The following is a 40,914-nucleotide window of genomic DNA, read 5'->3' on the forward strand; positions in this document are numbered from 1 at the left end:
CCGATGCTCTTGTACGAGCTTGTCACGTTCGTTTTCCAGATCGTTCCGGTGAAGCTGGTGCCGCTCCAGACGCAGAAGTATCCGCTCGGACACTGCCCAATTGATTGAACCGCCGGACCGCTGGCCTGAGCCGGCCCAGGTAGAGCCGCAGCCAAGAATGCAGCCAAAATGGTGAATGCGATGCGGCGTGGACGCCGACTTTTCTGTGGGTTTGTCATGCCCGTTCATCGCGGCAACCCGTCGAAATTCACGGGTCAGCTGTCACGATTCGCGCGACCAAAGTTTCCCACGCCAGAGGCAAAGAAACTTGTTGAATTTCAGTGAAAATAGGGCGACTTGTGGGATGAAATCCTGAACGCTTGAAGGGGTTTCGCCGCGATGTGCCAGCATTGGCAGATGCATCCCAAAGCCGTGACTGTATTGGCCGCGCTCGGCGCGGTGTTGGCACTCGTGAGCGGATGCGGGTCGGATTCACCTGGCAAACCTGACCCTTCGCCGACTGGTGCATCCAGTTCTGCCTCGACAATCCCGGCACAGCACCACTTGGTCCGGTTCGCAGACGCGAATGGCGAGGGCGGCGTCGTGCTCGAGAGTCCGGCTGACACGTCAAAGCTCGACGGTGTGCCCGAGGAATTCAAGGCATTCATCGCTGCCGAGCTGCTGAAGCAGCAGACTGCCTCCGGCACGGCGATGACCGATTGCCATCCAAAGGATCAACTCATCGTCGACGTCATAGACCCTGCTGGACACGCCGCGGGCAGGGTCGAATTCGCAGCATGCACGGGCGCCCGTCTCTATTGGGCCAAGGTCGATGGCAAGTGGAGGAAGGTGCTTGGAGGGCAGGTCTACCCCCAATGCGATGCCTTCAAGCAGTACGGTTTCCCGGTCTCCGTTGCCGGGGACAAGTGTTCGAAAGGCACCGAGATCGTGGCCTACTCCGCCTGAGCGGATCTGCCTAGCCTCAGCGCCCAACGACAGGTCCGGCGTTCCGGGTCAGGGTGGATCTCATGTTCTCAAAACATTTTCGCAGTCAGCTGTGAATTCTGGTGCCGAAGCGCGATGAGTCAGTGAAGTACACCCTTGGCGGCTGAAGCGTGCGTGTTTCGCGTTCAACTCGGCACTACGGGCATTGGTCCCGGGGGGCCGACGCGTCGAGTCTGGCGCAAGCTGACGGAGTCTCATGAATTTCACGAGTTCTTTGCACAACAACCAACCTTCTTCGAAGGCAGGCGCGCTAGGCCGGACGCTTCTACGGAGTATTGCGATCCTGGTGGCGCTGTCACTAGTCGGCAGCGGTCTAAGTGCGAGCGCTTTGGAAACCACGCCGGAGAAGTCGGACGGAGACGCGAAGTCTTCGAAAGTGGCGTCGCGCCCCGACCGTGTATCGGCGATGTCGACAGCGCAAGCACAGAAGTCCCGCGTAGAAGACCTCTCAGCTCGAACGGAGAGCTCGTCAAGCTTCGCTAACCCTGACGGATCGTGGACGACCGAGACATTCGCTGGCCCGACTCAGACGAAAGACAGCAAGGGAGAGCTTGCTCCACTGGACACAGAGCTCGTTCGCGAGGAGGGGAAGATCAAGCCGGGAGCGAGCGGGGAAGATGTGACCTTCTCTGATGGTGGTGACAAGACTGTGGGCACACTGCGGTCCGGCAAGGACAGGTCGGTCGGCGTCAAGATCGACAAGAATCTGCCCGCTCCAACGATCAAGGACTCCACGCTTACGTACAAGTCGGCCGCAGGGGGCAATGACCTGGTCATCCGGTCGTTCCCTGGGGGATTCAACTTCTCTGTGGTCGTGGACGAGCGCCCGTCAGCAGATGCTGACCCCTTTGAATTCGCGTTCCCACTTGAGCTCGAGGGCCTCGAAGCCACGATGGCCGAGAACGGTTCGATGCTCTTCAAGTCGGGCAAGAAGGTCGTCGCTTCGTCGAGTGCCCCGGTGATGTGGGATTCGTCTGAAGCAGAAGACAAGACTGCAGTACCCGTTGAGGCGAAGTTGGTGGAGGGCGCGCTCGTGCTGCGGCCGAGCATGGAGTTCCTCACGGACCCCAAGACTGAGTTTCCTGTGACGGTGGACCCATCAATTGTGCTCAACGTTGCGTCCGACACTTGGGTCGATTCGCTTCTGAATTCCTCGAGTCAGATCGCCTCCACCCAGCTTCAGGTCGGCAGCAGCTCCCTGGGTGTCGTGAAGGCGAGGTCGTACTTGAACTTCGACGTTTCCTCTCTGTCTTCGGATGTTGTGGTTTCGGATGCAACGGTTGACCTGACGAACTACGCGACGGGTGCATGCACTGGTACCGATCTGACGATGCGCCAGATCACTGGCAGCTGGACTCCCGGCGCGATCACCTGGAGCACGCAGCCAGCCACTGCGTCTTCGGGCACGTCGTCGTCACAGTCGTTTGGTGCGTCTGCGTGTCCTGCCGAGGGTGTTGTGTCGTTCGACGCAACCGCCATTGTCAACGATTGGATTGGCGGAGCAGCAAATCTCGGTGTTCAGATCAAGGCTGACAACGAGTCAGCCGCATCCGGATTCCGACGCTTCCACTCCATGGAGAATGGGGACGCCGCCAAGGCGCCGAAGCTTTCAATCACCTACAACACCAAGCCAGGCGTCCCGTCCAATCTTGAAGTCACTCCGACTGTGCAGGATGGCTCTGACCTCCTCACCTCGGCAACCAAGCCAACTTTCGCCGCCGGTGTCGCCGATGCAGACGGCAGCCAGGTGGAGGCCGAGTTCAAGCTCACGAAGGCTGGCGTAACAGTCGACTCCGCGACGCTTAGTCCTGTCCCTTCTGGCACCCGCGTCACGCGCAAACCTTCGACGGCGTTAACCGCAGGTACATACCTTTCGCAGTGGCGAGTGAGCGACGGGGCGTTGACCTCGGCCTGGTCACCCGCCACCACTGTCGTTGTGGACACGACGGCTCCCGCGGCCCCGACAATCGCGTGTACTTCAACGACCGCTGATGCCTGGTACGACACGCGCCCAGCGACCGCCAGCACCTGCACCATCACTGCCGGATCAGGCACCGAAAAGGTCGGCGCGATCTTGAACGGTGAACAGGTCGAATTCCCAGCATTGTCGAGCGGAACAACGTCAAAGTCGTTCGACTTGCCGACCAACGGAATGTTTGACCTCGACGTGACTGCCTGGGACAAAGCCGGAAACGGCAGTGCTAAGAGCCACACCTTCGGGATCGGCGATGGTGCGCTCACAAGCCCCCTCAGCGGCACACGATCGGTCAATCGGTTCTCCGTGAACGCAACATCGAAGTCTGGTGCTACGAACGCCAAGTTGCAGTGGCGCCTCGCCGGTGACACGACCTGGATCGATGCCACGGAGGTTAGTCAAGGCGGTAGCGCGTGGGCTGGCGCAACCACCACTCAAGGCAACATGTCGCGAACCGGCGTGGTTAGTTGGGCTGCGGCAGAAGAGTCCGGCGCTCAAAATCCGTCGCTCGTGGAGGCGCGTGTCTGCTTCAGCTTCAGCTCGGGCCCCGACCGCTGCACGGTTGTTACCAGTCTTGCTCTCGTGCCCCACGCATTTGGTGGCACGTTTCCCACCACTTCAGTGGGACCGGCGGAGGTCGCGCTCCACACGGGCGAGTTCCAGCTCGGTATGACCGATGTAGAAGTACCCGGATTGACTCTGTCGCGTAGTTACAAGTCTTACGAAGGCCCTACATCTGCGTCCGAATCGGTATTCGGCCCGGGTTGGTCAGCGAACCTCGACGGTCCCCCCACGGGGTTGGGAACCGCGACTGTTGTTGATGAGACGGCGTCAAACGGCACGATCACATTGATCGTCGATGGCGCGTCAACGATCTACAGTCATGAGTCTGGCAGCAAGGGAGCGCAGGCTGTCGGCATATACGAGCCTCAGGGTGAGGCTGAAACGTTGAACGAGAAGCTCGAAATCGTCGCCGGCACGCCCAAGACTCTGGTGCTCACCGACACCGAAGGCGCGGCGACCGTTTGGGAGCATATTTCCGGTGACACCTGGACGATCAAGAAGGTCGACGATCCGACAGCTGACCCGCCAATCACCTACACGCATGACAGCAATGGCCTTGTGACCGGCATGTACGACGGGCCAACTGGGGTGACCTGCAATGCCACCACTCAGAACCGCGGCTGTAGCGCACTGTTGCTCGACTACGTGACGGTCGCTGGGGAGAAGCGTCTCGACAAGGTCGACTTCAAGACTTGGGACCCTCAACCCGGAAGCAACGGTGCGCCTGGCACGGGCGCAATGAGCACGACGACTGTTGTCCGATATGACTACGACTCCGGTGGCAAACTGACTGCTTCCTGGGACCCGCGGTTGACCAGTGGATCCGGGCCCTTGGAGAGCGAGTACAGCTATCAGGTCGTGGGTGGTCAGACATACTTGGATACCCTCCAAACACCAGGGCTGAAGCCCTGGGAGTTCAATCTCAAATCAACGGGTGAACTCGAGACGATCACACGGCAGCAGGACTCCGCTGTGGGCGGCACGGCGACATGGCGACTGAAGTACGACGTCGCAACCAGCGGGAGCGGCTTGCCTGACCTCAGTAGCCAAGGCGTATCGGCGTGGCAGCAACCGGTTGCGCCCCTGCGCGGAACCGCAGTGTTCGGTCCGGATGCACCCGACACTTCGGACTACCGGTATGCCGACATCTTCTACTTCACGCGCGATGGAGTCGTCACGAACACGACGCATTTCGGTGCGGGAGAATGGCTGATCGATTCGCAAGCGCACGACACTCGCGGGAATCTCACCTGGAGCCTCGATGCCCACGCACTGGATGCCAGTCGTGCGGCGAACCTCGACCCCTGGGCCATCCGAAACCTCATGGGCACGCTCCACGGGTACAGCGCGGACGGCACGAGAGAGGAGTTTTCCATCGCGCCTCTGCGCTACGTGATTTTGGAAAACGGCACCGGTCTCACTGGGCGGCCGGTAACTGAGTATGTGTATGACGATGAGGCGACATCTGAGAGTGTGCCTGTCCCAGGCCGACCTACTCCGTCGACCGACCCTAATGACCCGAAACCGAACCTCGTGGTTGAGGAGCGCAACTCCATGTTGGCCGGGACGACCCAATACGACACCAGGAAGACTCGCTATCGATACGACAAGGTCGAGTCTAGCGACGCGGATGGGTGGGAGCAGGGCTTGGCCAGTCGAATCTCGACTCAGCTTGGCGGCGGATGGTCCACCGAACTCAATCGATACGACGTTCGTGGAATGCTCATCGAAACCCGCACACCGCAAGGCGTGGCAAGCCACGACGGTGCAGGTAGCGATGCCCGATCAACGACTATGCACTACTTCACAGCAGATGGTTCCAGTCCGATCGCAGGCTGCCGCAACCGCCCCGAGTGGGTGGACCTGGTCTGTCAGACTGGTCCCGCAGGCGGCAACTCACCCGTCACTACTTCCACAGGGTTCGACTACCTGCAAAACGAGACACGGAATATCGAGGCCGCGGGCTCCATGACCCGAACATCAGTTGAGATCTACGATTCCGTCGGCCGAGTCACTCAGAGCAAAGTGAACGTGGGTGGCGCTCCGTCTGGAGATCAAGCGGTTCCCGACACCACATACTCCTATTCGCCCTCAACCGGTGCGCAGGTTAGCTTTGCGGCCGGTGGATCGACGATCGCCACCACCTATGACGATTGGGGGAGAATGCTCACTCGTACTGACGGCCAAGGCAACACCGCGACCATTTCCTACAATGCTGCAGGAAGAGTTCATACTCTCGATGACGGCAAGGGAAGTTATACGTACACCTATGACGGCTCAGATGCCCGTGGGGAGGTAGAGCGTCGCGGTCTAGTCACCAAGTTGGACGTCGGCCTGCCCAGTGGACCTGACGAATTCAAGTCGGCATATGACACAGGCGGCAATGAGATCGAACGGCAAATGCCAGGGGGCATCATCGCCAAGTCGACCTACGACCACGTAGACAGGCAAACTGCGCTTGTGTACAGCCGCGATGGGGTGGTCCTCACTGGACAGCTCGCCCAATACGACGCTCAGGGTCGGATTCGGTTAGCCCAGTCGGTACTGACTCACAAGGAGTTCAAGTTCGACGGCCGGGACCGACTAGTCGAGGTCAAGGACCACTTTTTCCTTGGTGGGTGCACGACACGCAAGTACGAGTTCAGCCTTGACTCCAATCGGACGAAGCTTGAGACATCGGCCCCTACCGGCGACGGGTCCTGCACTGACGCTTCTCCGGTGACCGATACGAGCACATTTGACGCGGACTCCAAGATCACCGACAGCGGCTACGCCTACGACGATCTCGGGCGAACTCGCACGCTGCCGGCCGTCGATACAGATCAGCCGGCTGGCTCGGCAGCCTCAATCGACTATCACTCGAACGAGATGGTCGCGAAGATCGAGCAGGGGACGCAATCCAACACACACACGCTCGATGCCGCCTCGCGCATCTCGACGACGACAAGCGCCACAAGTGGCGTCGATTTGAAGGAGGCGACGAATCACTACGCTGATAACAGTGACTCCCCGAGTTGGGTGGACACCGCAACTCGCCCCGATGGATCTACGTCCTGGACGAATACCTGGACACGCTGGGTCAGCGGCCCCGACGGTCAACTCGCAATAGAACAGGGGTCGGACGGAACAAGCCGCCTGCAAATTACGGACATGGTCGGGGACATCGTTAGCACACTGCCAATTTCTGGGGGCGGACTTGGGCTGCAGAACTATCAAGAGTTCACTGAATACGGACTCCCCCATGCAGACATGCCGCAGTTTGGTGGTACGTACGGCCCACTTGGCGCACACCAGCGATCCGCAGATGGTGTTGGTGGCTTGACCCTGATGGGGGCTCGGCTCTATAACCCCATCACGGGACGGTTCCTATCGCGAGACCCCATCGCTGGTGGCAATGACAACACATACATCTATCCGGCTGATCCGATCAATCAGTCTGATCTGCTCGGAACTGCGCTCGAGTATGGCAAGTGGTCGAAATGGAGATACATTGGCACGTCGTACTCAAAGCGCAAGAGTGTTTTCTCGTTTAAGGGCAAAGTCCCTGGGTGGGTGAACAAGTACCTTGTGGGCGCTGTCACAAAAGTTCGGATTGAGATCAAGTTTAAGTACAAGTCGTACTACAGGATCCGAATGGTCTACAACGCCGCCTCAGGTCGGATAGTTGCAGCTCAGACGCAGGAGAAGGATGTCATCGGTATGAAGAGGTGGATGTGCTATGCCATCCTCTCGTGGTGCTACTCCACAACCGGCGGAGTCTACGAACGGATGGAAACCACGTACTCTCGAGTTCGTTTTTGGTACTGGTGAAATGGAGCTTGAGGTGCGAATGGACAACCGATCTGGCGGACCGAAAAGGTACGCTTGGGCGCTCGGACTGGTTCTGGTTGTAGTCTGCTCAGCGTTTGGGGCTATTGCCGCGCTCGATTCCGTTGGTCTGTTGGCCGGGTGGTCAGAACTTGGCGTTCAGCCTCGCTTCACGGAGATTGTGATGCGTGTATTCATGGTGTTACTCGCTGCGGCAGGGTGCCTAGCCTCCCTATTGTGTATGTCGCGAGGCTCGGCTACATGGATCCTCTGGTCGGTGCTCTTGACCGCCGCTCTGGGGGTGTCGTTCGTTGAGACTTTCGTCCAGGTCGACGGAATCTAGCCCATTGTGGGAAGTCCTCGTAGGCAGGCGATCGGGAAGATGACCGCTTCCAATGATGCCCACTCACTCAGCACATACCTGGGTCGAGCCTGCCACGCCACAACGCCAAACCCATGGTCAGCGGGCTGTTGGGACCGACGAGTTTCTCGGCTTGATCCGTGACAGGGTCAAGGCGATGCCAGGGAAACCTGACATGACGAACCCACTCGGACCGGCGGAGTGTTGACACTTGGTGTCGACTCGCTCGACACAGGTGTACGTACGGCGGTGTCTGCGTCCGACTGAGGTCGAGAATCTGGGGGGAATATTGGGGTGAGCCCGGCCAGTTGCCGGTATCGCTGCTGGTCAGGGGAGCGGTGGGCACGGGCTGTAAATCAGACGGCAACGCCTACGCAGGTTCGAACCCTGCACCTGCCACACAAAAGCCCGGCTCCGTCACGGAGCCGGGCTTCAGTGTTTCCAGAGTTTCGTAAACCTACTTGGGAGGCATCCGGATTGCGCCGTCGACGCGAACCGTCTCGCCGTTCATGTACGAGTTGGTGACGCACTCGATGACCATGCTGGCAAGTTCGTCGGGAAATCCGAGTCGCTTCGGAAAGTTGACCGATTCGCCGAGCTTGGCCTTGAACGCCTCTGAGGCTTCACCCTCGCCGTAGATCGGGGTGTCGATCAGGCCGGGAGCGACGGTGTTGACACGGATACCGGACGCGGCAAGGTCGCGGGCGATCGGCAGGGTCATCCCGACGACGCCACCCTTGGACGAGGAGTAGGCGGCTTGGCCGATCTGGCCGTCGAAAGCAGCCACCGAGGCGAGGTTGCAGATGGCGCCTCGTTCTCCGGACTCCAGTGGATCGGTGCGGCTGATTGCCGTCGCGGCCAGGCGTGTTGCGTCGAAGGTGCCGATCAGGTTGATCTGGATGACCTTCTTGTAAGCATCCAGGTCGTGTGCGGAGTCGAAGGTGCCGTCGCGGCCGATCGTGCGCTGGGCCCAGCCGATTCCGGCTGAGTTGACGAGCACTCGCAGGGGAGCGAGTTCCTCGGCGGCGGCGATCGCAGTCTTGATCTGTTCGGTGTCGGTCACGTCGACCCGGATGAATACGCCCCCGATCTCGCGCGCGAGGGATTGGCCGTCGTCCTCCTTGAGGTCGGCGACGACAACGAGCGCGCCCTTGGCGGCGAGTTGACGGCTTACAGCGGCGCCGATGCCCGACGCGCCTCCGGTGACGATGGCAGATGCTCCAGAAATTTCCATGGGAGGACGCTAGCGCGTGGCATCGATCGGGTGGGCTTGGGGCCCGAGGAACGTGACCAGAAGTGAGGCTGAAAGACGCAGCGACGGGAGCGACCCTGCACCGGCCACACGACAAGCCCGGCTCCGTCACGGAGCTGGGCTTCAGTGTTTCCCGGGTTCTTGTCGTGACGAGTCCGTGACGAGTCCGTGACGGTCTGAGTTCGATCGGCCCGAACGGACGCGCGGATGACATGCTCGGGACATGAGCGAGTTCGAACGTCCTGACATCGCCGTGATTGGCGGCTCCGGCTTCTACACCTTCCTTGACGATCCACGAGAGATCGAGATCGAGACTCCGTATGGAAAGCCATCGGCTCCGATCGCGATCGGCAAGGTCAGCGATCGTGCTGTCGCATTCCTGCCGAGGCACGGCGCCAACCACCAGTTCCCAGCCCACCAGGTCAACTACCGCGCCAACATGTGGGCGCTGCGAAGTCTCGGCGTACGGCAGGTGCTTGCTCCCTGCGCGGTCGGCGGACTGCAGGTCGAACACGGGCCGGGCACGTTCCTTGTGCCGGATCAGTTGGTCGACCGGACCACCGCGCGGATCCAGACGTACTACGACGAAGGCGCCTGCCACGTGTCGTTCTCCGATCCCTACTGCTCACGGCTGCGCGGTCACCTGCTCAACGGTCTCGCCGCGAACGACCCCGTCGACGGCGGCACGCTGGTGGTGATCGAGGGCCCACGCTTCTCGACACGCGCGGAGTCTCGCTGGTATGCCGCGCAGGGGTGGGCCGTGATCGGTATGACGAGCCACCCCGAAGCGATCCTCGCCCGCGAGATGACCCTTTGCTACGCCACGGTCTGCCTGGTCACCGATCACGATGCGGGCGTCGATGAAGCAACGGCAGTGAGCGTCGACGCTGTCTTCGAAGTGTTCGCCGCCCACACAGACACGCTGAAATCGGTTCTGACCGACGTGATCGGCGGCCTCGGTACCGAGCGCGACTGCCTGTGCTCGCACGCCGTTGATGGCATGAACCTGCCGATGGAGCTTCCGTGAAGGTTCTGGTCACGGGGGCAGCGGGGTTCATCGGTGCCCACATCGTCGACCTGGCCAAAATCGCCGGACACGAGGTCGTCGCGGTCGACGGATTCTTGTCCATGGCTCACGGCGAGAGGCCAATCGTCGGACCAGGTATCGAACGTCGCGACATACGACACGATCCGCTGGACCAGCTGCTCGAAGGCGTCGACGTCGTATGCCACCAGGCGGCGATGGTCGGCAATGGCATCGATGCGCAGGACCTCCCCGGCTACGCCGAGCACAACGACGCCGGAACTGCTCACCTCCTGGCGGCAATGGCTCGCACTGGTGTCAAACATCTCGTACTTGCCTCGTCGATGGTGGTGTACGGCGACGGCCGCTACACGTGCCCACAGGACGGGGACGTGCCGCCGGCCGCGCGCCGGGAGGACGATCTCGAGGCTGGGCGCTTCGATCCGCTCTGCCCGATCTGCGGCGGTGACATCAAGTGGCGTCAGATCGCCGAGGACACACCGTTCCTGCCGCGCACGAGCTATGCCGCCTCGAAGGTTGCGCAGGAGCACTACGTCGGGGCTTGGTGCACGCTTGAGGACGCCCGGGCGATCGCGCTGCGCTATCACAACGTCTACGGCCCGGGTATGCCCGCGGACACACCCTATGCCGGCGTCGCAGCGATCTTCCGCTCCGCGATCGCGCGCGGCGAAGCGCCCAAGGTCTTCGAAGACGGCGCTCAGATGCGCGACTTCGTCCACGTCAGCGACGTGGCCCGCGCCAACGTTCTCGCGATCGAGCAGGTGGCCCGGCACGGGACGGGAGTGACGGCATACAACGTCGCGTCGGGGCATCCCTTCACGATCGGGCAGATGGCCGCGACACTTTCGAACGCTGCCGGCGGAGACGCTCCTGTTGTCATAGGCGACTATCGGCGCTTCGACGTACGCCATGTGGTCGCCTCTCCGAAGGCCGCCGCCGATGGACTGGGCTTCCTCGCCGAAGTCCACCCAGAGGAGGGGCTGGCTCGTCTGGCGACCGATCCGCTGCGACGTCGTTGAGCCACGTCCTCAAGCAGCAGGCAGGCGGATCTCGAACTGGCACCCGGACTCGTGGTTGCGGACGTCGATCCGGCCAGATTGCGCGTCAAGGAGCCCGCGGGCTATCGCCAGACCCATGCCCGCGCCTTCCCCCTGGGACCCGCGCGCCGCAGTGCCGCGAAATCCCATGTCGAAGACCTTGGCGAGGTCGTGGTCCGGGATCCCCCCGCACGCGTCTTCGACCCGGAGCCACACCTCTGACCGGTCGGATCCGATCGACACTCTGACGGTGCCCCCGTCGGGCGTGTGCCGGATGGCGTTCCCAAGAAGATTGTGCAGCACTCTCATCAGCTCGGGAGCTGCGCCGACAGCGAGCGTTCCGTGTGGCCGGCCGTTGACGGTGACCTGCACGCCGCGGCGTTCAGCCGTGAGTGCCGCGGCTTCGACGGCAGAGCGTACGACGTCGTCGACCGTGATGGGACCCACGTCAAGAGACAGCGTTCCGGCGTTGATCTGAGACATCTCGAACAGGTCGTCGATCATGGAGGCAAGTCGCAGAGTCTCGGAACGAATCAGCTGGGCGTACTGCTTGACGTCCTCGGGCGACGACACGACGCCGTCCTCAAGCGCCTCCGTCATGGCTTGCACACCGGCGATCGGTGTACGAAGGTCGTGACTCAGCCAGGCGAGCAACTCCCGGCGCGACCGCTCGGCGCTGCGTTCCCGCTCGAGCGCTTCGCGCTCCCAGACGATCTTGCGGGCCAATGAACTGCCGAGAACGATGGCGCTGGGCACGCTGACCGCCGTCACGACGAGCCAGACGGTGGCGGTACGGCGCAGTTCCGTCGTGAACATGAACTGGCTCGTGCCGACCACCCCGACGATGATCGCGACGAGGGGCACCAGGGTCAGCAGGACGATCGAGGTTGTCAATGCGCGAGCCTGCAGCCGGCGGAGCACGAAAGCGCCGATGGCGACGATGCCCAGTGAGCTGAGGAGCCCGATGAAGAGCGCATTCAAGGTGTCGGAGTTCATGTCACCGGGTCCCAGCGGTAGCCGAGACCGTAGACGGTGACGATCCGCTTGGGATCGGCCGGGCGGGCCTCGATCTTGTGGCGCAGTCGTTTGACGTGCACGGTGACCGTCGAGTGGTCGCCGAACTCCCAACCCCACACGTGCTTGAGGAGATCCTCGCGACTGAACACCTCTTGCGGATGGCTCAGGAAAAAGTGCAACAGGTCGAACTCGCGTGATGTCAGGGGGAGCGCGACCCCTGACTGGAGCGCTTCGCGGGCGATGGGGTTGAGCGTCAGGTCGCCGTCGGTTCTCAGCCCGTCGACCGTTCTGTTCTCAGCTGGGGCGAGGCTGCGACGTAGGACCGAGCCGATGCGCAAAGTGAGCTCCTTGACGCTGAACGGCTTGGTCACATAGTCGTCAGCGCCGCTTGTCAGCCCGGCAATTCGGTCGTCAGTCTCGCCCAACGCCGTCAGCATGATGATCGGCACGGCCGAGCCGTCGGTCTCACGGAGCTGCCGGCAGATGTCGAGTCCGTTCACCTCAGGCAACATCACGTCGAGCACGATCAGGTCGGGGGACAGGTCGCGGGCGGCGGCAAGTCCGTCGCGGCCGTCCGTGGCGACCGTGACCTCGTACGACTCTTGTTCCAGGTAGCGGCGCAGGACGTCACGCATCGCCAGGTCGTCCTCGATCACGAGTACGTGAGGTCGTGCGCCGATCACCATGCTCACCACCTTGTCAGCAGCAGCTGTTGGACGCACAGGGCGAGGACGACCTGGGACAGAAGGGCGGGACGATGCCACCGTGCTGGGAGGAGTGTCGGGAGGGCGACAATCCAGATCGTGAACGGCAGCCAGATGCGCTCGACCTCGGCCTTGCTCATGCCAGACAGGCTCGCGACGAGCACAGTCAGCAGGGCTGCGCCGGCGAGGCGAGCCAAGACATCTCCCTCCCGGAATGCGCGGGCAGCCCGGGGGAACGCCGCCCAGACGACCAGACCCACGGTAAATGTCCAAGCGGCGAAGTCCGCCCACACCCAGTAGGAGTACGCCCGTTCAGAGGCAATGCCGTCGTAGTAGCGCTCTCGCAGTACTGGGTACGCCTCCCACCACGCGAAACCGACTGCGGTGAAGATCGCGGCGACCACCGCTGAGCCGCCGAGCGCCCACGGCAGCGGCTTCCACGTCCGGGCGATGATCAGTACTGCAACGGCGAGGATGCCGAGCAGCACCAGCCCGTACGAAAGGTAGACGCACAGACCCAACAGCAGCCCGGCAGCGATGGCGGGTAGGGCTCGTCGGGAGACGGCCGCGATAGCGAGCAGCGCGATGCCCCACGCGGCGACCGCTGTGAACAGCGCATCGCCGTCGACGCCCATCCACACCGCAGTCGGTGCCAGCACGATCCACGGCATGGCGCGACGCGCGAGGTTTGCGGATCCGAGCGTCTTGAGAGTCACCAGCACGGCGACGGCGGCGGTGCTGCCAATCGTGACGACGGCGACGCCGATCCAGAACGGGTCGGTGATGCCGAGGCGATCCAGCAGCACGAAGAAAAGCAGCGCTCCCGGCGGATGGCCGGCGACGTGGGTGTGCCAGTTGTCCGGCGAATCCATTGGTATGTGGTCGACGAATGTCTGCAGCATCGTCGCGATCGAGTCGACCCGCTGCGCATCGTAGACATACTCGCCCGGTCTTTCGAAGACGCGCGCCAATCCGTCCGAGCCTTCTGTCATCGCCAGTGCCATGGTCCAGATCCAGGTTCCGGCAAACGCGGTCACCAGCAACACTCGCCAGGTCGCTCGCTCGGCGATCCGAGGGAGCGCTGTCCAGAGAATCAGGCCGATGGCGATCGCGGGCAGGGTGAGCAATCCGAAGCGAGGATCCCAGTCAGCATGAAGTGGCGGCCAGTGCACCCGTACGTCCTCACCGGTCCACGCCGGGACGGCGATCGCGACCCCGACGAGCGCCAGCCCCGCGGCTGCCGAGACCAAGGCGGCGCGGGTGGAGGACAGGGAAGCAGGCACGCTCGCCAGCCTAAGTTGGGTGGGGCAGTCCTGCGGGCTGCCGAGTCCTGATGTCACGGGTCCGTCACCCCATAGATGTGGTGGTCGTGCGTTGGCTTGCATAGCGTCGAACCATGGATCCGAGCAGCTGCGATGTGGTGATTCCGTGTCGCGACGAAGCCGCCGCTCTACCGTTCGTGCTCGCCGAGGTGCCACCGGGCTGGCGGGCCATCGTCGTGGACAACGGTTCGAGAGATGGCACGGCGGACGTCGCTCGCTCGTTGGGTGCGTCGGTCGTCGACGAAGCGCAGCCGGGCTATGGGGCGGCCGTTCATGCCGGAGTGTTGGCCGCCGAGGCGGAGTTCGTGGCGGTGATCGACGGTGACGCGTCGATGCGGTTGACCGATCTGGTGCCCATGCTTGAACTCGTGCAATCGGGGGAGGTGACGATGGCTGTGGGCCGACGTCGTCCGATCGGACGCGGTGTTTGGCCGTGGCACGCCAGGTTGGGGACGCAGCTCCTTGCCACCTGGATTCGGCGTCGTTCGGAATTCCCCATCCACGACCTGGCACCCATGCGGGTGTGTCGTCGCGAAGATCTGCTGGCGCTGGCCGTCGAGGATCGCCGATTCGGCTATCCACTCGAGCTCATGCTGAGGGCGTCCCGTGCCGGGTGGACAGTCCGTGAGTTCGACGTGGCCTACGACCGTCGAGCCGCTGGTACGAAGTCCAAAGTCTCCGGATCGGTGCGGGGTACGGCTCGTGTGGTGCAGGATTTCGCCAAGGTGCTGCGATGAGCGAGCCGACTCTGCTGATCGTCGCCAAAGCGCCCGTCCCGGGCCTCGCCAAGACGCGCATCGCCGCCACCATCGGCAACGCCGCGGCTGCCGATCTCGCGGCGGCAGCTCTGCTGGACACCCTGACGACGGCAATTGAGGTCGGATGGCCGGTAGTCGTGGCAATGACAGGTGACCTGGGTCAGGCCGCGAGGGCGGATCAGATCGCCTCGGCGCTCGCCGGGTGCCGGGTCATCAGCCAACGCGGAGGCAGCCTCGGCGAACGGCTCGCACACGCGCACGTTGATGCTGACGTCGGCCGTGGGGTCGTGCAGGTGGGGATGGACACCCCGCAGCTCGGGGTCAGCGACTACCTCGCCGCTGGCGACGCCCTACGCTCCGGATTCCCCGTCATCGGGCCTGCCGCTGATGGGGGTTGGTGGCTGCTCGGGCTGGCAGACTCCGCTGAGGCACACGGTTTGAAGCGGGTCGCGATGTCGCAGGGTGACACCGGAACCCAGACCGAGGACGCTCTCGGCGGCGAGGTCGTACGCCTGCGGGTGGTGCGCGACATGGACACCTGGGACGACGCGCTGGCGATCGCGAAGGAGAGCCGCACCTCGCGGCTGGCTCACGCCGTACGGAACGTCGAGGTCGCCGCATGACCCTGGTGTTCGAGGCGGTGAGCGCGTACGACGAGGCATTCGCAGGCAAGGTGGCGCACGTCGTCGACCACGGGGGTGAGTCCCAGCCGTTCGCTGTCGATCAGTGGTCGGCAGCCCCCGATCAGGCGGATTGTGCGCTGTTCATCAACCCGTGCAACCAAGCCACGATCGACATCGGCTGCGGGCCGGGTCGCCTCGTCGCGGAGCTGGCTGCACGGAAGGTCCTGGCGATGGGAATCGACGTCTCGACCGAAGCGGTCAGGCAGACCCGGAGCCGCGGTGCTCTGGCGTTGCGCCGCGATGTGTTCGGTGCGTTGCCAGGTGAGGGCCGCTGGTCGTACGCGCTGCTGGCCGATGGCAATCTGGGGATCGGAGGGGATCCCGTACGGCTGCTGTGGCGTCTGTCGCAGCTGTTGGCGCCGGGAGGAGTGGTGATCGCCGAGGTTGCGGACCACGGCACTGGATTCGTACGTGATCGTCGACGCCTCAGGGTGGACGGAAGACTCTCGTCGTTCTTTGACTGGGCCGTCGTGGGTCTTGACGCGATCGGGGCCGTGGCCGCCAACGCGGGGATGACGGTCGTCAGCTCGCAGAGCATCGGCGGGCGGCACGCCGCGACGCTGACGAAGGTCGCAGCATGAGGCTCCCCACCGTCGAAGACATCGAGAAGAGGCTTCCCACGCCGGAGGATTTCACCAGCCGAGCCCGCGGCACCGAGCTGACCGCCCGCGTCGGCGTGGCGCTCGGCATCACGTTCGGCATTTGCTTCCTGACAGGTGTTTGGAGCCACTATCAGTACGCGTCGCCAGGGTGGCTGCCGATCGGTCCTGACCCGGCACAGCTCTATCGCGTCACGCAGGGATTGCATGTCATCTCCGGGATAGCTGCGATCCCACTGCTGCTGGTCAAGCTCTGGTCGGTCTACCCGCGTCTTTTCATCCTGCCGAAGAACCTGATCGACGCCGTCGAGAAGATGTCGATCGGTGTGCTGGTGGCTGCGAGCATCTTCCAGCTCCTCAGCGGCGCGCTCAACATCGTGCAGTGGTACCCGTGGGAGTTCAGCTTTCGTCGCACCCACGAGGCCGTGGCCTGGATCGCGATCGGCGCGCTGCTCGTACACATTGCCGTGAAGCTGCCGGTCATACGTGACGCTCTCGGCGCGCCGCTTGAGCAGGGAATGTCCACCGACGAGCACGGGCCGACCAGACGCTCGGTGTTGCTGGGCGTGAGCGCTGCCTCAGGTCTCGCGGTGCTGCTGACCGCCGGACAGACTGTGCCATTCCTGCGCAAGATCTCTGTGTTCGGCGTACGTGATGGCGAAGGTCCACAGGGATTGCCGATCAACCGTACGGCCAAGGCAGCCGGAGTTGGCAATGCTGCTCTTGATCCGGCGTTCACTCTGGAGGTCACCGTTGCCGGCCTGACTACGACGTTCACCCGCGATCAGCTCTCGGCCTTGCCGCAGCGCACCCATCGGCTGCCGATTGCCTGCGTCGAGGGCTGGAGCCGCAGCGCCCTGTGGACCGGCGTATCGGTTCGCGACCTCATCGAGCTTGCCGGCGGAGATCCAGACTCGGTTGTCGAGATCTCGTCGATGCAGACGATCGGGGCTTTCCGCACCTCGAGCCTGCCAGCCGACTTTGTCGGGGATCATCGGACTCTGCTGGCGCTGGAGCTCAACGGAGAGACGCTCTCACTCGACCATGGCTTTCCCTGCCGCATCATCGCGCCGAACCGTCCGGGCGTACTGCAGACGAAATGGGTCCGACGGCTGGAGGTCAGGTCATGAGGGTGATGCGCGCCGTGCTGTTGACCCTCGGTGTCTGCTCGGGACTGTGGGGACTGTTGCTCATGCGCGGCTTCACCTCGACGCAGCTCATCTCAACCGGCACGTTTCTCGCCGGCGGGGTGATCGTCCACGACGCGATCCTTGCGCCGGTCACGATCGCGCTCGGAGTACTTGCAGCACGGTTCCTGCCGGGCCACTTCAGGGCTGCCGTCGGCATCGCGTTCCTGATCTGGGGCACGCTGACTCTGGCCTTCTTCAACGTGCTTTCTGGCCAGGGCGGCAAGCCCGACAACTTCACGGTGCTCGACCGTCCCTACCTGCTGAGCTGGGTCGCCCTGACGGTTGTGATCGCGGCGATGACGATCGTCGTTGCCTACCGGCGGCGCCCGGACTCTGGTTCCACCGATTCTGCGTCGAGATGATCGTTGGGGGTCGCTCAGAGGGCGATGAAGCGGGCGATGTGGTCAGCGAGCTCGGGTGCGCAGTCTTCCTGGAGGAAGTGCTTGCCTGGCAGCCGGATGATCTCTTGAACACCTGTGGCGAGGCGGACCGCTTCGCCATGCTTCGCGATGGTGAGCGCGGGGTCGCGATCTCCCCAGATCACCTGGATTGGGAACGGGGCACTTCCGAGGACGCCGACGTAAAGGTCGCGCTTCTCACGGGTGAGCTCAAACCCGCGCATGATCTTGAGGAACGCTGTCCCACCATCTTCGCGTTTGAGTAGGTCGACCCAGGCGTCGAGCTCCGCACGCGTGACTGCCGTGGTGTTGGCGATGCCCTGCAGGCGCATGAGCGCCCGAAACATCGGCTTGCTGAGGAGTTTCAGGTACGCCGGACCGACACCGCGGACCGCGAACGGCTGCATGGTCCACGGACGCCTGAAGGTGTCGACCTCGACCAGCGTGTTGAGAATCGTCAGCGACGCGACTCGCTGCGGGATCCTGGACGCGAGCTCGAAGCCGATCGGCCCCCCGATGTCGTGAACCACGAGATGGAATCGGTCCAGCCCGAGCGAGTCGACAGCGGCGAGCGCGAACTCGCCGAGGCCGCTCCAGGTGTAGTTGAAGGCGTCAGGTCGCTCGGCGAGTCCCAGCCCGGGCAGGTCGAACGCGATCCCGCGGAGCCCGCGTTCGGCGAGCTCAGGGACAAGCTTGCGGTACAGGAAAGCCGATGCGGGTACGCCGTGCATGCAGACGACGGGTTCTCCGGAGCCGGCATCGAGTGCGAAGCTACGAACCCCGGCCGCTGAGAACGCACGCCCGGCCCGCTCGTGCTGTGCGATCACCTCTTGACTGTCCACGTTTGGACCTCCTCCGGCGCTCGGGAATGGTTGATCCCTCCTCCCAGACGGTAGCCCTCGGCCACTGAATCGGTGGGGACGGAGGGGGCATTCATACCGATCGGGATTTCGTAGTTCAGCCGAACTCCGACCTGCGGATGCGTCAGGTGACGCCTGTCGTCGCGGGTGGAACGTGTTCTACTTGTGCGATGACGATGGCAGTAGTTCGTGAGGATCTCGATCCCGCTGAGGTCGAGGCTGAGCGCGCACTTTTCGAACCCTTGACCACAGCAGTGCGAGAACTCGTGGATGCGACCATCCGTACCCTGGTCCCGCGCGACGAGATTCTCAGCGTGACTGAGCAGTTGAACGGACTCGCACAGCGCCTGCGTGCCCGTGAATTGCCCGGCGGCTTCGGGGTCCGCTTCACCGGCGCTGGCGCGATCCGCAACCACGGGAACGCGGTCGTGGGATTGCGCAACGCGTTTGCTCCACCGCTCCAGGTCGAGACGTCGCGTGAGGAGCGCTCCGCCTGGTCTGAATTCGTTCTCGGTGCACCGTATGAGGGGCCGCCGGGTCTGGTCCACGGAGGTGTGGTCTCGTTGCTGTTCGACCAGGTTCTTGGCGAGGCGGCAATCGCAGCTGGCGTGCCCGGCATGACCGCGAATCTCGCAGTGGCCTATCTGCGGGGAACCCCACTTGGGGCGCTGCGGATTGAGGCGAGAGTCGACAGGGTCGAAGGGCGCAAGGTGACGGTGACCGGCGAACTGTCCGACGGCGACGGTGTCACCGCGACCGCTGAAGGGCTGTTCATCCTGCCCCGCACTGCGGCCGCCTGGAAGACCTGACCTGTTCTTTCGAGAGCCGGGCTCGTGTGGGTCCTGAGTTCAGGACGTACGGGCCAAGCGGTCGCGAGACGACGAGAGCAGTGCCACCACGCCGATCGCCAGGCCGACCCACAGGATCAGGTCGATCATCGCCGCCGCGACGCCGGAGTCGCTGAACAGTTGGCCGATGCCGCCGTTGCCCGACCAGTTGGCGAAGTCGAGGAACCACCCGAGCGAGAGACCAGCGACAAGTGACTCGGAGCGATCCGTCGGCCGTAGGCGAAGCGTCCAGATCAGCCCGGTGATGCCGATTGCCACGGCGACCAGGATGCCGCGAGTGATGACACCGGGGGTCACCGCGATCTGGTTGCTGGCGACGACACCGCCGACGATTGCTGCGATCAGTCCGAGGAAGGCGACGGTGACAGCGGATCCGAGAACGACAAATGGCCTCATGAATGCCTTTCAGTTCATGCGAGCAGCGCCGAGCAGGAGGAACCCGCCGACGACCGTCCCGAGGATGAGTGCGATGAACCCCAGCGTCCAGAAGATCCGGCCGCTCTGGGCATAGGTGTTGATGATGGCGCGTGACGGGTTGGACGGGTCGTACAGAACTGAGACCGTACGCCCCGGCGACGGGCCGAACGACTGCTTCATCGACGAGGTCCGCTGATGGGTGGTTCCGTCCGCGTCCTGCCATTGGAATGTTGGATAGATCGCCGGCATTCCGCCGTTGGCGAGACCTGTACGGCGGTCGACCACGACGCCGGTCGTGGCGACCCAGCCGCGCATCATCCGCCCCCGGATCCACGCGACTGCGAAGAACACGAGGGCGACGATGCCGGAGATCCCGAAGAACGACAGGCCGACCTTGGCGAGGTCAGACATCGCAGTCCGGCCTGTCGGAGAAGCCTTCGCCATCCCAGTACTCGGCATCGGTGAGGTCCTTGGTGGTGTTGCCACCCTCGATACCTCCGCCGTACTCGCCGAGCAGCTTGCCGTCGAGAGTCCCTCCATACTGGTTCTCGTTCACCTCGTAGGTGTTCTTGGCGTACGAGCCGCTTCGCTTGGCCTCATCGCTGACATCGAAGAACGCGAGCGGGTTGATCAGTGCATCGTCGAACAGCTCACGGGTGCGATCGTCGGTGACGGGCACGTGGAAGACGTGCTCTGTGACGACGCGAGTGTCGTCCTCGTCGTATGTGCTCTCGTCGGCGTAGGTGGCCGTCGTCATGGTGAGGCCAGTCGGCTCCCAGTTCTTGTCGTAGTGCGCCTCGTAGACGAACTCCGCGCCTGCTGCTGGGTCCTCAGAAGGGCCCCAGATGCCGCCCATCGAGATCGAGGCGTCCGCCTCACCCTTGATGTAGACCGTGTAGCCATCCGGCGTCGTCTTGAACCCCGCGTAGCCCTCGGCAGCGACGTTGCCCTGTCCTTGGAACAGCACGTTCGACACTGCGGCTTCTGCACTCACCTCGCCGCCAGCCTCGATGAATTCCTCGTCGGGCGTCGGTGGCTCGCCGGTGACGTTCTTGACGACACCGCTGATCAGACCACCGACGATTGGCGTGCTGCCCACTGTCGTGTCGACGACTTCTTCCTTGAGGCTGTCCTCGATGATCTGGTTGGCTTCGGACTCCGAATCGGCATACCAGGTGGCGCCTTGGTGTGCGGCGAGCAGCGCATCTGCCGAGATGTTCCCGACGATGCCGTACTTCTTGCCGTCGATCGTGACGCTGGCGTCGAAGCCGGGACCGAAGCCGATGCCGATGGAGTCTTCACGGATGCGGGTCACTCGGAACGTGCCGTCGGACAGCTCCTCGGTGATGTAGACCCAGCCCTTCTTGACCGTGACGACGACCGACAGCTGGCCGGAGATGTTGCTGGTGTCGCCATCGACCATGCACGGACTGGTCGGGATGCGGTCCTCGGCCGAGCGCGGCGGGTTGGGCGGCGTGCACTCTCCACCGCCGGCGGCCTGCACGACTTTGCAGACCTGGTAGGAGATCGACTCACCGATCTGTGGGTTGGCGACAGCGACCGTCGTGAGCAGGGCCAGGATGATGGCGACGGCGGTGATGATCGCACCGAGGTGCTCAAGACTTCCCTGGCCTCGTTCGTCGTGGCGTCGGGTCGTCATCACGCGTCCGCCGTCATCAGCTTGATGGTGCCGAGCAGCTGCGCGCCGAGATCGTCGGCATCGCCCTTCTTGGTGAACACGAGCACTTGCACCTGGGTGCCGTCGTCGAGGTCCGCGACGAAGGTGGTGCTGACGTAGGTCTGCTCGTTGCCTGAGTCGAGACCGGCCACGATCTCGTTCGAGAACGTCCAGGCGTCCTTCGCGGTCGGCCAGACAATCTGCTCGGTGTCGGGCTTGCCGCCCTGCATCGTGGCCATGGCGTTGACGGCCAGTGCCTCAGCAGCAGTTTCGGCGTCGTGGTCGGGCTTGGTGATCTCGCGGACCTCCATACCGGCTGAGGACTGACCGTCGACCGGCGCAGTGCGCCAGGCGGTGACCGTCGTGCCCTTCTCAGGAGACGTCGATGCGTCCTTGGTCCACTCTGGTGGGGCAGCAAGGCTGAGCAGGTCGAGTGTGCTGGTGTCCCAGCCGCTCGGAGCGGAGGCCGGCTGCAACTCCTGGTCGTCCGGTATGCCCTCGCTTCCGCCGCATGCGGTGAGCAGGACGAGGGGGACCACGAGCGCGACGAGGAGTCGGCGAGGGTGCTGGCGGAGCTTCATGGGACATCCTGGCGGTGAGATGGAGTGTGAGTGCTGTGGTGCTCGTCGAACGTAGGGCGCCCGGGTTGCTGGACGCTTGGGCCTGAAGACCCATTTCGGGGCCCGAACCGTCGGGCGCCATGTCCTAGCATCGGCATGTGGGGGTTCTCGTGGTGTCCGGTCGCCCGGTGGGCGACGTCGAGGTGGCAGACACCTATCAGTCGCGGCGCAAAGGTCTGCTGGGGCGAGACGGGATCGACGGGGCGATCTGGCTGCGACCGTGCCGCCATGTGCACACGATGGGCATGCGGTTCACGATCGACGTCGCGCTGATCGACCGCCATGGGCGAGTGCTGCACGTGCAGACAATGCCTCCGAGACGGTTCTCCGCCGTCAAGCTCCGCTGCCACTCGGTGTTGGAGGCTGAGGCAGGCGTGCTCGAACGGTGGGGCGTACGTCCCGGGGTTCAGCTCACCGCCGAGTGATTGCGTCATCGAGTCAGTCGGGCGTGCGATCCGCCCAGCAGTGCATCGACGAAGGCGGCCCATCCCAGCGACAGGTCGAGGTCACCCCCGATGATCGTGAAGGCCGGCATGCCGTTGCAGCGGAGCTTGGAGTCCGGGGGAGTGTCTTCCTCTTCGTTTTCATCGTCGTCCGGCGGGGGCGTCTCTTCTTCATCGTCCTCGATCGAGCATGACGGAAGCCTCAGCTTCGCGGAGGCGCTCGACTCGTATTCGGTCCCGTCGACGGTGCGGCGTACACGTGCGTCGACCTGCCAGTCGTTGGAAGCTGACGGACCGTTGTAGGCGATGAGGGTGGCGCCGTTCTCGTCGGCGTACGCTGCGGCGCGGTCGGCGCCATTGAGGCTGGCAAGGCCGGCCCAGGAGCCATTCCATGAACCGAGCCCTTTGAGGTTGTCGGCGATGCCACCCACCACGGCGTCGGCTCCGGCAAGCGCGGCAGCGTCGGCTGCCGACTGGGTCTTGGCCTGCTGTGAGGATGCCCCGGCGAGGGGCAGCGCCCACAGGAGAAGCACCATCAGACCGACAGTGACGCCAGACACCACCAGGAGGAGAGCGGCGGCGCCGCTCTCCCCTCGGTGGTGGAATCGAGAAGTCATCAGCCGCCGGCGTTGATGACGTTCTGGACCTGGTCGCCGATGGCCTCGCCGATACCGAGGTTTCCGACGGCGTCGATCGTTGCGAGGATGATGACGACGGCGACGATGATGGCACCGAGGTACTCGATGGTGCCCTGTCCGCGCTCGTCTTCCTTGGGCGTGTGGACCATGGCCAGTGTCATGGCCAGGAGCTTGGTGGCGATGTTCTGCATGATGTTCTCCTTGTGGTTTGGCTGAAGCTGTGGCGCCGGGCTTGTTGTCTGGTGCCTGTCGGCGTTGCCCGACTCCTTGAAGGTAGGAGGCCCGGGTCGCGGGTTGCATGGGCCCGCGGGCCTAGTCAGGGCCTGACTTTTCAGGTCGTGTTCTGGGACCCCGTCGCTCCCAGCCACAGGCTGATCGCCTCGGCGCGGGTGACCACGCCGAGCTTCGGGAAGATGTTGTTGATGTGGTTCTTGACCGTCTTCTCGGCCAGGAAGCATGCCTTGGCGATGTCGCGGTTGCTCAGTCCCTTGGCCACCAGAGCCATGATCTCGCCCTCCCGCGAGGTCAGACCCCAGGTCCCGTGGTCGACGGCAGGCGCGCTTGCCGCTGTGCCGGAGAGCAGTGCGAGGGAGGCCGCAGGACCGAGGACGGACGACCCACTCGCTGCGGTGACGACGGCAGCCACGATCTCGTCGGGCTGGTGCGCCCCGTGCACGAGATAGCCCTTCGCACCGGAAGCGATTGTGCTGCGGATCGTGTCGAGGTCATCGGTGTAGGTCAGCATCACGACGCTGGTCGTGGGGGCCATCTGGGCTGCGGCGCCGACCCCGTCGAGGCCCGGCATGCGTACGTCGCACAGCACGACATCGGGCGACAGCTGGCTGTTCATGCGTACGCCGTCGTCACCGTTGTCAGCCTCGCCGACGACCGTGATCGTGTCGTGGGCGTCGAGGAGGTTGCGTAGCCCGAGCCGCACGACGGGGTTGTCGTCGATGATCAGCACGCGAATCGGCTCGGTCATGGTTGCTCCGATGGTGTGAGAGGGAGTTCGACGGTGATCTGGGTGCCGCTGCCGGGGGAGCTGACGATCTCGCACGTCGCGCCAACCGCCTCGGCTCGTTCGCGGATGCCGACGAGACCGAAGTGGTCACGAGGGGTCTGGCTCGGGTCGAAGCCGACTCCGTTGTCGTTGACGCTGACCTGGAGCGAGCCGTCCGTCTCGGCCACCGTGACCTCGACCTGGGTGGCTCGGCTGTGACGGCGTACGTTCTCGAGCGACTCGGCGATGATCTCGACCAGCTCTCGCTTGGCCTCCGCGCCGAGGGTGGCCGGGTCGGTGAGGCTCAGCGTGGTGCGGACCCCGCCCATGGACAGGTCCTCCGCCATCACGCGCACCTGCTCTGACACAGATGTCGCGGATGGATCAGCGCGCAGGTCAACCAGGATCGCTCGAGCGTCGCGCGAGGCCGATTCGGCCGCATGCTGCAGCTCTCGTGCTCGCTCACCGAGCTCCTCCGGCTTGTTCGCGGCCCACATCGGCAGGGACGCTGCGGCGAGACCGATCCCGTGAAGGGACTTGGCGACCGAGTCGTGCATCTCGCGGGCCAGCCTTGATCGTTCGCGCTCGCGTGCGGCGTCCTCAGAGGAGCGCCGGGCGTGGGCCTGGTCGATCATCGCCGCGTCGTGGATCGTGCGGGTGAGTGAGGCGAGAGCGCAGATCGTGATGTACGAGACGGGTGCCAGCGTGATCGTCATCAACGAGGGAGCGTCGACCTGGGCGACCGTCGTCAGCACGTACAGGCCGACCAGGATCGTCAAGATCAGGACGATGTAGCGCCGACGAAGCAGGATCCCGATGAGCACGGCCGTGCTCATCGAGTAGAGGACGATCGGGCTCTGCGTGCCGATCGAGGCGCCGATGAGCCCCGCAACGAGCACGTCGACGACGATCAGGAACGGGTGCGCCGCCACCGAGGCGGTGAGTCGATCGGTTGCATACAGCCCGAGGGCGCTCGTGGCGGTGATGAACAGCACGGCAAGGTAGCCGACCAGTGAGGTCGCGACGGCATCTGGATCGAGCAGCACGAACAGCAGGGACGTCAGGCGAATGACGAACGCGTAGCGAACGACCTGGGTCACCAATGTGCCGTCAACCATTGAGCAGGCTTCCGAAGTCGATGTCGGAGCCGAGGAACATCCCGACGCCGATAAGCATCAGCGTGGGCGGCACGAGGATGACCGACACGACGAGCGTGACCCGCGGATTCATGCGCGCTGCGCGCTGTCGTGCGGCCTGCGCTGCCTCGCGACGACTGTCGCGGGCGATGCTCGTGAGGGTCTCGCCGAGAGGTGCGCCGAGCTCCTCAGCCTGCAGCAGCGCCGAGACGAATGACGACATCGCGTCGGTCTCACACCGGTCGCGGAGCTGGGTGAACGCCTGCCGGCGGGGGACGCCGACGTCGAGCTGGTGGAGCGTCAGCGTCAGCTCGTCGCGCAGGGCCCCGGTGAAGCGGGAGCTCACCCGTTCGAGCGCTGACCTGAACCCGATGCCGGCGCCCACCGTGACTGCGAGGACGTCGAGGAAGTCTGGAAGATCGGTGTCGATCTGCTCCTGACGACGGCGGCGGGCTCCGGCAAGGCGCGAGAACGGCATGACGCATCCGGCCACGACCATCAGCAGGGCGTAGACGACCTTGCCGAGCAGCAGCATCCAGATGCCGGCCCCGCCGAGGACCACGATGTACTTCACGAGCAGCTGGAGGAACGTGTCGACCGTCATGCCGTCGGGGCGACCCGCGAGGTCGATGCGGCGCCGCAGGTTGGCGATCGCCCGAGGGCCGAGGATCACTGCCAGCTGTGGAGCCGTACGGCGGGCGATGCGCTCGAGGATGCCGACCCGACGCTTGCGCTTGGCCTCATCGCGGAGCAGGGCGATGTCAGCGACGTCCCACCCCTCCAGTGCGTCGGCACGAGCCATGCGCAGACCGAAGACGAAGACGGCGAAGGTGGCGAGGACCGCGACGCCGAACAGCAGAGCCATCACGCCTCCACCCGGGTCATCTTGCGGACGATCCAGATGCCTCCGGCGTAGATGGCCGCGGAGGCGATCAGCGTTGCCTGTCCGACCGGGTTGCGCAGCATGGCATCGACCGTGCCGGCGTTGAGGCTCTCCAGGAGCAGCAGGGCGACGAGTCCGAAGCTGAGCACGGCGTAGGCCGTGGCAACCGTCTGGGCGTACGTCGTGCGGATCTCGCGGCGCACCTCCTTGCGCGTGTCGAGCGCCTCGGCGATGTCTCGCAGGGCGGTCACCAGTGCGCCGCCGGAGCGGGAGCTCACGACAAGCGAGCTGACCAGGATGGCCAGCTCGCGCGAAGGCAGCCGCTGTTCCATGTTGGCCATCGCTCGCTCGAGCGGGACGCCAATGTTGATCTGGCCCGTCACGGTGCGCAGCTCGCTGCGGGCGGGCTCCTCGAGCTCCTCGGCTGCCATGGCAAGGGCGGTTCGGATCGAGAGGCCCGCCGAGGAGGCGTTCGAAAGCACCCGGGCCAGCTCCGGCATCTGAGCGATGAAGTCTTCCTTGCGCTTCTCACGCAAGGTACGCACCCGGTTGCGGACGAGCAGGGCGCCGACCCAGAAGCCGACCGGAAGAAGCAGCCAGGAGAAGAGGAAGCCGATCACGACACCAATGGCCAGACAGAACGCTATGACCAGCAGCGCGAAGGTGCTGGGGCGAATCGACCACCCGAGGAGGCTGATGGTCGACTGCACGCCGTCGCCCCATCGAGAGTTGACCACGAAGCGATCGAGCCTGGTCCGGGTCAGGTCGCGGTCGTCGACGTTGCGATCGCCCTGCACGGCTCGCACGTAGAGGCTCTGCTCGCCGAGGTTGACCCAGAACTGATAGAGCGCGAGCAGAGCGAGGGTCAGCGTGGCGAACGCGGCGAAAAGGGTCAGGGTCATGTTCAGACCCTGTTGTCGTCGGACTGCGGTGGGGTGACGGGTTGGCCGGCGAGCTCCAGTCGACGGACGAAGTGCGCCGGCAGCGTGTGTGTCACGTGGCGACCGCGCACGATGCGGTCAGCACCGATGGGCTCGGCTTCGAACGTGGTGATGCGTTCGAACTCGTACTCGGCGCGCCCCTTGGATGAGACCAGGGCGACGTCCGTGACACGTCGAGATCCGTCGGGACCGCGTTCGAGCTGCACGATCAGGTCGATCGCGTTGTTGACCTGCTCCCGCACTGCGGCGAACGGAAGGTCGAGGTCGCTCATGCTGGCCAATGTCTCGGCCCGGCTCAACGCTTCTTCGGGGCTGTTGGCGTGGATCGTGGTGAGGGATCCCTCGTGGCCGGTGTTCATCGCCGACAACATGTCCATGGTCTCGCCGCCGCGGACCTCTCCGACGACGATGCGATCGGGACGCATGCGGAGGCTGTTGCGGACCAGGTCACGGATCGACACCAGGCCCTTGCCCTCGACGTTGGCGGGTCGTGACTCGAGTCGGATGACGTGGGTCTGCTGCAGAGACAGCTCGGCGGCATCCTCGATCGTGACGATGCGCTCACGCTCGGGGATGTAGGACGACAGCGAGTTGAGCAGGGTCGTCTTGCCCGAGCCGGTGCCGCCCGAGACGATGATGTTGAGCTTGGCCCGCACGGCGGCAGCGAGGATGTGCGCCGTCTGGGAGTTGAGAGTGCCTGCGCTGACGAGCTGTTCCATCGTGAACGGGCGCGGGAACTTGCGGATCGTGACAACGGGTCCGTCAAGTGCCAACGGTGGAAGGATGACATTGACGCGTTCGCCCGTACGCAGGCGAGCGTCGACCATGGGGCTTGACTCGTCGACGCGACGATTGACGGTCGAGACGATGCGGTCGATCGTCTGGAGCAGCTGCTCGGTGCTGACGAAGCGTTCCTTTGCCTGCTCGATGCGGCCGAGGCGCTCGACGTAGATCTGGTCGGGACCGTTGACCATGATCTCGGTGATCGCATCGTCGGCGAGGAGCGGCTCGAGGACGCCGAGCCCGAGCGCCTCGGCGACGACCCGTCGGATCAGGCCGGTGCGTTCGCGGCTCGACAGCAGCGGACCGTGCGAGGCAACCAGGTGGGTCATGACCCGCTCGAGGCGCGCCCGGCGCTGCGGCAGCTCGAGCTTCGAGAGCTCGGGCAGGTCGATCTCGCTCAGCAACCGTTCGCGGAAGTCCGCGACCAGGGCGTCGTCGGTCTCCTCCGCTACGGCGGAGAGCTCAGCATTCGGCTCCCCGTCGGTGGTGCGGATCGAGGTGGCGGAGAAGGTTGCGCGCTCTTTCATGGCATCACGGTCCGGCGGGTGATGTCGAGATCGGTGAACGGGATGATGTTGGGGATCTCGAACCTCGCGGTGACCCCGTGGCCTGGTCCGTGGAGGGACACGTCCTCGGCATCGGCTCGCAGCCAGGACGGAACGGTGTCGTTGATGACTGCGCGCACCTCGCCGGGGGACATGCCCGGTTCCTGCGACCAGGCACGCGCTGCGTTGCGCACGCCGGTCTGTGCCGATGTCGTGGCGTAGAGCGCCAGGGCGGTCTGGGCAAGGATCAGCAGGACCAGCACGACGAGAGGGGTGATGCCGATGATCTCGATCGTGGAGGTTCCGTCCTCGCGGTTGCGTCTGCGCATCATCACTCCGACTCGTCGAGGATCGGTGCCGATGAGCTGATCGTGACGCCGGTTGCCATGCCCGGCACGAGGATGGGGAGGTGTCCGCGTACGACGACGGTGTTCGTTTCGAGGTCGACGTCGATCAGATCGCGGAACCACGGTGCAACGGACTCCTTGGCTTCGGCGGAGACCTCGGCGGCGCTACGGCCCAGAGACGCCTCGCGGCCCGCTGTGTTCGCGGCATGGCTGGTGTAGGCAGCGGTGACGCCCCACAGGCCGACCTGCCACAACAGCAGGATGAACAGGCCGATCGGCACGAGCGCGCCGATGAACTCGATGGTCGACTGGCCGGCTTCGTTCACCGGCTCGGCGGCCTCGGTCGACTTGGCGGACCTGGTCTTGCGGCGTCGCAGGCTCGAACGCGTCGGCTGCTTGGTGGATGCGGCCTTGCCGTCGGGAACGGTGTTGAGCGTGCCGGCGAGGCCCTGGATCAGGGACCACCATGTGGGGGACCGGATCTCACTTGGGTTCTGGAGGTTGAGTCCGCGTTGCAGGACCTTCATCGATTCAGGCAGCACGGTGCCGAGCGGATCCTTGGGAAGGAGGCGCGAGGCGGTGTCGTGCTGGATGTCGCTGTCACGGCTCGCGCGGTTGACCAGGATCTTGACCGCGTCGAGCTCGCGTGCACCGATGCGCCGCCAGGACTCGACAGCGCGGTGAGCCCCGCGCAGGGCGAGGAGGTCAGGTGTAGTGACCAGGATGACGTCGTCGGCGGTCTCGACCGCGGCCGCGGTGGCCGGGTTGATGGAGGAACCGCAGTCGGCGATCACGAGATCGAAGTGTCGGCGCAGTGCGGCCAGCAGAAGCAGCGTCTCGCGCTCGCTGACCTCGCCGATGTCCTCGACCCGGCTCGGCGCAAGGACTGCCGCGAGACCGGAGGGGCTGCGATGCACTGCGGACTCAACGGTCTGCGCTGAGAGGTCGTCGGCAACTTTCGCGAGGTCGGAGATGTCGAGCCGGTGCTCGATGCCGAGGAAGTCGCCGACGTCGCCACCATCGAGATCGAGGTCGACGACGCACACGCTGCGGCCGGGCACGCGGGTCACGGCGTCGTGGCCGAGGTGTACGGCGATGGTCGTGGTGCCGACGCCACCTTTGGAGCCGGCCACGGCGATCATGCGCCCACGAGCACCGAGCTCGTCGTCTCCGCCACCGGAGGACAGGTGACGGCGCATTTGGCGCACCCACTCGGCTGCGGCGGGCAGGCGCTGCTGGAGGTCGTCGTGTGACGTGGGGTACTGGAGCACGCCTCGGGCGCCGGCGTCCATGGCGGCGGTGAAGACCTCGGGCGAGAACCTGTCCGTGAGGACGATGGCAGCGATGTCAGGGTGCCGTGCCTGCATGTCCCGGACGGCCTGGGGAGTGGGCAGCGGACCGACGGACTCGTGGATCAGGACAATGTCTGGCTGGCGGTCGAGGATCGTGTCGTGCAGGCGCGTGGTCGTGTCGACCACGTCGACGACGATGAAGTCGTCGACCTCGTCCACCTGCGATCGCAGCTCCATGCCGGTGGTCTGGTCTGGAGCGACGATGACGACGGGCACGCTCATGAGCCGTCCTCCAGCTCGTCGAGGTCGCCACGGCGGACCAGCTCAGGCTCCCCCGAGCGGTTCTTGCTCGAGACGCCCGGCGGAAGGCCGACGAGGCGGACCGAGGCGGCGAAGGCATCGGCGTAGGTGACGGCAAGTGCGGCTTTGGGCTGCAACGCAAGGGTGACCGGCACGATCTGCTCTTCCGCGAAGGAGTCGCCGCTCTTGGCGGTCTCCGTCTCTATGCCGCGGACCGACACCACGCGGACGTTGCGGACGAGCACCTGCGAAGTGCCGTTGTTGCCGTCCTCGTTGGTGAAGACTGCGTACACGTCGACGAAGTCGCCGGTCTGCACTCGCCCCGCGATGCCGGTCTTGGCGTCGACGGTCAGCGCAATCTCACGTTCGTCCTCGTTCAGCGAGGAGCGAGGAAGGAGCATGTCGTCGCTCAGGTAGGTGCCCTCGCCGACGTTGAACGCCACCCGCTCACCGATGAGCGACTCGATGTCGGTCGTCGCGCTGGTGGACGCCCACCGCTTGGGAATCTCGACGGCTTCGATGTCGTCCTCCTCGATCACCGAGTAGGCCGGAATCTCTGACTTGGCCTGGTAGGTCTTGACCAAGGGCGAGACCTTGGCGTTGACCGATCCGACCCAGCTGATCGAGATGAAGAAGAGCGCAATGGCGCAGATGCCGGCAAGCATCATCAGGATGGCGCCTCGCCGCTGTCGGGGATTCACTGAGGTACTCCTTGGAACGTGCGGGTGGTCATGTGGCAATAGGGACAGCTCGCCCGGGCATGCTGGGCACCACATGCGTTGCACTCAACGGAATGGCGGGCTCGGGCCGTTGCGTGGTCGCCGAAGTCTTCGGGGATCGCGACGAACTCGACGGCGTTGCTCGTGCCATAGGTGTCGACGAGATCGCGTACGGGAGAGATGGCGCTCGCCGAGCTCGAGCCAAGAGTGGTGCGTACGGCTTCTACGACCCACGAGTCTGAAGGTGAGTGCAGGAGTGCGGTCCCCGGACGCGGAGACGACACCGTCAGCGGCGCTTTGGATGCGAGCCGCACCGTCGGGGTCGGTACTTGTTCGGCCAGGAAGGCAGCACCCGGCGCCCACGAGCGCAAGTGCTGCCACATCGAGGGATTGGGTTGGGTCAGCTGCGACAGCTTGGTCAGCCAGGTCGCGGACCAGGCGCGATTGCGCAGGTCGTCAAGGGTCGCGTGCAGCCAGGCAGCGTTGCCGCCGCTGTCATCGGCCAGGGACGAGATCACCGCGAGGGCAAGAGGATTGCCGGCCAGCGGTTCGACGGCCGTACGCAGGCCGGGCACCCGGATCTTGGCTCTGGAGGCGATCGCGTGGAGGTCGTCGGTGTCATCGACAGAGCCCGTCAGGACGACGCGCTGATCCAGCTGGTGGATGTCGGTGATCGCCGACTCGACTGCGTCGGCATGACGAATGTCGGCCACGGACAGGTTGCCGTGGACGCCGGACACGCCCAACGAGGAACCCAGACGGGTCACCAACAGAACACGACTACTAATACTTCCCCCTAGTTCGATCCTGATGACCGATCAACGCCCCCGGCGCTGAGTGTCATCAGACGTGTGTGAACTGCCTGCGAATGTACCCCAGTCGAATGTCGGCGAATAACGCGGCAGAAGGTGGTGTGCCAGACTGCATTTCATGTTCGGGGGAAAACGAGCCATCATCGCGCTGCCGCTTGCCATCGCCGTCCTGGTGGGCGGTTCGACTCTCGTGTCGGCAGCGGAGGAATCCGTGATCGGCCAGGGCGGTGGATCCGTCATCCTGGTGCTCGACGGGTCGGGCTCGATGAAGGAGCCGTCCGGTGACGGCCGCACTCGCATGGAGGCTGCCAAGGAAGGCCTCACTCGGGTCATCGAGGCGCTGCCTGACGATTCGAAGGTCGGCCTGCGGGTCTACGGCTCCGAGATCGCGGACGGTGCCGGTTCATGCAAGGACAGCACCCGCCTCGTACCCGTCGACGACGTCGACAAGGCGGCACTCACCGCTGGCGTCAAGAAGCTCAAGCCTCTCGGCAACACGCCCATCGCCTACTCCCTGAAGCAGGCTGTCGATGACCTTCCGGACGAGGGACCACGCAGCATCGTGCTCGTCTCCGACGGCGAGGAGAACTGCGGAGGCGATCCGTGCAAGGTCGCTCGTGACCTGCGCAAGAAGGGCACTGACTTCTACGTCGACGTCGTGGGCCTGCAGGTCGACCGGGCCTCTCGCGACCAGCTGACGTGCATCGCCTCGGCCGGCGGCGGCACCTACTACGACGTGCAGGACATCGCTCGTCTCGACTCGACCCTTGAGCGGGCCTCTGTGAGAGCTGCCCGAGGCTACGTCGAGAACGGCCTGGCGGTCGAGGGCGGCACCAGTGCCTCCGACGCAGCCGAGATCGAGGACGGGCAGTGGCTCGACACGATCGGCGACAGCGACGCCGAGCACTACTCGATCCCCGACGCCGGCAAGGGAACGCTCCACGTCAGCGTTTCGACCCGCACGACTTCTGACGACCTGACCGCATCGGAACGGCTCAACATCTCGGTCGCGTCGGCCGACGGCACGTCCTGCGGCGACGCCCGCGCGTCGGTCGTGGGCGTCGGCAACACCAAAGCGCCCTACGCCGCCTACATCGCGGTCACACCCGAGCTGAAGGCTGAGTGCGGCGATGGCCCGTACGTGCTCTCCGTCGAGCCGCCTGAGGTCGAAGGCGTCAAGCCGCTGGAGCTGCTCGTACGCACCGAGCCCGAGGTCGTCAACGAGTCGGATCTGCCTCCGGCCGCTTCCGACGACGACTACTCCGACGTCACCGTGCCGCCAGCGACCGGCACACCCACGCCCGTCCTCGGATCCGTGAGTTTCACCGGCGCACCGCTGCTGAAGCCGGGTGTCTACTCCGACTCGATCGTCGCGGGCGAGACCTTGCTCTACCGGGTCCAGGGCGTCGGGTGGGGTCAGCAGGCCGTGTGTGACGTGACGCTGGGCAAGGCTGAGAGCTCCCTGTCCAGTCGCAACGTACGCGCGACCCAGGCACGCGTCTACGGACCGTTCCGTACCGAGGTCACCGAGATCACGGGCGACGATGACGACGGCGTCTATGAGGGCGACGAGCTCACGCTGCATGTCGCGAGCCCGCAGTTGGTCTACGCCAACCGCACAGCCAGTGACAAGGCGCTCCAGGGATCAGCGACCGTGGGTGACGTCTATTGCGGCATCAGCGTGCGAGCCACTTCGGAGCAGAACAACGCTGAGCTCGGTGACGTACCGGTGACTCTCAACGTTGGCGTGGCAGGCGAGGTCGCGGGAGCTCCCGAGTACGCGTCACCACCCAAGGAGACGGCCAACGAGAAGGCTGACGACAGCGGCGACGGAGGGCTGTCGACCGGCCTGATCGTCGGGCTCGCCATTGCTCTTCTGGTGTTGATCGCTCTGGCGGTCGCGCTGCTGCGTCGACGCCGCTCCTGACCTCAGCCCGTGGTGGGTGAAACCACTCAGGTTTCAGTATTTTTTAAGATTTCTGGGCTTGAAATCGGACCGTGGTCGGATCTATAACTTTGCCGTGAAATTGAGTCAGCCGGACTCAATATCGTGAAAGGAGATCTGACCATGAACGCTATGACCTTTGACCCTTTCGGCGACATCGACCGCCTTCGGGATGCCTTCCGTACAGGTGCCCGAGCCGTGCCGGTCGATCTGGTTCGTGAGGGAGACAGGTATCTCCTGAATGCCGACCTGCCCGGTGTTGACCCGGGATCGATCGACATCGACCTGGATGGCAACCTGCTGACGATCCGTGCGGAGCGCACCCACGCAACGCATGAGCATGCGAAGTGGATCGTCCAAGAACGCCGTGGCGGCAGCTACTACCGCCAGTTCACGCTCGGTGACGGCATCGACAGAGAGTCGATCTCGGCGAGCTACGAGAACGGTGTGCTCTCCCTGATGATCCCGATCAGCGAGAAGGCGAAGCCTCGCAAGATCCAGGTGTCCGCCTCCGAAGTACGGGAGTCGATCACCGCCTAGGCACACCTCGTTTAGGCGGCCCGTTCGCGGGTATCTCAGTAGTGCTGAACGAACGTACTGATTGCGACAGTGACGAGTCGTTCGGCTTGGTCCGACAGGGCGCGAGGCGGACCACCGGCTTACGCAGACGTGTTGGTCCGCCCGCTTCCTCGGGCCTGACTCAGGCTCGGGCCGTGGCGTACTGCTGGCGGATCTGCACAGAACCTTCACACGTCGTCCCCGATTCCCGACCGGTTGGACTCCTACGCTGAAGGAATGAGCCCCACGCGTCGGATCCTGCTGGTCGAGGATGAGCCGATCATCAATGCGGCCGTCACCGATCGGCTTGTGGCCGAGGGCTACGACGTCGTTCGCGCCTACGACGGTCCGGGCGCTGTCGAGGCGTTTGCCGCCAGCAATCCAGACCTCGTCCTGCTCGACGTGATGCTTCCTGGCTTTGACGGACATGAGGTGTGTCGTCGCATCCAGGCCGTACGACCCGTACCCGTCCTGATGCTCACGGCCCGGGACGACGAAGCGGACATCCTGGTTGGTCTCGCGGTCGGCGCTGACGACTACCTCACGAAGCCGTTCCGTATGCGTGAGCTCGTTGCCCGAGTGGCGGCACTGCTTCGCCGGGTCGATCGGGCTGCGGAGCTTGCTGTGCGTGGAGCCACCGACCTGGGTGACGTGCGGGTTGACGCGGCCGCCCGGCGAGTGTGGGTGGGCGAGGGCGAGGTCCACCTGACGCCGACCGAGTTCGATCTCCTGCTCTGTCTGGCCATGAACCCGGGCGTCGTCCTCACTCGCGAGCGGCTGCTCGACGAGGTGTGGGGGTGGGCGGATGCGTCCGGCACTCGTACTGTCGACAGCCACATCAAGGCGCTGCGCGCCAAGATCGGGGCCGACCGCGTCCGTACGGTGCATGGCGTCGGCTACTCGTTCGAGGTCAGCGCATGAGCGAGCTTGCGAGCGAATCACTTGCGCAGGGATCATGCCGGAGCCTCCGTACCGTGCCCTTCTCTACGGGGGTGGAGGCATGAGTGTGCGGCCGCTCGATCTGGTGCGCTCGGTCAAGGTCAAGCTTGGGCTGCTGGTTGCTGCCAGTGTCATCGTCGCCATCACAGTCGCGAGCATCGGATCTGCTGGCGGGGTCCCCGTACTCCTGAGCGTTCCGATCACGATCGTTCTCGCGCTGGCCGTCACACAGCTCCTGGCGGTGGGCATGACCTCGCCGTTGCGCGAGATGACGCACGCCGCCAGCCGTATGTCGACGGGCGATCACTCCGTACGTGTCACCGCTTCATCGCGTGACGAGGTCGGCGAGCTGGCTCGGGCGTTCAACCGGATGGCCGAGGACCTCGCCGAGGTCGACAGGCACCGGCGCGAGCTGGTCGCCAATGTCAGCCACGAGCTGCGTACACCGTTGGCCGCGTTGTCTGCCGTGCTCGAGAACCTCGCCGACGGTGTGACCGAGCCTGACCCTGAGACGCTGCGCGCGGCCCTCGCTCAGGGCGAGCGCATGACCGCGCTGGTCACCGACCTGCTCGACCTCTCGCGAGTCGACGCTGGCAAGACGCCGCTGGCGTACGAGGACGTCGATGTCACGGCGTTGCTCGAGGCCGCAGCTGCGGAGAGTCGCGTCGGCGGACGCGACGTCGCCTACGAAGTCGAAGTCACCCCGGCCGGCCTCGTCGTACGAGGCGATGCCGCTCGGCTTCGCCAGCTCGTCGCCAACCTTCTCGACAACGCGTCGCGGCACAGCCCGCCGGCCGGGACTGTGACGATCAGCGCCGGGGTCACCGATGATCTCTGGCACCTCGATGTGACCGACGAAGGTCCAGGCGTCGCCCCGGCCGATCGTGAGCGAGCCTTCGAACGATTCGGCACGCTCAGCGACATCGATGGCGGCGGCGGCACGGGCCTCGGCCTGGCCATCGCGCGCTGGGTCACCGACCTGCACGGCGGAACCATCCGCTTCACCGAACCCGACAAGCGGGGCGCCCACGTACGGGCAGACCTGCCGCTTGCGCCGACACCAGTCGCACCCAAGGAGATACCCATGACTCAGACCACGACACCAACGGTGACCGCACCGCCGCCACCTCCGCCGACCCTGACCGACGGGACGTTCGGGGACCTGTGGCCCGACCGGGCTGTCCCGGCCAACGTCCCGGTGCTGCTCGGCGCCCTCGGCGTCGGCGTGCTCGCCGGCACCGTGCTGCCGTTCCATGACCTTGGCCTGGCAATGTTCCTCGTACTGATGGCCGCCGGGGGAGTCCTGTTCACTGCGAGCCGCAAGCGTCGGGATCGGTTCACGATGGCTTGCGCCGCGCTCTGCGTCGCGCTCTCGTCGATCACCGTCATTCGGGATGCCGAGTGGATCGCCGTGCTCTGCATGTTGGCCGGCGCTGGTTTGTGTGCGATCGGGCTGGTCGGAGGCAGCAGCTTTCGCGCATTCGTGATCAGCGTGATTGCCTGGCCGCTGTCCGGTCTGCGCGGTATGCCATGGCTCGGGCGTACGGTGCGTGCCATCTCGGGACGCGGCAACAAGCTCGCGCTCGTCCGTACGATCGTCCTTTCGGTTATCGCGATCACGGTGTTCGCTCTTCTCTTCTCGTCGGCGGACGCGCTGTTCGCCGAGTGGGTCGGCGCACTGGTACCCGATGTCGGTTCTGATGACTTCGCTCTCCGGGTGTTCGTGGCCATCGCCATTGGTGGGGTTGTGCTCGCCGGCGCGTATCTCGCCCTCAACCCGCCGGAAGCCGATCATGCAAACTCGGTCGCGCAACCCGTTGCGAACCGGTTCGAGTGGCTGGCACCCGTCCTCGTGGTCGATGCCGTGTTCGCGGTGTTCCTCGTTGCTCAGGCAGCAGTGATCTTCGGAGGTGACGACTACCTCCAGCGCACGACCGGTCTGACCCATGCCGAGTACGTCCACCAAGGCTTCGGCCAGCTCACCGTCGCCACGGCGCTGACCCTGCTTGTCGTCTGGGCTGCATCGCGGAAGGCTCCACGCGAGACCGCCGAAGACCGGATGTGGATCCGCATCTCACTCGGGGTCCTGTGCGCGCTGACCCTGGTCGTCGTCGCCTCGGCGCTCTACCGGATGGACGTCTACCAGGACGCATACGGATTCACGGCGCTACGCGTACTCGTCGATGTCTTCGAGGGCTGGCTGGGTGTCCTGGTCATCGCGACGATGGTCGGCGGCGTCGCCCTGAAGGCTTCCTGGTTACCTCGGTTCGGGCTGTTCAGCGGCGTCGGCTTGTTGCTTGCTCTTGCGCTCGTCAACCCTGAAGCATGGGTCGCCAAGCAGAACATCGAACGGTTCGAAGCGACCGGAAAGATCGACTGGGTCTACCTGCAGACTCTCTCCGACGATGCGCTTCCGACCCTGGCCGGGCTTCCGGACGACCAGGTCCTGTGCGCCCTCCTGTCCGGCCATGGCAAGAGCGACAACGACTGGCTGGAGTGGAACATCGGTCGAGCTCGAGCCAACTCAGTGTTCGACAAGGAATCGGCCGGCTGGTCGTTCGTGAACGATTGCCCGGGTCAGACGGTCGACTGACCGAGGATCGATTCGAGGGTCTCGACAACCAGCTTGTGGTCCTCGAGCTGAGGAAGCCCTGACACCGCAATCGTTCCTACGCAACCGGTGCCCCGGATCAGTATCGGGAACGCGCCGCCGTGTGCCGCGTACGTCGCGGTGTCCAGGCGCGAATCGGTGTCGAACGACCCGCCTCTGACGCGGAACGTCTCACCGACGCGGAGCGACGATTGCCCGTAGCGGTCGACCACGGCGCTCTTGCGAGCGAGCCAGCCATCGTTGTCGGCCGATGCTCCGGGCAACGCTGCGTGGAACAGCTCCTGACCGTAGCGGCGGATCGAGATCGCGATCGGCAGTCCTGCCGCGAGACCCGCCTCGCGCAGCGCGACCCCGACAGTCCACGCAGTGTGTTCATCGAAGGCGTCGAACACGAGTCGTCGTTCTTGGTCTTCCAGCTCATCGATCAGCCCGGTCATGGGTAGGAGTCTCCGTTGTCTGGGTTCTTGGTTCTCTGGTGGTCAATGACGTCGTGCGCAATGTCGCTGAGCTTGACGTTCTCCTGTTGGGAACGGCGGCGAAGGTACTCAAATGCTTGCTCCGCACCGATCCCGTAGCGACCCATGAGGATTCCTTGTGCCTGTCCGATGAACGTCCGCGCGTCGATGGCGATGGACAACCCCTGCTGGGTGAAGGCCGATGAGAGCGCGATCGATGCATGTCGCGCGAAGTTCTGGGCAATGGCGATGTCCTTGGGGCCGAATGCATCAACCGCTTCCGCGTACAGGTTGAGCGCTCCGAGATTCCGGTTCTTCGATTCGAGTCGGATGCTCAGCGCACTTCGTATGCCGAGCTCGGTCACTGCAGGGCACCATCGTGGCCACCGCACGTCAGTGGATGTGTCGTGGCAGATGTAGGTCGGCTCCTTGTGGATTGAGTCCACGCAGGGTCCCTCGTTCAGAGTCACCTGGAGTTGATGGATCTCAGTGACTCGGGCAGAGGTGGCCGCGGAGGTTGTCCAGCGGTTGCGTGCCATCGCATAGAGGATGCCGCACTCATCGGCGGCCGTGGTCAGGCACGCGTACTCAGCGATGAGCTCAGCCGTTGACGACATCGTGAGTTCGGCGTCGAGCTCGAGGGCGATGCGCGACAGGAAGTCGGCTTCGTCCATCGTGTCGCTCACCTCCTGGCTGGTTGCGTACTGACTCCTTCTGCAAGAGTCGCACGGTCTGGCAATCCGTCCCAACGCACGGTTCGCGAAATGGGCGTAGTCTCAAGGAGTTCGTGGAGCAACGACTTCGAACGATGCGCACGTCGAACCAACGGCGACCCAACTCGGTATTGCGCAAGGCATTCCAGCCTCAGGCGGAACGCTGATGTTTTTCAACACTCCCAATCGGTCCCTTCGGCAGATGTCGAGCGCGGGTGTCTCGCCCTTCTCGCTCGAGGTGTTCCGGGTTTCCGATGACGCCACTCAGCAAGTCGTTCTTGTCGCGCTCCGTCGCTTTCGACGACGCGGGGCAAGGGCGCTCGGCACGCGTTGGCAGTCCGAGACGTTCGTGGTGGTCGACTGCAGGACCGAAGGTGACTCGGCGAGCGTGAGACGAGTTGTGCTGGGCCTCGACCCGAACGCGACGATCACCTTCTCGAGCGGCCAGCGCGATCAGATGGGGCTGGCGCTGTGAGGGATGAGTATGAATGGGAGCGGCTCTCCGAAACCGTACGAGCAATGGGTGCGGCCACCAGCCTGACGACGACGCTGCAATCTGCCGTGGACGGTGCTCTGCAGATCATCGAGCCGGCTGAACACGCAGGAGTCTCGCTCGTCTACGAGAACACTCGGATCGACACTCCGGCCGCGACCGATCTCGTGGCGCGGCGCGGCGACGAGCTGCAGTACGAGCTGGGGGAAGGACCATGCCTCCAGTCCATCCGCGAGCAGGAGACGGTGTGGAGTGGCGACCTGACAGTCGAACGGCGATGGCCCCGCTGGTCGCACCGCGCGAGCGACGAGCTCGGCGTCCGAAGCATGCTGTGCTTCCAGTTGTTCGTCACGCACGACACATTGGGCGCACTGAATCTCTACTCGAGCCAACTCAATGCGTTTGAGTCGGAACACCGCACGACTGGGCTCGGGCTGGCCGCCCACGTCGCTGTGGCTTTGAGCTCGGCGCAGGATGCTGCCGTTCAAGAGAGCGCTGTGCTCGGCGCGTCAGTGATCGGGCAGGCTCAGGGCATTTTGATGCAGCGGTACGAGTTGTTGCCATCGCAGGCATACCTCGTCCTGGCCCGAGCAGCTCAGAGAGACGACAGCACACTGCTGCAGGTCGCCGAGAAGCTGGTCGAGGGTTCAGTGCAACCGCAGACTCTCTGAGGTTCAGCCGAAAGAGACGTCCTTGGTCTCCGTCACGGCAGCCTTGCGACCGGGAGCTTCTTGAAACTGCCAATAGAGATTGGTGTGCGCGATGACCTCGGCGGGAACGGGTGCGCCCCACTTGCTCGAGTCGTCTGTCGTGTGGGCGTCTCCGACCAGAGTCACGTCGTAGCCGCGGGTGAACGCGCCGTGGATCGTCGAGCGGACGCAGGCGTCGGTTTGTGCCCCAGCGACGACGAGGTGCCCGACTCCGGCCCCGGCGAGCACATCTTCGAGGTCAGTGCCCTCGAACGAGTCGCCAAAGGACTTGTGGACCACGGGTTCGGTGTCGCCGATCGTGAGCTCGGGGACGTACTCCCACTCGGGAGTCCCCATGGGCATGTCCTCGTCGGAATGCTGCACCCAGACGACTGGCACGTCTTCCGAGCGGGCCTTGTCGACCTGCGAATTGATGTTGCCGACCACCCCATCGCGGTCATGCGCCTCGGCGACGACGCCGACCTGGAAGTCGATCACGACCAGTGCTGTGTTGGGTCGGTCTTGCAGCGTGCTCACGAACGGGCTCCCTCGA

The 40,914-nt window shown here is 64.5% G+C and carries 41 protein-coding genes; 17 read left to right on the forward strand and 24 right to left on the reverse strand.

Annotated features, from left to right (window positions below):
- On the reverse strand, positions 1 to 218 hold a 218-nt coding region (locus V6M39_RS18035), incomplete at its 3' end, for a peptidase inhibitor family I36 protein (RefSeq protein WP_442880693.1).
- Between the two features lie 193 nt (positions 219 to 411).
- Between V6M39_RS18035 and V6M39_RS05465 the strand changes: the two genes are divergently transcribed.
- A complete protein-coding gene (locus tag V6M39_RS05465) occupies positions 412 to 945 on the forward strand; it encodes a hypothetical protein (RefSeq protein ID WP_332642729.1) in 534 nt (177 codons plus the stop codon).
- 1,057 nt (positions 946 to 2,002) lie between these two features.
- Positions 2,003 to 7,333: a DNRLRE domain-containing protein gene (locus tag V6M39_RS05470; protein WP_332642730.1), complete on the forward strand. Its 5,331-nt coding sequence runs from the start codon at positions 2,003 to 2,005 to the stop codon at positions 7,331 to 7,333.
- Between the two features lie 815 nt (positions 7,334 to 8,148).
- Here V6M39_RS05470 and V6M39_RS05475 read toward each other — a convergent pair.
- Positions 8,149 to 8,925 (reverse strand): SDR family NAD(P)-dependent oxidoreductase, encoded by a 777-nt coding sequence (locus V6M39_RS05475; protein ID WP_332642731.1) that lies wholly within the window; start codon positions 8,923 to 8,925, stop codon positions 8,149 to 8,151.
- Between the two features lie 241 nt (positions 8,926 to 9,166).
- Here V6M39_RS05475 and V6M39_RS05480 point away from each other — a divergent pair, with 241 nt between their 5' ends.
- Both V6M39_RS05480 and V6M39_RS05485 read left to right on the forward strand, forming a co-directional pair.
- Positions 9,167 to 9,970, forward strand: coding sequence for an S-methyl-5'-thioadenosine phosphorylase (locus tag V6M39_RS05480; RefSeq protein ID WP_332642732.1), 804 nt, complete (start codon positions 9,167 to 9,169; stop codon positions 9,968 to 9,970).
- Entirely contained in the window at positions 9,967 to 11,007 is a 1,041-nt protein-coding gene (locus V6M39_RS05485; protein WP_332642734.1) for an NAD-dependent epimerase/dehydratase family protein, read from the forward strand. The genes V6M39_RS05480 and V6M39_RS05485 overlap by 4 nt, the downstream gene beginning before the upstream one ends.
- Positions 11,008 to 11,016: 9 nt before the next feature.
- Here V6M39_RS05485 and V6M39_RS05490 read toward each other — a convergent pair whose 3' ends face one another.
- Genes V6M39_RS05490 through V6M39_RS05500 form a run of 3 tightly spaced genes read right to left on the reverse strand, consistent with a single transcriptional unit; the run spans position 11,017 to position 14,029 of the window.
- Entirely contained in the window at positions 11,017 to 12,021 is a 1,005-nt protein-coding gene (locus V6M39_RS05490) for a sensor histidine kinase (protein WP_332642735.1), read from the reverse strand.
- On the reverse strand, positions 12,018 to 12,728 hold the full coding sequence (locus tag V6M39_RS05495; RefSeq protein WP_332642737.1) for a response regulator transcription factor: 711 nt from the start codon (positions 12,726 to 12,728) through the stop codon (positions 12,018 to 12,020). The genes V6M39_RS05490 and V6M39_RS05495 overlap by 4 nt, the downstream gene beginning before the upstream one ends.
- A gap of 2 nt (positions 12,729 to 12,730) precedes the next feature.
- On the reverse strand, positions 12,731 to 14,029 hold the full coding sequence (locus V6M39_RS05500) for a hypothetical protein (RefSeq protein WP_332642738.1): 1,299 nt from the start codon (positions 14,027 to 14,029) through the stop codon (positions 12,731 to 12,733).
- 113 nt (positions 14,030 to 14,142) lie between these two features.
- On the opposite strand from V6M39_RS05500, the gene V6M39_RS05505 reads away from it, so the two are divergent.
- Genes V6M39_RS05505 through V6M39_RS05525 form a run of 5 tightly spaced genes read left to right on the forward strand, consistent with a single transcriptional unit; the run spans position 14,143 to position 17,660 of the window.
- Positions 14,143 to 14,805: a glycosyltransferase family 2 protein gene (locus tag V6M39_RS05505; protein ID WP_332642739.1), complete on the forward strand. Its 663-nt coding sequence runs from the start codon at positions 14,143 to 14,145 to the stop codon at positions 14,803 to 14,805.
- Positions 14,802 to 15,449: a TIGR04282 family arsenosugar biosynthesis glycosyltransferase gene (locus tag V6M39_RS05510; RefSeq protein ID WP_332642740.1), complete on the forward strand. Its 648-nt coding sequence runs from the start codon at positions 14,802 to 14,804 to the stop codon at positions 15,447 to 15,449. The genes V6M39_RS05505 and V6M39_RS05510 overlap by 4 nt, the downstream gene beginning before the upstream one ends.
- Positions 15,446 to 16,090, forward strand: a complete 645-nt coding sequence (locus V6M39_RS05515; protein ID WP_332642741.1) for a class I SAM-dependent methyltransferase — start codon at positions 15,446 to 15,448, stop codon at positions 16,088 to 16,090. The genes V6M39_RS05510 and V6M39_RS05515 overlap by 4 nt, the downstream gene beginning before the upstream one ends.
- Positions 16,087 to 17,238: a molybdopterin-dependent oxidoreductase gene (locus V6M39_RS05520; RefSeq protein ID WP_332642742.1), complete on the forward strand. Its 1,152-nt coding sequence runs from the start codon at positions 16,087 to 16,089 to the stop codon at positions 17,236 to 17,238. The genes V6M39_RS05515 and V6M39_RS05520 overlap by 4 nt, the downstream gene beginning before the upstream one ends.
- Positions 17,235 to 17,660 carry a hypothetical protein gene (locus tag V6M39_RS05525; protein ID WP_332642743.1) on the forward strand — a complete coding sequence of 142 codons (426 nt, stop codon included), beginning with the start codon at positions 17,235 to 17,237 and terminating at the stop codon, positions 17,658 to 17,660. Before V6M39_RS05520 ends, V6M39_RS05525 begins: the two co-directional genes overlap by 4 nt.
- Positions 17,661 to 17,674: 14 nt before the next feature.
- Here the strand turns inward: V6M39_RS05525 and V6M39_RS05530 are convergent, their stop codons facing one another.
- Positions 17,675 to 18,538 carry an alpha/beta fold hydrolase gene (locus V6M39_RS05530; RefSeq protein WP_332642744.1) on the reverse strand — a complete coding sequence of 288 codons (864 nt, stop codon included), beginning with the start codon at positions 18,536 to 18,538 and terminating at the stop codon, positions 17,675 to 17,677.
- 188 nt (positions 18,539 to 18,726) lie between these two features.
- Here V6M39_RS05530 and V6M39_RS05535 point away from each other — a divergent pair, with 188 nt between their 5' ends.
- Positions 18,727 to 19,365 carry a PaaI family thioesterase gene (locus V6M39_RS05535; RefSeq protein WP_332642745.1) on the forward strand — a complete coding sequence of 213 codons (639 nt, stop codon included), beginning with the start codon at positions 18,727 to 18,729 and terminating at the stop codon, positions 19,363 to 19,365.
- Between the two features lie 39 nt (positions 19,366 to 19,404).
- Here V6M39_RS05535 and V6M39_RS05540 read toward each other — a convergent pair whose 3' ends face one another.
- From V6M39_RS05540 to V6M39_RS05555, 4 genes are read right to left on the reverse strand one after another with little or no spacing between them, the layout of a single operon-like run.
- Positions 19,405 to 19,800 (reverse strand): hypothetical protein, encoded by a 396-nt coding sequence (locus V6M39_RS05540; protein ID WP_332642746.1) that lies wholly within the window; start codon positions 19,798 to 19,800, stop codon positions 19,405 to 19,407.
- A 9-nt stretch (positions 19,801 to 19,809) separates the two neighbouring features.
- Positions 19,810 to 20,232: a DUF3592 domain-containing protein gene (locus tag V6M39_RS05545; RefSeq protein WP_332642747.1), complete on the reverse strand. Its 423-nt coding sequence runs from the start codon at positions 20,230 to 20,232 to the stop codon at positions 19,810 to 19,812.
- A complete protein-coding gene (locus tag V6M39_RS05550; RefSeq protein WP_332642748.1) occupies positions 20,225 to 21,481 on the reverse strand; it encodes a hypothetical protein in 1,257 nt (418 codons plus the stop codon). The genes V6M39_RS05545 and V6M39_RS05550 overlap by 8 nt, the downstream gene beginning before the upstream one ends.
- Positions 21,481 to 22,080 (reverse strand): hypothetical protein, encoded by a 600-nt coding sequence (locus V6M39_RS05555; RefSeq protein WP_332642749.1) that lies wholly within the window; start codon positions 22,078 to 22,080, stop codon positions 21,481 to 21,483. Before V6M39_RS05555 ends, V6M39_RS05550 begins: the two co-directional genes overlap by 1 nt.
- 137 nt (positions 22,081 to 22,217) lie before the next feature.
- Here V6M39_RS05555 and V6M39_RS05560 point away from each other — a divergent pair, with 137 nt between their 5' ends.
- Positions 22,218 to 22,544, forward strand: a complete 327-nt coding sequence (locus V6M39_RS05560; protein WP_332642750.1) for a DUF192 domain-containing protein — start codon at positions 22,218 to 22,220, stop codon at positions 22,542 to 22,544.
- Between the two features lie 5 nt (positions 22,545 to 22,549).
- Here V6M39_RS05560 and V6M39_RS05565 read toward each other — a convergent pair whose 3' ends face one another.
- The 11 genes from V6M39_RS05565 to V6M39_RS05615 all read right to left on the reverse strand — a co-directional run bounded on the left by V6M39_RS05565 (position 22,550) and on the right by V6M39_RS05615 (position 31,913).
- Positions 22,550 to 23,179 (reverse strand): hypothetical protein, encoded by a 630-nt coding sequence (locus V6M39_RS05565; RefSeq protein ID WP_332642751.1) that lies wholly within the window; start codon positions 23,177 to 23,179, stop codon positions 22,550 to 22,552.
- Entirely contained in the window at positions 23,179 to 23,391 is a 213-nt protein-coding gene (locus tag V6M39_RS05570; RefSeq protein WP_332642752.1) for a hypothetical protein, read from the reverse strand. Before V6M39_RS05570 ends, V6M39_RS05565 begins: the two co-directional genes overlap by 1 nt.
- Positions 23,392 to 23,531: 140 nt before the next feature.
- Complete coding sequence (locus tag V6M39_RS05575) at positions 23,532 to 24,182, reverse strand: response regulator transcription factor (RefSeq protein ID WP_332642753.1); 651 nt, start codon at positions 24,180 to 24,182, stop codon at positions 23,532 to 23,534.
- The gene (locus tag V6M39_RS05580; protein WP_332642754.1) at positions 24,179 to 25,318 is read right to left on the reverse strand and encodes a sensor histidine kinase; all 1,140 of its coding nucleotides are present in this window, start codon (positions 25,316 to 25,318) and stop codon (positions 24,179 to 24,181) included. The genes V6M39_RS05575 and V6M39_RS05580 overlap by 4 nt, the downstream gene beginning before the upstream one ends.
- Positions 25,311 to 26,201, reverse strand: coding sequence for a type II secretion system F family protein (locus V6M39_RS05585; RefSeq protein WP_332642756.1), 891 nt, complete (start codon positions 26,199 to 26,201; stop codon positions 25,311 to 25,313). The genes V6M39_RS05580 and V6M39_RS05585 overlap by 8 nt, the downstream gene beginning before the upstream one ends.
- Positions 26,201 to 27,121: a type II secretion system F family protein gene (locus V6M39_RS05590; protein ID WP_332642758.1), complete on the reverse strand. Its 921-nt coding sequence runs from the start codon at positions 27,119 to 27,121 to the stop codon at positions 26,201 to 26,203. The genes V6M39_RS05585 and V6M39_RS05590 overlap by 1 nt, the downstream gene beginning before the upstream one ends.
- A gap of 2 nt (positions 27,122 to 27,123) precedes the next feature.
- Positions 27,124 to 28,470: a CpaF family protein gene (locus V6M39_RS05595; RefSeq protein WP_332642759.1), complete on the reverse strand. Its 1,347-nt coding sequence runs from the start codon at positions 28,468 to 28,470 to the stop codon at positions 27,124 to 27,126.
- A complete protein-coding gene (locus V6M39_RS05600) occupies positions 28,467 to 28,817 on the reverse strand; it encodes a TadE/TadG family type IV pilus assembly protein (RefSeq protein ID WP_332642760.1) in 351 nt (116 codons plus the stop codon). The genes V6M39_RS05595 and V6M39_RS05600 overlap by 4 nt, the downstream gene beginning before the upstream one ends.
- Positions 28,818 to 28,819: 2 nt before the next feature.
- Positions 28,820 to 30,409: an AAA family ATPase gene (locus V6M39_RS05605; RefSeq protein WP_332642761.1), complete on the reverse strand. Its 1,590-nt coding sequence runs from the start codon at positions 30,407 to 30,409 to the stop codon at positions 28,820 to 28,822.
- Positions 30,406 to 31,128 carry a Flp pilus assembly protein CpaB gene (cpaB, locus tag V6M39_RS05610; RefSeq protein ID WP_332642762.1) on the reverse strand — a complete coding sequence of 241 codons (723 nt, stop codon included), beginning with the start codon at positions 31,126 to 31,128 and terminating at the stop codon, positions 30,406 to 30,408. Before cpaB ends, V6M39_RS05605 begins: the two co-directional genes overlap by 4 nt.
- The gene (locus V6M39_RS05615) at positions 31,125 to 31,913 is read right to left on the reverse strand and encodes a hypothetical protein (RefSeq protein WP_332642763.1); all 789 of its coding nucleotides are present in this window, start codon (positions 31,911 to 31,913) and stop codon (positions 31,125 to 31,127) included. Before V6M39_RS05615 ends, cpaB begins: the two co-directional genes overlap by 4 nt.
- Before the next feature lie 163 nt (positions 31,914 to 32,076).
- Here V6M39_RS05615 and V6M39_RS05620 point away from each other — a divergent pair, with 163 nt between their 5' ends.
- The 4 genes from V6M39_RS05620 (at position 32,077) to V6M39_RS05635 (ending at position 37,993) form a co-directional block, all read left to right on the forward strand.
- Positions 32,077 to 33,885 carry a vWA domain-containing protein gene (locus tag V6M39_RS05620; RefSeq protein ID WP_332642764.1) on the forward strand — a complete coding sequence of 603 codons (1,809 nt, stop codon included), beginning with the start codon at positions 32,077 to 32,079 and terminating at the stop codon, positions 33,883 to 33,885.
- Between the two features lie 150 nt (positions 33,886 to 34,035).
- Positions 34,036 to 34,443, forward strand: a complete 408-nt coding sequence (locus tag V6M39_RS05625) for an Hsp20/alpha crystallin family protein (protein WP_332642766.1) — start codon at positions 34,036 to 34,038, stop codon at positions 34,441 to 34,443.
- A gap of 255 nt (positions 34,444 to 34,698) precedes the next feature.
- Positions 34,699 to 35,382, forward strand: a complete 684-nt coding sequence (locus V6M39_RS05630) for a response regulator transcription factor (protein ID WP_332642767.1) — start codon at positions 34,699 to 34,701, stop codon at positions 35,380 to 35,382.
- A 79-nt stretch (positions 35,383 to 35,461) separates the two neighbouring features.
- Positions 35,462 to 37,993: a DUF4153 domain-containing protein gene (locus tag V6M39_RS05635; protein WP_332642768.1), complete on the forward strand. Its 2,532-nt coding sequence runs from the start codon at positions 35,462 to 35,464 to the stop codon at positions 37,991 to 37,993.
- Here the strand turns inward: V6M39_RS05635 and V6M39_RS05640 are convergent.
- Together V6M39_RS05640 and V6M39_RS05645 are read right to left on the reverse strand one after the other, a co-directional pair.
- Complete coding sequence (locus V6M39_RS05640) at positions 37,978 to 38,448, reverse strand: heme-degrading domain-containing protein (RefSeq protein WP_332642769.1); 471 nt, start codon at positions 38,446 to 38,448, stop codon at positions 37,978 to 37,980. The two genes, V6M39_RS05635 and V6M39_RS05640, sit on opposite strands and share 16 nt — an antisense overlap.
- Positions 38,445 to 39,152, reverse strand: coding sequence for a GAF and ANTAR domain-containing protein (locus V6M39_RS05645; protein ID WP_332642770.1), 708 nt, complete (start codon positions 39,150 to 39,152; stop codon positions 38,445 to 38,447). Before V6M39_RS05645 ends, V6M39_RS05640 begins: the two co-directional genes overlap by 4 nt.
- A 193-nt stretch (positions 39,153 to 39,345) precedes the next feature.
- Between V6M39_RS05645 and V6M39_RS05650 the strand changes: the two genes are divergently transcribed.
- Positions 39,346 to 39,654: a hypothetical protein gene (locus V6M39_RS05650; protein ID WP_332642771.1), complete on the forward strand. Its 309-nt coding sequence runs from the start codon at positions 39,346 to 39,348 to the stop codon at positions 39,652 to 39,654.
- Positions 39,651 to 40,343: a GAF and ANTAR domain-containing protein gene (locus V6M39_RS05655; protein WP_332642772.1), complete on the forward strand. Its 693-nt coding sequence runs from the start codon at positions 39,651 to 39,653 to the stop codon at positions 40,341 to 40,343. The genes V6M39_RS05650 and V6M39_RS05655 overlap by 4 nt, the downstream gene beginning before the upstream one ends.
- A gap of 3 nt (positions 40,344 to 40,346) precedes the next feature.
- Here the strand turns inward: V6M39_RS05655 and V6M39_RS05660 are convergent.
- Positions 40,347 to 40,914: isochorismatase family protein (locus tag V6M39_RS05660; protein ID WP_332642773.1), on the reverse strand; the 568-nt coding region annotated here is incomplete at its 5' end.

Source organism: Aeromicrobium sp., assembly GCF_036675695.1.
Taxonomy (GTDB): Bacteria; Actinomycetota; Actinomycetes; order Propionibacteriales; family Nocardioidaceae; genus Aeromicrobium.

Coding starts and splice junctions, on each gene's coding strand:
- V6M39_RS05475 (WP_332642731.1), bottom strand. CDS start 8,925: ATGGAAATTTCTGGAGCATCTGCCATCGTCACCGGAGGCGCGTCGGGC.
- V6M39_RS05480 (WP_332642732.1), top strand. CDS start 9,167: ATGAGCGAGTTCGAACGTCCTGACATCGCCGTGATTGGCGGCTCCGGC.
- V6M39_RS05490 (WP_332642735.1), bottom strand. CDS start 12,021: ATGAACTCCGACACCTTGAATGCGCTCTTCATCGGGCTCCTCAGCTCA.
- V6M39_RS05495 (WP_332642737.1), bottom strand. CDS start 12,728: ATGGTGATCGGCGCACGACCTCACGTACTCGTGATCGAGGACGACCTG.
- V6M39_RS05505 (WP_332642739.1), top strand. CDS start 14,143: ATGGATCCGAGCAGCTGCGATGTGGTGATTCCGTGTCGCGACGAAGCC.
- V6M39_RS05510 (WP_332642740.1), top strand. CDS start 14,802: ATGAGCGAGCCGACTCTGCTGATCGTCGCCAAAGCGCCCGTCCCGGGC.
- V6M39_RS05515 (WP_332642741.1), top strand. CDS start 15,446: ATGACCCTGGTGTTCGAGGCGGTGAGCGCGTACGACGAGGCATTCGCA.
- V6M39_RS05520 (WP_332642742.1), top strand. CDS start 16,087: ATGAGGCTCCCCACCGTCGAAGACATCGAGAAGAGGCTTCCCACGCCG.
- V6M39_RS05525 (WP_332642743.1), top strand. CDS start 17,235: ATGAGGGTGATGCGCGCCGTGCTGTTGACCCTCGGTGTCTGCTCGGGA.
- V6M39_RS05535 (WP_332642745.1), top strand. CDS start 18,727: ATGACGATGGCAGTAGTTCGTGAGGATCTCGATCCCGCTGAGGTCGAG.
- V6M39_RS05540 (WP_332642746.1), bottom strand. CDS start 19,800: ATGAGGCCATTTGTCGTTCTCGGATCCGCTGTCACCGTCGCCTTCCTC.
- V6M39_RS05545 (WP_332642747.1), bottom strand. CDS start 20,232: ATGTCTGACCTCGCCAAGGTCGGCCTGTCGTTCTTCGGGATCTCCGGC.
- V6M39_RS05550 (WP_332642748.1), bottom strand. CDS start 21,481: ATGACGACCCGACGCCACGACGAACGAGGCCAGGGAAGTCTTGAGCAC.
- V6M39_RS05555 (WP_332642749.1), bottom strand. CDS start 22,080: ATGAAGCTCCGCCAGCACCCTCGCCGACTCCTCGTCGCGCTCGTGGTC.
- V6M39_RS05565 (WP_332642751.1), bottom strand. CDS start 23,179: ATGACTTCTCGATTCCACCACCGAGGGGAGAGCGGCGCCGCCGCTCTC.
- V6M39_RS05570 (WP_332642752.1), bottom strand. CDS start 23,391: ATGCAGAACATCGCCACCAAGCTCCTGGCCATGACACTGGCCATGGTC.
- V6M39_RS05575 (WP_332642753.1), bottom strand. CDS start 24,182: ATGACCGAGCCGATTCGCGTGCTGATCATCGACGACAACCCCGTCGTG.
- V6M39_RS05580 (WP_332642754.1), bottom strand. CDS start 25,318: ATGGTTGACGGCACATTGGTGACCCAGGTCGTTCGCTACGCGTTCGTC.
- V6M39_RS05585 (WP_332642756.1), bottom strand. CDS start 26,201: ATGGCTCTGCTGTTCGGCGTCGCGGTCCTCGCCACCTTCGCCGTCTTC.
- V6M39_RS05590 (WP_332642758.1), bottom strand. CDS start 27,121: ATGACCCTGACCCTTTTCGCCGCGTTCGCCACGCTGACCCTCGCTCTG.
- V6M39_RS05595 (WP_332642759.1), bottom strand. CDS start 28,470: ATGAAAGAGCGCGCAACCTTCTCCGCCACCTCGATCCGCACCACCGAC.
- V6M39_RS05600 (WP_332642760.1), bottom strand. CDS start 28,817: ATGCGCAGACGCAACCGCGAGGACGGAACCTCCACGATCGAGATCATC.
- V6M39_RS05605 (WP_332642761.1), bottom strand. CDS start 30,409: ATGAGCGTGCCCGTCGTCATCGTCGCTCCAGACCAGACCACCGGCATG.
- V6M39_RS05620 (WP_332642764.1), top strand. CDS start 32,077: ATGTTCGGGGGAAAACGAGCCATCATCGCGCTGCCGCTTGCCATCGCC.
- V6M39_RS05625 (WP_332642766.1), top strand. CDS start 34,036: ATGACCTTTGACCCTTTCGGCGACATCGACCGCCTTCGGGATGCCTTC.
- V6M39_RS05630 (WP_332642767.1), top strand. CDS start 34,699: ATGAGCCCCACGCGTCGGATCCTGCTGGTCGAGGATGAGCCGATCATC.
- V6M39_RS05635 (WP_332642768.1), top strand. CDS start 35,462: ATGAGTGTGCGGCCGCTCGATCTGGTGCGCTCGGTCAAGGTCAAGCTT.
- V6M39_RS05640 (WP_332642769.1), bottom strand. CDS start 38,448: ATGACCGGGCTGATCGATGAGCTGGAAGACCAAGAACGACGACTCGTG.
- V6M39_RS05650 (WP_332642771.1), top strand. CDS start 39,346: ATGTTTTTCAACACTCCCAATCGGTCCCTTCGGCAGATGTCGAGCGCG.